At 73.6% G+C, this 54,704-nt stretch carries 55 protein-coding genes (1 of these 55 running past the window's edge); 25 read left to right on the top strand and 30 right to left on the bottom strand.

Going from position 1 to position 54,704, the window contains the following annotated elements:
- Both AB0O19_RS00725 and AB0O19_RS00720 read left to right on the top strand, forming a co-directional pair.
- On the top strand, nt 1-814 hold the 3' portion of the coding sequence (locus AB0O19_RS00725; protein WP_363617006.1) for an ABC transporter permease. Its footprint begins 8 nt before the window's first position; only the last 814 of its 822 coding nucleotides appear in the window; the start codon falls outside the window, past its left edge; its stop codon occupies nt 812-814.
- Between the two features lie 64 nt (nt 815-878).
- On the top strand, nt 879-2,030 hold the full coding sequence (locus tag AB0O19_RS00720) for an ABC transporter ATP-binding protein (protein WP_363616622.1): 1,152 nt from the start codon (nt 879-881) through the stop codon (nt 2,028-2,030).
- A 60-nt stretch (nt 2,031-2,090) separates the two neighbouring features.
- On the opposite strand, the gene AB0O19_RS00715 is transcribed toward AB0O19_RS00720, so the two are convergent.
- Nucleotides 2,091-2,750 carry a response regulator transcription factor gene (locus tag AB0O19_RS00715; protein WP_363579664.1) on the bottom strand — a complete coding sequence of 220 codons (660 nt, stop codon included), beginning with the start codon at nt 2,748-2,750 and terminating at the stop codon, nt 2,091-2,093.
- A gap of 44 nt (nt 2,751-2,794) precedes the next feature.
- Nucleotides 2,795-3,997, bottom strand: a complete 1,203-nt coding sequence (locus AB0O19_RS00710) for a histidine kinase (RefSeq protein WP_363616620.1) — start codon at nt 3,995-3,997, stop codon at nt 2,795-2,797.
- A 179-nt stretch (nt 3,998-4,176) separates the two neighbouring features.
- Between AB0O19_RS00710 and AB0O19_RS00705 the strand changes: the two genes are divergently transcribed.
- Genes AB0O19_RS00705 through AB0O19_RS00695 form a run of 3 tightly spaced genes read left to right on the top strand, consistent with a single transcriptional unit; the run spans nt 4,177 to nt 6,637 of the window.
- A complete protein-coding gene (locus tag AB0O19_RS00705) occupies nt 4,177-5,115 on the top strand; it encodes an ATP-binding cassette domain-containing protein (protein WP_363616618.1) in 939 nt (312 codons plus the stop codon).
- A complete protein-coding gene (locus AB0O19_RS00700; protein ID WP_363616616.1) occupies nt 5,112-5,867 on the top strand; it encodes a hypothetical protein in 756 nt (251 codons plus the stop codon). Before AB0O19_RS00705 ends, AB0O19_RS00700 begins: the two co-directional genes overlap by 4 nt.
- Before the next feature lie 23 nt (nt 5,868-5,890).
- On the top strand, nt 5,891-6,637 hold the full coding sequence (locus tag AB0O19_RS00695) for a hypothetical protein (RefSeq protein WP_363616614.1): 747 nt from the start codon (nt 5,891-5,893) through the stop codon (nt 6,635-6,637).
- Nucleotides 6,638-6,765: 128 nt separating this feature from the next.
- Here AB0O19_RS00695 and AB0O19_RS00690 read toward each other — a convergent pair whose 3' ends face one another.
- From AB0O19_RS00690 to AB0O19_RS00680, 3 genes are read right to left on the bottom strand one after another with little or no spacing between them, the layout of a single operon-like run.
- Entirely contained in the window at nt 6,766-7,428 is a 663-nt protein-coding gene (locus AB0O19_RS00690; protein WP_363616612.1) for a response regulator transcription factor, read from the bottom strand.
- Nucleotides 7,428-8,603, bottom strand: a complete 1,176-nt coding sequence (locus AB0O19_RS00685; RefSeq protein WP_363616610.1) for a histidine kinase — start codon at nt 8,601-8,603, stop codon at nt 7,428-7,430. Before AB0O19_RS00685 ends, AB0O19_RS00690 begins: the two co-directional genes overlap by 1 nt.
- A gap of 35 nt (nt 8,604-8,638) precedes the next feature.
- Complete coding sequence (locus AB0O19_RS00680; RefSeq protein WP_363616608.1) at nt 8,639-9,379, bottom strand: hypothetical protein; 741 nt, start codon at nt 9,377-9,379, stop codon at nt 8,639-8,641.
- 554 nt (nt 9,380-9,933) lie between these two features.
- Between AB0O19_RS00680 and AB0O19_RS00675 the strand changes: the two genes are divergently transcribed.
- Both AB0O19_RS00675 and AB0O19_RS00670 read left to right on the top strand, forming a co-directional pair.
- Nucleotides 9,934-10,707, top strand: coding sequence for an SDR family NAD(P)-dependent oxidoreductase (locus AB0O19_RS00675; RefSeq protein ID WP_363616606.1), 774 nt, complete (start codon nt 9,934-9,936; stop codon nt 10,705-10,707).
- Nucleotides 10,708-10,805: 98 nt separating this feature from the next.
- Nucleotides 10,806-11,387, top strand: coding sequence for a DUF2269 domain-containing protein (locus AB0O19_RS00670; protein WP_363616604.1), 582 nt, complete (start codon nt 10,806-10,808; stop codon nt 11,385-11,387).
- A 24-nt stretch (nt 11,388-11,411) separates the two neighbouring features.
- On the opposite strand, the gene AB0O19_RS00665 is transcribed toward AB0O19_RS00670, so the two are convergent.
- From AB0O19_RS00665 to AB0O19_RS00655, 3 genes are all read right to left on the bottom strand, one after another.
- Nucleotides 11,412-12,215: an aminoacyl-tRNA hydrolase gene (locus AB0O19_RS00665; protein ID WP_363616602.1), complete on the bottom strand. Its 804-nt coding sequence runs from the start codon at nt 12,213-12,215 to the stop codon at nt 11,412-11,414.
- Nucleotides 12,216-12,365: 150 nt separating this feature from the next.
- Complete coding sequence (locus tag AB0O19_RS00660; protein WP_363616600.1) at nt 12,366-12,905, bottom strand: hypothetical protein; 540 nt, start codon at nt 12,903-12,905, stop codon at nt 12,366-12,368.
- Nucleotides 12,906-12,991: 86 nt separating this feature from the next.
- Entirely contained in the window at nt 12,992-13,924 is a 933-nt protein-coding gene (locus AB0O19_RS00655; RefSeq protein WP_350875123.1) for a hypothetical protein, read from the bottom strand.
- Nucleotides 13,925-14,046: 122 nt separating this feature from the next.
- Here AB0O19_RS00655 and AB0O19_RS00650 point away from each other — a divergent pair, with 122 nt between their 5' ends.
- Nucleotides 14,047-14,418 (top strand): YbjQ family protein, encoded by a 372-nt coding sequence (locus AB0O19_RS00650; protein WP_350875121.1) that lies wholly within the window; start codon nt 14,047-14,049, stop codon nt 14,416-14,418.
- Nucleotides 14,419-14,560: 142 nt separating this feature from the next.
- Complete coding sequence (locus AB0O19_RS00645; protein WP_363617004.1) at nt 14,561-15,661, top strand: NAD(P)-binding domain-containing protein; 1,101 nt, start codon at nt 14,561-14,563, stop codon at nt 15,659-15,661.
- 37 nt (nt 15,662-15,698) lie between these two features.
- Here the strand turns inward: AB0O19_RS00645 and paaE are convergent, their stop codons facing one another.
- From paaE to AB0O19_RS00605, 8 genes are all read right to left on the bottom strand, one after another.
- Nucleotides 15,699-16,901, bottom strand: coding sequence for a 1,2-phenylacetyl-CoA epoxidase subunit PaaE (gene paaE / locus AB0O19_RS00640; RefSeq protein WP_363616598.1), 1,203 nt, complete (start codon nt 16,899-16,901; stop codon nt 15,699-15,701).
- Nucleotides 16,902-17,468: a 1,2-phenylacetyl-CoA epoxidase subunit PaaD gene (paaD, locus tag AB0O19_RS00635; protein ID WP_363616596.1), complete on the bottom strand. Its 567-nt coding sequence runs from the start codon at nt 17,466-17,468 to the stop codon at nt 16,902-16,904.
- Nucleotides 17,462-18,379, bottom strand: a complete 918-nt coding sequence (gene paaC / locus AB0O19_RS00630) for a 1,2-phenylacetyl-CoA epoxidase subunit PaaC (protein WP_363616594.1) — start codon at nt 18,377-18,379, stop codon at nt 17,462-17,464. The genes paaD and paaC overlap by 7 nt, the downstream gene beginning before the upstream one ends.
- Nucleotides 18,380-18,392: 13 nt before the next feature.
- Nucleotides 18,393-18,686: a 1,2-phenylacetyl-CoA epoxidase subunit PaaB gene (paaB, locus tag AB0O19_RS00625; protein ID WP_030056311.1), complete on the bottom strand. Its 294-nt coding sequence runs from the start codon at nt 18,684-18,686 to the stop codon at nt 18,393-18,395.
- Nucleotides 18,683-19,744 carry a 1,2-phenylacetyl-CoA epoxidase subunit PaaA gene (paaA, locus tag AB0O19_RS00620; protein ID WP_363616592.1) on the bottom strand — a complete coding sequence of 354 codons (1,062 nt, stop codon included), beginning with the start codon at nt 19,742-19,744 and terminating at the stop codon, nt 18,683-18,685. Before paaA ends, paaB begins: the two co-directional genes overlap by 4 nt.
- 301 nt (nt 19,745-20,045) lie before the next feature.
- On the bottom strand, nt 20,046-21,443 hold the full coding sequence (locus AB0O19_RS00615; protein ID WP_363616590.1) for a M20/M25/M40 family metallo-hydrolase: 1,398 nt from the start codon (nt 21,441-21,443) through the stop codon (nt 20,046-20,048).
- A 740-nt stretch (nt 21,444-22,183) separates the two neighbouring features.
- On the bottom strand, nt 22,184-22,843 hold the full coding sequence (locus AB0O19_RS00610; protein ID WP_363579436.1) for a response regulator transcription factor: 660 nt from the start codon (nt 22,841-22,843) through the stop codon (nt 22,184-22,186).
- Nucleotides 22,840-24,207, bottom strand: coding sequence for a histidine kinase (locus tag AB0O19_RS00605; protein ID WP_363616588.1), 1,368 nt, complete (start codon nt 24,205-24,207; stop codon nt 22,840-22,842). Before AB0O19_RS00605 ends, AB0O19_RS00610 begins: the two co-directional genes overlap by 4 nt.
- Before the next feature lie 194 nt (nt 24,208-24,401).
- Here AB0O19_RS00605 and AB0O19_RS00600 point away from each other — a divergent pair, with 194 nt between their 5' ends.
- From AB0O19_RS00600 to AB0O19_RS00585, 4 genes are all read left to right on the top strand, one after another.
- Nucleotides 24,402-25,262: a hypothetical protein gene (locus tag AB0O19_RS00600; RefSeq protein ID WP_363616586.1), complete on the top strand. Its 861-nt coding sequence runs from the start codon at nt 24,402-24,404 to the stop codon at nt 25,260-25,262.
- A gap of 132 nt (nt 25,263-25,394) precedes the next feature.
- Entirely contained in the window at nt 25,395-26,408 is a 1,014-nt protein-coding gene (locus tag AB0O19_RS00595; protein ID WP_363616584.1) for an aldo/keto reductase, read from the top strand.
- 75 nt (nt 26,409-26,483) lie between these two features.
- Entirely contained in the window at nt 26,484-27,071 is a 588-nt protein-coding gene (locus AB0O19_RS00590; protein ID WP_363616582.1) for a TetR family transcriptional regulator, read from the top strand.
- Between the two features lie 139 nt (nt 27,072-27,210).
- The gene (locus AB0O19_RS00585; RefSeq protein WP_363616580.1) at nt 27,211-28,167 is read left to right on the top strand and encodes an ADP-ribosylglycohydrolase family protein; all 957 of its coding nucleotides are present in this window, start codon (nt 27,211-27,213) and stop codon (nt 28,165-28,167) included.
- An 87-nt stretch (nt 28,168-28,254) separates the two neighbouring features.
- Here AB0O19_RS00585 and AB0O19_RS00580 read toward each other — a convergent pair whose 3' ends face one another.
- Entirely contained in the window at nt 28,255-28,521 is a 267-nt protein-coding gene (locus tag AB0O19_RS00580; RefSeq protein WP_350875097.1) for a GlsB/YeaQ/YmgE family stress response membrane protein, read from the bottom strand.
- Nucleotides 28,522-28,699: 178 nt separating this feature from the next.
- On the opposite strand from AB0O19_RS00580, the gene AB0O19_RS00575 reads away from it, so the two are divergent.
- A complete protein-coding gene (locus AB0O19_RS00575; protein WP_363616578.1) occupies nt 28,700-29,944 on the top strand; it encodes a glycosyltransferase in 1,245 nt (414 codons plus the stop codon).
- A 79-nt stretch (nt 29,945-30,023) separates the two neighbouring features.
- Here AB0O19_RS00575 and AB0O19_RS00570 read toward each other — a convergent pair whose 3' ends face one another.
- From AB0O19_RS00570 to AB0O19_RS00555, 4 genes are all read right to left on the bottom strand, one after another.
- Nucleotides 30,024-31,592, bottom strand: coding sequence for an NCS1 family nucleobase:cation symporter-1 (locus AB0O19_RS00570; protein ID WP_363616576.1), 1,569 nt, complete (start codon nt 31,590-31,592; stop codon nt 30,024-30,026).
- A 27-nt stretch (nt 31,593-31,619) separates the two neighbouring features.
- A complete protein-coding gene (locus AB0O19_RS00565; protein WP_363616574.1) occupies nt 31,620-32,651 on the bottom strand; it encodes a TIGR03842 family LLM class F420-dependent oxidoreductase in 1,032 nt (343 codons plus the stop codon).
- A 75-nt stretch (nt 32,652-32,726) separates the two neighbouring features.
- On the bottom strand, nt 32,727-34,157 hold the full coding sequence (hydA, locus tag AB0O19_RS00560) for a dihydropyrimidinase (protein ID WP_363616572.1): 1,431 nt from the start codon (nt 34,155-34,157) through the stop codon (nt 32,727-32,729).
- Nucleotides 34,158-34,168: 11 nt separating this feature from the next.
- Nucleotides 34,169-35,011 (bottom strand): nitrilase-related carbon-nitrogen hydrolase, encoded by an 843-nt coding sequence (locus tag AB0O19_RS00555; RefSeq protein WP_063349907.1) that lies wholly within the window; start codon nt 35,009-35,011, stop codon nt 34,169-34,171.
- Nucleotides 35,012-35,415: 404 nt separating this feature from the next.
- Between AB0O19_RS00555 and AB0O19_RS00550 the strand changes: the two genes are divergently transcribed.
- The 9 genes from AB0O19_RS00550 to AB0O19_RS00510 all read left to right on the top strand — a co-directional run bounded on the left by AB0O19_RS00550 (nt 35,416) and on the right by AB0O19_RS00510 (nt 44,006).
- On the top strand, nt 35,416-35,493 hold the full coding sequence (locus tag AB0O19_RS00550) for a putative leader peptide (RefSeq protein ID WP_106981192.1): 78 nt from the start codon (nt 35,416-35,418) through the stop codon (nt 35,491-35,493).
- 194 nt (nt 35,494-35,687) lie between these two features.
- Nucleotides 35,688-36,254 (top strand): cysteine dioxygenase family protein, encoded by a 567-nt coding sequence (locus tag AB0O19_RS00545; protein WP_363616570.1) that lies wholly within the window; start codon nt 35,688-35,690, stop codon nt 36,252-36,254.
- Nucleotides 36,248-36,634 carry a rhodanese-like domain-containing protein gene (locus tag AB0O19_RS00540; protein WP_363616568.1) on the top strand — a complete coding sequence of 129 codons (387 nt, stop codon included), beginning with the start codon at nt 36,248-36,250 and terminating at the stop codon, nt 36,632-36,634. Before AB0O19_RS00545 ends, AB0O19_RS00540 begins: the two co-directional genes overlap by 7 nt.
- A 398-nt stretch (nt 36,635-37,032) precedes the next feature.
- The gene (locus AB0O19_RS00535) at nt 37,033-38,217 is read left to right on the top strand and encodes an ATP-binding cassette domain-containing protein (RefSeq protein WP_363616566.1); all 1,185 of its coding nucleotides are present in this window, start codon (nt 37,033-37,035) and stop codon (nt 38,215-38,217) included.
- Nucleotides 38,207-38,875 carry an ABC transporter permease gene (locus tag AB0O19_RS00530; protein WP_363616564.1) on the top strand — a complete coding sequence of 223 codons (669 nt, stop codon included), beginning with the start codon at nt 38,207-38,209 and terminating at the stop codon, nt 38,873-38,875. Before AB0O19_RS00535 ends, AB0O19_RS00530 begins: the two co-directional genes overlap by 11 nt.
- Nucleotides 38,872-39,549, top strand: a complete 678-nt coding sequence (locus tag AB0O19_RS00525) for an ABC transporter permease (RefSeq protein ID WP_363616562.1) — start codon at nt 38,872-38,874, stop codon at nt 39,547-39,549. Before AB0O19_RS00530 ends, AB0O19_RS00525 begins: the two co-directional genes overlap by 4 nt.
- A 39-nt stretch (nt 39,550-39,588) precedes the next feature.
- Nucleotides 39,589-40,530 (top strand): ABC transporter substrate-binding protein, encoded by a 942-nt coding sequence (locus AB0O19_RS00520; protein WP_350875079.1) that lies wholly within the window; start codon nt 39,589-39,591, stop codon nt 40,528-40,530.
- Between the two features lie 210 nt (nt 40,531-40,740).
- Nucleotides 40,741-41,331, top strand: coding sequence for a hypothetical protein (locus AB0O19_RS00515; protein WP_363616560.1), 591 nt, complete (start codon nt 40,741-40,743; stop codon nt 41,329-41,331).
- Between the two features lie 617 nt (nt 41,332-41,948).
- Complete coding sequence (locus tag AB0O19_RS00510; protein WP_363616558.1) at nt 41,949-44,006, top strand: glycosyl hydrolase family 18 protein; 2,058 nt, start codon at nt 41,949-41,951, stop codon at nt 44,004-44,006.
- Between the two features lie 153 nt (nt 44,007-44,159).
- Here AB0O19_RS00510 and AB0O19_RS00505 read toward each other — a convergent pair whose 3' ends face one another.
- From AB0O19_RS00505 to AB0O19_RS00480, 6 genes are all read right to left on the bottom strand, one after another.
- Entirely contained in the window at nt 44,160-45,452 is a 1,293-nt protein-coding gene (locus AB0O19_RS00505; RefSeq protein WP_363616556.1) for a multidrug effflux MFS transporter, read from the bottom strand.
- A 318-nt stretch (nt 45,453-45,770) separates the two neighbouring features.
- Complete coding sequence (locus AB0O19_RS00500; protein WP_363579474.1) at nt 45,771-46,253, bottom strand: hypothetical protein; 483 nt, start codon at nt 46,251-46,253, stop codon at nt 45,771-45,773.
- A 419-nt stretch (nt 46,254-46,672) separates the two neighbouring features.
- A complete protein-coding gene (locus tag AB0O19_RS00495; protein ID WP_363616554.1) occupies nt 46,673-47,563 on the bottom strand; it encodes an alkaline phosphatase family protein in 891 nt (296 codons plus the stop codon).
- A 127-nt stretch (nt 47,564-47,690) separates the two neighbouring features.
- A complete protein-coding gene (locus AB0O19_RS00490; RefSeq protein ID WP_363616552.1) occupies nt 47,691-48,509 on the bottom strand; it encodes an ATP-grasp domain-containing protein in 819 nt (272 codons plus the stop codon).
- Between the two features lie 56 nt (nt 48,510-48,565).
- Nucleotides 48,566-48,946: a hypothetical protein gene (locus AB0O19_RS00485; protein WP_363616550.1), complete on the bottom strand. Its 381-nt coding sequence runs from the start codon at nt 48,944-48,946 to the stop codon at nt 48,566-48,568.
- A 63-nt stretch (nt 48,947-49,009) separates the two neighbouring features.
- Nucleotides 49,010-50,188, bottom strand: a complete 1,179-nt coding sequence (locus AB0O19_RS00480) for an acyl-CoA dehydrogenase family protein (RefSeq protein ID WP_363616548.1) — start codon at nt 50,186-50,188, stop codon at nt 49,010-49,012.
- Between the two features lie 117 nt (nt 50,189-50,305).
- Between AB0O19_RS00480 and AB0O19_RS00475 the strand changes: the two genes are divergently transcribed.
- Nucleotides 50,306-50,845 (top strand): GNAT family N-acetyltransferase, encoded by a 540-nt coding sequence (locus AB0O19_RS00475; protein WP_363616546.1) that lies wholly within the window; start codon nt 50,306-50,308, stop codon nt 50,843-50,845.
- Between the two features lie 11 nt (nt 50,846-50,856).
- Here the strand turns inward: AB0O19_RS00475 and AB0O19_RS00470 are convergent, their stop codons facing one another.
- Both AB0O19_RS00470 and AB0O19_RS00465 read right to left on the bottom strand, forming a co-directional pair.
- Nucleotides 50,857-51,168 (bottom strand): AzlD domain-containing protein, encoded by a 312-nt coding sequence (locus tag AB0O19_RS00470; RefSeq protein ID WP_208869116.1) that lies wholly within the window; start codon nt 51,166-51,168, stop codon nt 50,857-50,859.
- Nucleotides 51,165-52,004, bottom strand: coding sequence for an AzlC family ABC transporter permease (locus AB0O19_RS00465; RefSeq protein ID WP_363616544.1), 840 nt, complete (start codon nt 52,002-52,004; stop codon nt 51,165-51,167). The genes AB0O19_RS00470 and AB0O19_RS00465 overlap by 4 nt, the downstream gene beginning before the upstream one ends.
- A gap of 164 nt (nt 52,005-52,168) precedes the next feature.
- Here AB0O19_RS00465 and AB0O19_RS00460 point away from each other — a divergent pair, with 164 nt between their 5' ends.
- On the top strand, nt 52,169-52,750 hold the full coding sequence (locus AB0O19_RS00460; protein WP_363579666.1) for a helix-turn-helix domain-containing protein: 582 nt from the start codon (nt 52,169-52,171) through the stop codon (nt 52,748-52,750).
- A 21-nt stretch (nt 52,751-52,771) separates the two neighbouring features.
- Here the strand turns inward: AB0O19_RS00460 and AB0O19_RS00455 are convergent, their stop codons facing one another.
- A complete protein-coding gene (locus AB0O19_RS00455) occupies nt 52,772-54,583 on the bottom strand; it encodes a cholesterol oxidase substrate-binding domain-containing protein (RefSeq protein ID WP_363616542.1) in 1,812 nt (603 codons plus the stop codon).
- Between the last annotated feature and the right edge of the window lie 121 nt (nt 54,584-54,704).

Raw genomic sequence — 54,704 nt, 5'->3', positions numbered from 1 at the left:
AACGGCGAAAGCCCTGCCACGCCGGCGCCGGCGCACCCACCGCGTCCCGGTCACGCTGCTGCTCCCGGCGCTGCTCGGGCTGGCGTTCCTGATCCTGCCGCTGGTCGGCCTGCTCGTCCGGGCGCCCTGGAGCAGCCTGTCCGAGCAGCTCACCAGCGCCGCCGTCTGGGACGCCCTGCGTCTGTCGCTGATCTGCGCGACGGCGGCCACGGCGGTCTCGCTGGTCCTCGGCGTCCCGCTGGCCTGGCTGCTCGCCCGCACCGAGCTACCGGGCCGACGGGTGATCCGGGCCCTGGTCACCCTGCCGCTGGTGCTGCCGCCGGTGGTCGGCGGCGTGGCACTGCTGCTGGTCCTCGGACGGCGCGGCATCGTCGGTTCCTGGCTGGACTCGGCCTTCGGCATCACGCTGCCGTTCACCACGACCGGAGTGGTCATCGCCGAGGCGTTCGTGGCGATGCCGTTCCTGGTGATCAGCGTGGAGGGCGCGCTGCGCGCCGCCGACCCCCGCTACGAGGAGGCGGCCGCGACCCTGGGCGCCTCCCGGCTGACGGCGTTCCGCCGGGTGACCCTGCCGCTGATCGCCCCGGGGATCGCCGCCGGGGCGGTCCTCGCCTGGGCCCGGGCGCTCGGCGAGTTCGGCGCCACGATCACCTTCGCGGGCAACTTCCCGGGCCGCACCCAGACCATGCCACTGGCCGTCTACCTCGCCATGGAATCGGACCCCGAGGCGGCGATCGCGCTGTCGCTGGTCCTGCTGGTGGTCTCCGTCGCGGTCCTGGTCGGCCTGCGCGACCGCTGGATGTCGACCCCGTGACGGCCCCGCGAGCCCCGGGCCGGAGCCCGGCCACCGCTGCCCCGACCCCCTGGACGCCGCCCCGATGAGCACCTCCCCCACCGACCCCACCGACTCGGCCGACCCGGCCGACTCGGCCAACCCCACCGACCCCACCTCCACGGCCGCCGCGGCTGCACCTGCACCCGCCCTCGACGCCCGGCTGCGGGTGGAACGCGCCGCGTTCACCCTCGACCTCGCCCTCACCGCCGCACCCGGCGAGGTGATCGCGCTGCTCGGCCCGAACGGCGCCGGCAAGTCCACCGCCCTGCGCGCCCTCGCCGGACTGCTCCCGCTCACCGGCGGCCACCTGCGCCTGGACGGACGCCTGTTGGAGGAGCCCGGGCAACGCGTGCACACCCCCGCCGAGGAGCGTCCCGTCGGCGTGGTGTTCCAGGACTACCTGCTCTTCCCGCACCTCAGCGCGCTCGACAACGTCGCCTTCGGCCCGCGCTGCCAGGGCCGCCCCAAGCGTGCCGCCCGGGCCGAGGCGGCCGGTTGGCTGGAGCGGATGGGCCTGGCCGACCACGCCTCCGTACGACCCGGCAGCCTCTCCGGCGGCCAGGCCCAGCGGGTGGCGCTGGCCCGGGCGCTGGCCGTCCGCCCCCGACTGCTGCTGCTGGACGAGCCGCTGGCCGCTCTGGACGCCCGCACCCGGCTCGACGTACGCGCCCAACTGCGGCGTCATCTGGCCGAGTTCGAGGCCGTGGCGGTGCTGGTGACGCACGACCCGCTGGACGCGATGGTGCTCGCCGACCGGCTGGTGGTGATCGAGGGCGGGCACGAGGTGCAGTCCGGCAGCCCGGCGGAGGTCGCCCGGCGGCCGCGCACCGACTACATCGCGCGCCTGGTCGGACTGAACCTGTACCAGGGCGTGGCCGAGGGCCACCAGGTCACGCTCACGGCCGGCACGGTCCTGGCCACCACCGAGGAGCTGTCCGGCCCGGCCTTCGTCGCCTTCCCGCCGTCCGCCGTGACCCTGCACCGCGAACGACCCCAGTCCAGCGCACGCAACGTGTGGAAGGTCGAGGTCACCGGCCTGGACCTGCACGGCGACCAGGTGCGCGCCGACCTCGCGGGCGAACTCCCGATGGCCGCCGACCTCACCCCGGCCGCCGTCGCCGAGCTGGGGCTGGCGCCCGGATCCGAGGTCTGGGCCTCCGTCAAAGCCACCCAGACCCACGCGTACCCGGCCTGACCCCGACACCGCGCCGGGCCGCCCGCGTCTCCGCCGAGTTCCTGCCCGCTGCGCTCTGCGCTACTCCGACGGCTCGACGAAGCCCGACTCGTACGCGGCGATCACCGCCTGGGTGCGGTCCCGCGCCCCGAGCTTCGCCAGCACACTGCTGACGTGGGTCTTCACCGTCTGCACGCCGAGGAACAGCAGCTCGGCGATCTCCCCGTTGCTGAGGCCGCGCGCGACCAGCCGCAGCACCTCCGCCTCGCGCTCGGTCAGCGCCGCCCGCTCCATGGTCGCGCGGGCGGCGGGATTGCCGTGGCCGGCCGCGAGGCGGCGGATCGTGGCCGGGAACAGCAGTGACTCGCCCGCCGCCACCAGCCGTACCGCGTGCGCGATCTCGGCCGCTCGGGAGCGCTTCAGCAGGAAGCCGTCGGCGCCCGCGCGCAGCGCCTGGTAGACGTAGTCGTCGTTCTCGAAGGTGGTGACGACCAGGATCTTCGGCGGCTGGTCCCCCGGCGCGCCGGGGCGCAGGAGCTCGCGGGTGGCCGCCAGGCCGTCCAGCACCGGCATCCGGACGTCCATCAGGACGACGTGCGGGCGCAGCGTGCGGGCCAGCGCCACCGCGTCGGCGCCGTCGGCGGCCTCACCGACCACCCGTAGGTCCCCCTGTGCCTCCAGGACGGCCCGCATCCCGGCCCGGACCAGTTCCTCGTCGTCGGCGAGCAGGATGTCGATCATCCCGGCGGAGCCCCTCGACGGTCCGTCGCCCACAAGATCGTTCGTCACGAGCCCAAGCGTAGGGGCAACCGGACGGCGAGCACCCACTCCCCGCCCCCGTCGCCCGAAACCCCGGCGGTGGCCTCCCCGCCGAGCAGCGTGGCGCGCTCCCGGATGCCGCGCAGCCCCTTGCCGCCCTTGCCCGCCGCGCCGCCCGGGAGACGCGCCGGAACGCCGCCGACCGCCGGGCGATTGGCGCAGCGCAGCTCCAACTGCCCGCCCTGAACGGCGATCCGGACGCTGACCGGCTCGCCGGGCGCGTACTTGAGCGCGTTGGTGACACCCTCCTGGACGATCCGGTAGGACTCGCGGGAGAGCACCCCGGGCAGCGCGCCCGCCGACACCTCGATCCGCGCCTCGACCGGGCTCCCGGCCGACCGTGCGGTGTCGAACAGTGCGGGCAACTGGTCGACACCGGGCTGTTCGGTGGCCGTTCCGTTGCCGGCCGTACCCTCCGGCGTCTCGCGGAGCAGGACGAGGGTGCGTTCGAGGTCCTCCATGGCCCGGCGGCCGGTCTCCTCGATGACTTCGAGCGCCTTGGCGGTGAACACCTGGTCCCCGACCTCCCGCGCGGCACCCGCCTGAAGGACCGTCACCGTCAGTGCGTGGCCGATGGAATCGTGCAGCTCGCGGGCCAACCTGTTGCGCTCCAGCAGCCGTTCGGCGCGCAGCTCCGCCTCCGCCAGCCGCTCCGTCGGGGATGGCCCCAGCAGCCTCACGGCCATGGCGAGTTGGAGGCGCCCGGCGGACACCACCAGCCAGCCGTAGCCGAGCACCAGCACCGGGGCGAGCGGGAGGTACCAGAACGAGTCCGGTCCGGTCAGCAGGTCGTAGCCGCTGGTGAGGCCGAAGGCCGTCGCGAACCCGACCACCGAGCCGAGCACGACCCGCCCGATCAGCCAGCCGGCGGTGCGCCGCCGGTCCGCCCAGGTGCGGGAGGACTCGGCGGCGATGTCCTCCTCGCGGTCGGGCAGCAGCAGCAGCCGCGCCTGCACCCCCTCGGCGCGTCGCGTCGCGGGGACGAGGGCGACCAGGGCGAGCAGGGCGGTGTCCACCGCGGCGCCGGCGATCACGATCTCGCCCAGGCTCTTGTGGTACGTCCCCGGGTAGATCATCAGGACGACGCCCACGAAGATCCACCCGACCAGCAGGTGCAGCAGGCGCGCGTACGTGGCGCCGGCCAGCAGCGGCGCGAGGATCCTGGGCATTCCACCATCCTGCCAGCTCAGCGGCCGGCCCGGGCTCCCCCGCCGGCCTGCCGCCGCCTCCCTCCCGGGAGGGAGGCGGCTCCCGACCCCGGCGGGATCCGCCGGTACGGCCCGCTCCGGTCGAATGTGACCACCAGCCGGACGACCCGGCACCGGAGCACCGAGAGGGGAGCGCGGCCGTGATCGAGATCCAGGGCCTCACCAAGGAGTACGACGGTCGGCGCGTCGTCGACGACCTGTCCTTCGAGGTCCGGCCCGGCCTGGTGACGGGCTTCCTCGGCCCGAACGGCGCCGGTAAGAGCACCACCATGCGCCTGATCCTCGGCCTGGACCGCCCCACCGCCGGTAGCGCCCTGGTCGGCGGCCGCCGGTACACCGAACTCGTCCAGCCGCTACGACAGGTGGGCGCCCTGCTGGACGCCCACGCCCTGCACGGCGGCCGCACCGCCGCCGGCCACCTGCGCTGGCTCGCGGCGAGCAACGGCCTGGCGCCGCGCCGGGTGGACGAGGTGCTCGCCCAGGTCGGCCTGACGGACGCCGCCGGACGGCGGATCCGCGGCTTCTCCCTCGGTATGCGCCAGCGGCTCGGGGTGGCCGCCGCGCTGCTCGGCGACCCGCCGGTACTGCTGCTGGACGAACCGGTCAACGGTCTCGACCCGGAGGGCATCCGCTGGATCCGCACCCTGTTGCGCGAACTGGCCGCCGAGGGCAGGTCGGTGCTGGTGTCGTCCCACCTGATGACCGAAATGGCGCTCACCGCCGACCACTTGGTGGTCATCGGCCGTGGTCGGCTGCTCGCGGACGCCGCCACCGCCGAGTTCATCGACCAGCACGGCCGGACCAGGATCCGCGTCCGGGCCGTCAACTCGGCCAAGCTCGCCGCCCTGTTCGGCGGCGACCTGCTCCGGCAGTCGGACACCGCCGGCAACCTCACCGCGACCGAGGTCGACGACGGCGCCTGGGAGGTGACCGGCGCCGAACCCGAGCAGATCGCCTCGCTCGCCGCCGCACACGGCGTGGTCCTGTACGAGATCGCGGTCCAACAGGACTCGCTGGAGGAGGCGTTCATGCGGATGACCGCCGACAGCGTCGAGTACCGCGCCGAGGCCACCGCATGAGCCCCGACTCAACTCTCCGGCACCACCTCTGCGCCTTCGACGCCGAGCGGATCAAGCTCGCCACCCTCCGTTCGCTCTGGATCACCCCGCTGCTCGCCTTCGCGCTCACCGTGGGCACCACCACGGCGATCGGTGCGGCCCTCGGCGGCTCGGAGCACAACCTCACCGACGACCCCGGCGTGGGCGTCTTCTACGGGCTCAACTTCGGCCAGGCCGCGCTGGTCTGCTTCGCGGTCCTGCTGATCGGCCAGGAGTTCAACACCCGCATGATCGACGTCTCGCTGACCGCCGTCCCCCGGCGCGGACGGCTGTACGGCGCCAAGCTCACGCTCGGCGCGCTGGTCGGACTCGGCGTCGGCGCGGCGGGCACGGCGGGCGCCTTCGCCGGGTACGCGGCCACCGTCCCCGGCGACTGGGACGGCCCCGCCTTCGTCCGCAGCGCCACCGCCGGCGTGCTCTACCCGGTGCTGCTGGTGGTGTTCTGCCTCGGCGCGACCGCGCTGCTCGGCAACCTCACCGCCGCCATGGGACTGCTGGTACCGGTCGTCTTCCTGCTCTCGCCGCTGCTCGGCGGCGTGGCCGGGGTGCGGCAGGTGGCCCAGTTCCTACCCGACCGGGCCGGCCAGTACGCACTGCACTACGTCGACGACCCGCAGGTCTCGTACGGGCACTGGACCGGACTGCTGATCATGGCCCTGTGGGCCGGCGCCGCGGCCTACGGCGGCCTGCTCGCCCTGCGGCGCGCCAAGTGACCACGAACGAAGGGAAGATGACCATGAGCGCGGCCCACGCCCTGCGCGCCGAACGGATCAAGTTCACCACCCTGCCCTCCCAGTGGGCGGCCCCGCTGGTCGCCCTGGTCCTGACCGTCGGGGTCACTGCGGCCGTCAGCGCCGCCTCCGACCCCAAGACCGTGGCCCCCGGCACTGACCCGGCCAACGGGATCTACTACGGGCTGCTCTTCGGGCACGTGGCCGTGGCCTGCCTCGGGATCCTGCTGATCGGCCAGGAGTTCAACACCCGCATGATCAGCACCTCGTTCATCGCCGTCCCCCGGCGCGCTCGGCTGTACGGCGCCAAGCTCACGCTCGGAGCCGGGCTGGGCCTGCTGCTCGGGCTGGCGTCGACGGCGGGCTCGTTCCTGGCCGTCGACGCCACCGTCGGATTGGACTGGTCAACCCCCGGCCTGGCCCGCAGCTTCGTGGCCGGCGTGCTCTACCACCCGCTGCTGGTACTGCTCTGCCTCGGACTGACCACGATGCTGGGCAACTTCAGCGCCGCGCTCGGCCTGCTCGGCCCGATGGTGTTCCTCGGCACCACCTGGCTGGCGGCCATCCCCGGCGTCCGCGAGGTCGGCCAGTTCCTGCCCGACCGGGCCGGCCTGTACGCGATGCACACCCGGACCGAGGCCGGCATCCACTACGGCCACTGGACCGGACTGCTGATCATGGCCCTCTGGACGGCCGCAGCCGCCTGCGGCGGGCTGCGGGCGATCCGGCGGCACCAGGCTTCCGGCGAGTAGCGCCCGACCGCGGGCAGTGGGCCGGTGGCCGATGGCAACAAACAGCGAACAGATAACAGCGAACAGATAACAGATTTCGAAGTCTGTTATCTGTTCGCTGTTATCTGTTCGCTGCCATCTGTCACTCGTCACCCGAGCCAGCCGGGGCGGACCAGGCCGGACTCGTAGGCTAGGACGACCAGTTGGGCACGGTCGCGGGCGCCGAGCTTGACCATGGCGCGGCTGACATGCGTCTTGGCGGTCAGCGGGCTGACCACCAGGCGGCGTGCGATGTCCTCGTTGGAGAGCCCGAGCCCGACCAGGGCAAGCACCTCGCGTTCGCGTTCGGTGAGCATCTCAAGGCCGACCGCCCGCGGTTCCTTCGAGCGGGCGGCGAACTCTCCGATCAGGCGCCGGGTGACGCCCGGCGAGAGCAGCGCGTCGCCTGCGGCAGCGACCCGGACCGCCCGGAGCAGTTCGGCCGGCTCGGCGTCCTTGACGAGGAACCCTGCCGCGCCCGACCGCAGCGCCTCGAAGACGTACTCGTCGAGCTCGAAGGTGGTCAGTACGACCACCCGCACCCCGCCGAGCTCCGGGTCGGCCCCGATCCGCCGGGTGGCCTCCAGGCCGTCGAGGCGGGGCATCCGGATGTCCATCAGCACCACGTCGGGGCGCAGCTCGACGGCGAGGCGCAGGGCCTGCTCGCCGTCGTCGGCCTCGCCGACCACCTCGACGTCGAGCTGGGCGTCGAGCAACGCCCGGAACCCCGCCCGGACCAGCATCTGGTCATCCACCAACAGCACCCTGATCATCAGTCACCCCTCGTCAGGCGGGCCCGGACTCGGAAGCCCGCGTCGTACGGGCCCGCCTCCAGGGCGCCCCCGAAGGCGGCGACCCGCTCCCGCATCCCGATCAGTCCGGCTCCCGAGCCGCCCGCGTCGCCGCCGCCCACCGGGCCCGGGTCGTCGATCTGCACGGTGAGGCCGTCGGCCGTCCGGGAGAGCAGCACGAAGGCCGTCCGGGCGGCGGAGTGGCGGATCACATTGGTCAGGGCTTCCTGGACGATCCGGAAGGCGGCCCGCTGGACGGCGGCCGGGACCTCCCCGAAGACGCCCTCGGAACGGACGCTGACGGTCAGGCCTGCCCGGCCGGCCTGGTCGACCAGTTCGTCCAGCCGGTCCAGGCCGGGGGCGGGAGTGCGCGGCGCGGTGGCCCCCGGTCCGCGCAGCGTGCCGAGGACCTGCCGGACCTCGCCCAGGGCCTCCTTGCTGGCGGCCTTGATCGTCGCCAGGGCGCTTCTGGCCTGTTCCGGGCGGGTGTCGATGAGTTCGAGCGCCACCCCGGCCTGGACGTGGATCAACGAGATGCTGTGCGCCAGGATGTCGTGCAGCTCGCGGGCCATCCGCAGCCGCTCCTCGTCGACGCGGCGCCGCTGTGCCTCCTCCGCGGCGGCTCTGGCGGCGGCGGACTGCTCGCGGCGGGTCCGGGCCAGTTCCGCACCGGTCGCGATGAGCAGCAGCACCGCCGTGAGGCCCAACTCCTGCCAGGCGTTGGCCTGCCAGCTCTTGGCCCGCAGCCAGTCGTGCGGAACCGCGTAGCTCATCAGCAGCTGACCGGCGTAGAAGGCGCCGCCGCAGGCCCAGGCCGCCCGCCGTTGCCCGCACTGGACCGCGGCGAAGAACGCCACACCAAGGCTGACGAAGACCGGGCCGTACGGGTACCCGGCGAGCAGGTAGCCGATGGTGACCGCCGTGGTGCCGACCATGACCGCCGCCGGGTGGCGGCGGCGCAGCAGCAGCGCGGCGGGGCCGAGCAGGAGCAGCGCGTAGCCGAGGGCGTCGAGCTGGACGCGGTCGGGCTGCCGGTGCCCTGCGCCGACCGTGCCCGCCACCTGGAAGCAGGCGACGGCCAGCGACGAGAGCACGGGCAGGCCCGCCCGGCCGGACCGGTTCCACGGCGGCTTCCACGACGGGCGCAACTCGTTCATGCCGGAAGGCTAGTGCGGCGCGCCACACCCGGGCATCACCTCGCGGGTGCGGGCGCAGCTACTCCCGCCGTAGTACGCGACTGGCCCGTGGAGGGGGTGCCGCCGTCCCGACGCCACAGCGTCAGGCTCACCGCGACGAACCAGAGGAAGCCGACGTAACGTCCGACCGGGATCAGCAGCGTGGCCGGCTCGGCGACCAGCGAGAGCAGAGACAACATGCTCGCGGCGGACAGGGCCAGTCCGGACCAGGCCACCCAGGCGGGCAGCGCCCGGCTCACCAGCGCGGTGCGCGACACCTGCCACAGGACCACGCCGAGCGTACCGATCGCGGGCGCGGCGCCGGTGATGAAGGCGAGGTCCATGAGGGCGCGGGACACCGGCAGGTCCGCGGCGGTGCCCAGCAGCGACAGGACCCAACCCGCGCTCGCGGACAGCACCAGCAGGACCCCGGACGCACTGCCCGCCGCCCGGACCACACCCGCCCGCACCGGGGTGTCGTAGCGGCCCACGAACTCTGTGAGCCAGGGGACGAACGCCAGCAGCGCCAGCGCCGAGAGCAGTTGGAACAGGGCTCCCACCTGAAGCGAGCGGTGCAGCGCCGCCGGATCGGCGAGCAGGTACTTCCGCACCACGTCGTCACTGGAGTACGGGGTGGCGAACGGCCCGGAGGGCGCGGTGATGCCGCTGATGACGAGGCTGGCCACGAAGAGGAGCACGTACAGGATGCCGCTGAGCGCTCCCGCGGACGAGCGGCGGGGCGAGGTGAAGGACGACAAGGTCGACAGCCTCCAGGCAAGGGACGGCGCCGGCTGGAAGGCCCACGTCCGGCGCGGTTCAGTTCACCGCGCCGGCCGCGCCGGGGCGTCCTCCGGAGGAAGGCTTCCGCCGTACGCCCGCGGGGGTACCGGATCGCCGGCCGCCCTCACACAGGCCTGGTGCTTCGGCCGCGGGTCGCACCAAGGGCTCGGCCACCAAGAGAGCATTCGCCTTGTGTCGTGTCAGCAGCTGGTCTGAGACTGGCACTTCGACCTCCTCCCAGCGTCGTACCACCGGGACGCGACGCTACGTCAGCAGGAGTATCCCGACGGCCGCCGCTCGGGCGACGACGGCGTGCAGGCGCGGCGACGAGGATTCCTGGGGTCGGCACGGGCGGCAGGTGCCCGCATCGGCGGATCAGTCCGGGGCGACGCGCCGGCCGCCAGGCCGGCGCCCTCAACCGGCGCGACGCCCGGCCGAAGCCGATGACGCCACGGTCCCCTCCCATGTCTGACGAGACCACGCCGCCCGCCGGCCGATTCACCGTCAACCGAGAACCCACGGAGCCACACCGATGACCACGCCACTGCCCACCTATCCCGATCTCGCGGGCAAGGCCGCCCTCGTCACCGGAGGTTCCCGGGGCATCGGAGCCGAGACGGCAAAGGCCCTGGCCGCCAACGGTGTCAAGGCAGCCGTCGTCGGCCGCGACCGGAGTGCCGTCGACCGGACGGTCGGAGAGATCCGCGCGGCAGGCGGAACGGCGGTCGCGATGACGGCCGACTGCACCGATCCCGCCGACCTCGTGCGGCTGCGTGCACAGGCCGAGCAGTCCGTCGGTCCGATCGAAGTGCTCTGCGCGTTCGTCGGCGGAGGCGGCGACCCGGTGCCGATCGAGCAGATGAGCCTGGAGCACTGGCGCTCGGTGGTCGACCTGAACCTGACCACCACCTTCCTGGCCGTGCAGACCTTCCTGCCCGGCATGATCGAGCGCGGCAGCGGTTCGATCATCACCATGGCGTCCACCGCCGGGCGGCTTCCCGGCGGTGCCGCAGCCTCCTACGCGGCGGCCAAGGCAGGCGTGCTGATGTTCACCCGCCAGGTCGCGCAGGAGGTGGGCCGGTACGGCGTGCGGGTCAACTGCCTCGCTCCGTCCCTGATCATGACGGAGAGCCAGCAGGAGCGCATACCCGCCGACAAGCTCCCGCTGATCGTCAGGCAGTTCCCGCTGGGCCGCGCAGGAGTGCCCGCCGATGTCGCTCACGCCGCGCTCTTCCTCGCGTCCGAGTCGTCGTCCTGGCTGACCGGCCTGACGATCGACGTGGCCGGCGGGCGCATCATGCTCTGACGCCGGTGGCCGGCCGCAGCCACCGGCCGGCGACCACGGCGCTCGCCACGAGAGCCTGACGCAGGCCCCCTCCCCCGTCGCCTCCCGAAGGACCCCGTATGACCACCCCCGCCGCGTCCTCCGCGGCAACGCCCCGTCCGGGCGCCCGGCAGCCCAAGAACTTCCGCCTCTCACCGACTGCCCGCAAGAGCGCGGTGGTCGTGCACATCGTCAGCTCGGTCAGCTGGCTGGGCCTGATGCTCTGCCTGCTCACACTCGGCACGACAGGGCTGCTGACGGACAGCGCGGAGACCCTGCGCAGCGCCTACCGGATGATGCCGCTCCTCGGCGACGCGCTGGTCTTCCCGCTGAGCCTGCTCTCCCTGCTGACCGGACTGCTCCTCGCGCTCGGCACCCCCTGGCGCCTGTTCAGGTACCGCTGGGTTGCCGTCAAGTTCTGGCTCACCCTGGCCGCCACCGCCGCCTCGATCTTCGAACTCACCGCCCGGCTGCACGAAGCGGCCCACCTGGTGGACCAGCACCCCACCGGCACCATCGCGGACATGCACCTCGGATTCACCCGCTACAACCTGGTGATCATCCCGATCGTCGCGCTGTCGGTGTACGTCGCCAACGTCGTGCTCTCCGTCGTCAAACCGTCGGGACGCCACCATGCCCGGTCACGGCCCAGTGGCGGGTGAGCCGAGGCAGGGCCGAGCTCGCTGTCAGACCTCAGCAGTCCCCCGCAATGCCGGGTGGTCCGCGATCACCGTGCAGCTACCCGGCGCGATCTCGGTGAAGCCCGCATCCCGGACCAGCGGCAGACCGCTGGCGACCAGCCCCTCCCACGCCTCCGCCGGGGCCGTCCGCACCGCGAGCGCGAATCCGGCCTCGGCCCACTCCTTGCGCTGCGCCTCGTCCAGCCGCCACCAGGCCAGCTGGGCGGCGTGGCCGGTCTGCGCCATCGTCTTGCCCGCGCTCATCTCCAGCTCCGGGTTGAGCCACAGCACCGGCAACCCGGGCTCAGGAGCGCCGACCTCGGCGGTCTCCTCCAAGTCCGTCCCGGAGACCTGGAGCTTGGCGAGGTCCTTCGGCCAGCCGTCCAACGGAACCGGCGGAAACACCCGTACCTCGGCCTCCCGTCCGCTCACCGTGATCCCCGGCAGTTCGCCCGCCCGGCGCCACTCCCCGCCCCGGGCCCGCCGGACCACCTTGCGGATCCGGGCGTCCTCCCAGGCCTCGACCCGCTCCGCCCACTCGCCGTCCGCGTCGGTCACCCGCGAGTCGGACAGCAGGGTGAGCACCGCCCGGGCCGAGGTCTCCAGCGCGTCGGTCCGCCCGGGCGGCGTGGCCTTCTCCAGCCGGACGAGCAGCGGCAGCACGTACTGCGGCCGCGCGTCACGGTCCGCCGGGGCCGGGGCGTCGTCGGCGGCGGCAACGGGCGCCGGGGCGTCGTCGGCGGCGGCAACGGGCGCCGGAGCGGAATCGGAAGCGGCATCGGGAGCAGGGGTGTCGAACGGAGAAGTCACCCGTCCAGCATGCCAGCCCCGCCACCCCGGTGATCACGCGGTGCCGGGAGCCCCGTACGACCCGGCCCTAACCACCCGAGCCGCCGCCCTCTCCACCTCCGCCCCTACACGCCCCCGCCCCTGCACACCCCCGCCCCCACACACCGCCGCTCAGCGCAGCCGCTGCCGCAGTTCGTCGACGGCCGACCGGATGCCCGCGCTGTAGGCGTCCTCGGGGAGCGCGTCCAGGCTGCGCACGGCGCGTTCCAACTGCTCGCGCGCGAGGTCGGGCTCGCCGAGCTTGAGGTGGTCCGCGGCCAGGTTGAGGTGCAGCGAGGGGTAGAACGCGCGCACCTGGAGCGCGGACTCGTAGGTCTGGGCACGCTCGGCGGTCAGCGAGTCAGCGGCGGCCAGCGCCCGCCGGTCCCACTCCAGCTCGTCCTGCGGATGGTCCTGTAGGTCGGCCAGGTAATGGGCGAGGACGCAGCGGTGGAAGACGTCGCCCCGCTCGCCGAGCGCCGCCCAGAGCGCCTCGAAGCTGGCCCGCGCCTCGGCCGTCCGCCCGCGCTGGGCGGCCTGCACACCGTCCAGTCCGAGCGCGATCCGGCTGAGCACCTGGTCGTCCCGGCCCTCCGGACCGTCTGCCCGGGCCGGACCGTCCGCCCTGTCCGGCCCCCCGGGTACCGCACGCACATCAGACGTATCGGACATGCCCGCAGCCTAGTCGCCCACCCGTCGCAGCGCCCGAAGAGCACTTCGCACCATCCCGACCAGGGCCAACCCGGCCCGACGGCCGGTCAGCGCCGGTAGCCGCGCTGCGGGTCCCGCGCCTCCGCGTCCTCGTACGTCAGGAACCAGCCCTCCGGGTGCGTGGCCGCCAGCAGCACCTCGGTGCGCTGCTCGGCGCCCAGCTCCGGGTCGCCGTCGTCCGGTCCGTAGACGCCGAACAGTTCGTCGTGACAGCCGTCCCAGTCGTAGTCGTACAGGTCGGCCGGCAGGTCGCCCATCATGTCGGCCACCGACTCGGGCTGCGCGCCGAGCAGGGCCCGGGCGTCCACCAGGGCCATCCGCAGCCCGATGTCCTCGGCCAGACATCGCGGCAGCGGCCATTCACCGAGCGCGAGGTCGTCGGCCAGGTCGTCGAAGGCCCGGGCCATGGCGCGGCGCCAGTTCCGGTGCAGCCGCCAGGTGCGCTGGGGCAGGCGGGCGTAGACCGCCCAGTCGGCGTCCTCGCCGTCGACGACCGGGTCGTCACCGTGCTCGTCGAAGTCGTCGTAGGCGGCGTCGGCCAGGCCGATCAGCTGGGCGTGCAGGAGGCAGGCGGTGCGCGGGGTGAGGGTCCAGTCCGCGCCGGCGCCGCCGTCCTCGTCCTCGTCGCCCTCCAGCGGGAACAGCTCGGCGAAGTCCGGCGCGAAGTCCTCGGTGACGCTGATCTCCAGCGTGCCGCCGATCGCCTCGACCCCGGGGATCGCGGCCACCAGCCGGTCCGGGTGCAGCAGGGCGCCGAGCGCCGCGTTGGCGTCCTCGGAGACCTCGCGCAGCAGCTCGCGGCGCTGGCCGGCCGGGTCGACGCCCTCGAACACCAGCTCCTCGACGGCCCTGATCGCGGCGGCGCGCAGCGCCGGCCAGTCGGTGATCCGCAGGCCCAGCACCACCGTCGCCTCGATCTCCTGCGCGCCGGAGTCCTCCGCCGCGCCCGGCCCCTGTGGATGATCGCTTCGCTCGCCCATGGGGCTACGGTACGGCCTTTCGGCCGCCCGATCACCGGTCTGAGCCAGCTTCTGGACCCCTTCTCGGCCATCGCCCGGCCCCGCCTCGATCACTCGGACGTACGACACGGCAGGATGGACCCATGGCTGACATCAACGAGTACGGCGGCGGGCAGGGCCCGAACGCCGACGTCCTGGTCGTGACCACCAACGACATCCCCGGCTTCCGGGTCGATCATGTGATCGGCGAGGTCTTCGGGCTGACCGTGCGCAGCCGCCACCTCGGCAGCCAGATCGGCGCCGGACTGAAGTCGCTGATCGGCGGCGAGCTGCGGGGCCTGACGAAGACCCTGGTCGAGAGCCGCAACGAGGCGATGCAGCGGCTGATCGAGCAGACCAAGGCGCGCGGCGGGAACGCGGTGCTGATGATGCGCTTCGACGTGACGGAGGCGGCGGACGTCGGCACCGAGGTCTGCGCCTACGGCACGGCCGCGGTGATCTCCCCGGTCGTCTGACGCGCCGCCCGCGCGGGGCGCCACGCGGCGGGACCGCAAGCACCCGCGGACGCGGGAACACCCGCCGCACCCCCGATGTTTCACCGGCGTGACTGTTTACGGTGCAACCAATGGCGGGCAGCGGCACGCGGACGTCCTGGTAGTGGACGTCCACGTGGTGGACGTCCTGGTGGTGGGCGCCGGACAGGCCGGACTGTCCGCCGCCTACCACCTCCGCCGCCGCGGCTTCGCCCCCTACCGGGCGGACGCCGACGGCGGCTTCGTCGTGCTCGACGCCAACCCCGCGCCGGGCGGCGCCTGGGCGCACCGCTCACCGTCCCTGCGGATGGCCACCGTGCACGGTTTCCACGACCTCCCGGACGCCGAACTCCCCGCGCCCGACCCCGAGGCCCCGGCGCGCGAGGTCGTGCCGGGGTACTTCGCGGCGTACGAAGCCCGGCACGCGCTCCCGGTCGTACGCCCCGTCGCCGTTCGCGCGGTGCGCGCCGAGTCGGACCGCCCGGACTCCCGGCTGCTGGTCGAGACCGACCACGGCACCTGGTCCACGCGGGCGCTGATCAACGCCACCGGCACCTGGACCCGCCCGTTCCTGCCCCACTACCCGGGCCACTTCGCCGGTCGCCAGCTGCACTACGCCGACTACCGCGGCCCCGGGGAGTTCGCCGGCCGGCGCGTCCTGGTGGTGGGCGGGGGCGCTTCGGCGATCCAGGTGCTGTCCGAGGTGGCGGCGGTCGGCGAGACGGTCTGGGTCACCCGGACCCCGCCCGTCTACCACGAGGGGCCGTTCACCCCCGAGTACGGGCGCGCGGTGGTCGCCAGGGTCGAGGAACGGGTCCGGCAGGGCCTGCCGGTGCGCAGCGTGGTGAGCGTCACCGGGCTCGGCCCGTCCGTCGCCTACCGGCGTGCCGAGGAGCTGGGCGCACTGCACCGCCGCCCGATGTTCGACCGGCTCACCGAGCACGGCGTCGCCTGGGGGGAGGAGGAGCTGGCGGTGGACGCGATCGTGTGGGCCACCGGCTTCCGCCCGGAGGTCGGCCACCTGGCCCCGCTCGGCCTGCGCTCCCCCGGCGGCGGCATCGCGCTCACCGGCACCCGCGCCACCGCCGATCCGCGCGTCCACCTGGTCGGCTACGGCCCGTCCGCCAGCACCATCGGCGCCAACCGGGCCGGTCGCGCCGCCGTCAGCGACCTCGTCCACCTGCTCGGCGACCCGGCCGGGCTGCCCGCCCCGGCCGTGGTCTGAAGCAGTGCAGGAGGGGAAGGGCGGGGCGGTCGGCCGCTCAGCGGTCGTAGTCGACCGTCACCCGGTCGGTGATCGGGCGGGCCTGGCAGGTGAGGACGTAGCCGGCAGCCAGCTCCTTCTCCTCCAGCGCGAAGTTGCGGCGCATCTCGACCTCGCCCTCGGTGACCAGCGCACGGCAGGTGCCGCAGACCCCGCCCTTGCAGGCGAACGGCAGGTCGGGGCGGGAGCGCTGGGCACCGTCCAGGATCGAGCGGTCGCACGGCAGGGAGAGCGTGCTGCCGCGCCCGTCCAGGACGACGGTGACCTCACTGTGCGGGCCGTCGGCCGCTCCCGCCGCGCCGTCCCGGTCCTCCGGTCGCTCGGACACCGGCTCGTCCTCGGCGTGGAACAGTTCCTGGTGCACGCGCTCGCCCGGCACGCCCAGCCCGGCGAGCAGCTCCTTCGCCCCCGCGACCATCCCGAACGGGCCGCACAGCCACCAGTGCCCGACGCTCCCGACATCCACCAGCGCCCCCAGCAGCGCCCCCACCCGCTCCGGGTCCAGCCGCCCGCTGAGCAGTTCGGCGTCACGGGTCTCCCGGGACAGGACGTGGACCAGCTGGAAGCGGCCGAGGTAGCGGTCCTTCAGGTCGGCCAGCTCGTCCGCGAACATCACGGTGTCGCTGCGCCGGTTGCCGTACAGCAGGGTGACGGTGGAGCTGCGGTCGGCGGCCAGGACGGACGCGGCGATCGACAGCATCGGGGTGATGCCGGAACCGGCCGCGAGCAGCACGTGCTCGGCCGGAACGCCGAGGTCGGGGGTGAACAGGCCCGACGGCGTCAGCACGTCCACCTCCTCGCCCGGCCCCGCGTCCCGGACCAGCCACCGGGAGAACAGCCCGCCGGGCACCTCCCGGACGGCGATCCGCAGCGGCCCGTCGGCGGGGGCGCAGATCGAGTACGAGCGGCGCTCGTCGACGCCGTCCACCACCTTGCGCAGCGTCAGGGTCTGCCCCGGCCGGAATACGAAGTCCGCCGCGAGCCCGTCCGGCACCTCGAAGGTCACCGCCACGGCGTCGTCGCAGAGCCGCTCGACCCGCTCGATCCGCAGCCGGTGGAAGGTCGGGCGGCGGGCGGGGCGCAGCGTGGACACCGCGGCCTCAGCGGGAGTTTCGGCGTGCGCGGCGGCGGAGGCTTCGGTCTGGGAGGCGTCGGCCTGGGACGCGGCGGGCTGGGACGCGGCGGGCGAAGCGGCGGGCATTCAGATCTCCTTGACGCGTTCGAACGGCTCCCGGCAGGCGCGGCAGCGCCAGAGCGCCTTGCAGGCGGTGGAACCGAAGCGGGACAGCTCCTCCGTGTCCGCGCCGCCGCAGCGCGGGCAGGGCACGGGGGCGGCTGCGGAAGCGAAAGCGGCAGCGGAGGTGCCGGCCGGAGCGGCGGTGCGGGTGGGACCGAGCGCGAGCGGGACCGGGCCGGCCACGCCGACGGCGGAGGTCGGACGCGGCGGGGCGATACCCGCCTCGACGAGTTTGCGGCGGCCCTCGGCGGTGATCAGATCGGTCGACCACGGCGGATCCAGCCGCAGCCGGACCCGGACGTCCCGGTACCCGGCCGCGCGCAGCCGGCGGTCCACGTCGGCGGCCATCTCGGCCACGGCGGGGCAACCCGAGTAGGTCGGGGTCAGCCAGGCGGTCACCGCGCCGTCGTCCACCGCCACCTCGGCCAGCACGCCCAGGTCGGCCAGGGTCAGCATGGGCAGCTCCGGGTCCGGCACGGCCGCCGCGACCTCCCAGGCCGTCCCGCGCTCCGTCAGCGCCGCGCTCACCACGTCGCCCCCGGGTGCGCGCGGGCCAGCACCTGGAATTCGGCGAGCAGCGGGCCGAGCGCCTCGGTGTGCACGCCGTCCCGGCCGGCCCGGCCGAGCACGGTGGCCAGCGGCCGCACGTCCGGTACGGTCAGCCCGGCCTCGGCGAGAACGGCGCCGAGCGAGCGCAGCACCGGTTCGCGCAGCGCCGCCGGATCGGCGCCCGTCCGCAGCTCCACCGGGTGGGCCGTGAACAGTTCCTCCAGCAGCGGCCAGAGCGCGTCCAGCCCGGCCTGCATCCGCGCCGAGGAGTACGGCGTGCCGTCACCGAGCCGAAGCGTCCAGGCGGTGGCGTACTCGCGGTGGTACGCCAGCTCCTTGACGCCCCGGGCGGCGACCGCCGCCAGCACCGGGTCCGGGTGCGCGCTCAGCGCCTCGTACAGGGCGCAGCGCGCGGTGGCGAACAGCAGCAGCCGGGCGATCGAGTGGGCGAAGTCGCCGTTCGGGGCCTCGACCAGCCGGACGTTGCGGAACTCGTGGTCCTCCCGCCAGTAGGCCAGGTCGTCCTCGGTGCGGCCGGAGCCGTCCGCCTGGCCGGCCCGGGTGAGCAGCAGCCGGGCCTGGCCGAGCAGGTCGAGGCCCAGGTTGGCGAGCGCGACCTCCTCCTCCAGTTCGGGCGCCCGGGTGCACCACTCGATCAGCCGCTGGGAGAGGATCAGGGCGTCGTCTCCGAGCATCAGGCAGTAGACGGCGAGGTCCGCGCCGTCCACTCCGGCGGGCACGGCGGTGTCCACGCCGAGCAGCGGGTCGGCGAAGCCCGTCCCGTACGCCCAGCGGCCCTCGCCCTCGGGGCCGGGCGTGGCTTCGGCGAGGCCGAGGTAGACGTGGTCGGCGGCGTCGACGTCAGCGCCGACCTGCGTGCTGTGGTCCTGCATGGCGGTTCCCCCGTCAGATGTGCGGGACATCCTCGGGGATGTCGTAGAAGGTCGGGTGGCGGTAGACCTTGTCCCCGCTGGGCTCGAAGAACGGGTCGCGCTCGTCCGGGGTGGAGGCGGTGATCGCGTCCGAGCGGACCACCCAGAGGCTGACGCCCTCGTTGCGGCGGGTGTAGAGGTCGCGGGCGGCGAGCAGGGCCATCCGGTCGTCGGCCGCGTGCAGCGAACCGACGTGGACGTGGTTCAGCCCGCGTCGGGGGCGCACGAACACCTCGTACAGCGGCCAGCCGGCCTTGGACTCGGTCACTTTCCGTTCTCCTGTTCCGTGGGCTCGCCCGTACGCCCGGGCTGCCCGGCTTCGACGGGCGGTTCGGATCCGGTGGGCCGCCCGGGTTCGGCGGACTGTTCGGCGCGGCGCTTGGCCGCGTAGGCGACGGCCGCCTCACGGACCCAGGCACCGTCCTCGTGCGCCGTCCGGCGGCGTTCGACCCGCTGGGCGTTGCACGGGCCCTGGCCGTGGATGACCCTGGTCAGCTCGGACCAGTCCGGCTCGCCGAAGTCCCAGCCGCCGCGTTCCTCGTTCCGGCGCAGCTCGGGATCCGGGAGCGTGACGCCCAGGTGCTCGGCCTGCGGGACGGTCATGTCGACGAAGCGCTGGCGCAGCTCGTCGTTGGTGTGCCGCTTGATCCGCCAGGCCATCGAGCGGGCGGTGTTCGGCGAGTCGGCGTCCGGGGGCCCGAACATCATCAGAGACGGCCACCACCAGCGGTCCACCGCGTCCTGGACCATCCGGCGCTGCGCCTCGGTGCCGCGCATCAGTGTCATCAGCAGCTCGTAGCCCTGACGCTGGTGGAACGACTCCTCCTTGCAGATCCGCACCATCGCGCGGGCGTACGGGCCGTAGCTGCAGCGGCACAGCGGGACCTGGTTGCAGATCGCGGCGCCGTCGACCAGCCAGCCGATCACGCCGACGTCGGCGAAGGTGAGGGTCGGGTAGTTGAAGATCGAGGAGTACTTCTGCCGGCCGGAGATCAGCTTCTCGGTCAGCTCGGCGCGGTCGACACCCAGGGTCTCGGCGGCGGCGTAGAGGTAGAGGCCGTGGCCGGCCTCGTCCTGGGCCTTGGCGAGCAGGATCGCCTTGCGGCGCAGCGAGGGGGCGCGGGTGAGCCAGTTGCCCTCGGGCTGCATGCCGATGATCTCGGAGTGGGCGTGCTGGGCGATCTGGCGGACCAACGTGGCCCGGTAGGCGTCGGGCATCCAGTCCCTGGGCTCGATCCGCTGCTCGGCGGCGACGACCGCCTCGAACCGGTCCTCCTGCGCCTGCGCGGGGACCGCCTCGGCCACCTCTGCTGTCACCACGATCACCTCTCGTGTCCCGCGCCGGCGCCCACGGCGCCAACCGACTGACCGTTCGGTCGGTACCATTCTGCGCGGCGAGGTGGAGGGATGGCAAGGGACGCGGGTGAGGGGCGGGGTTCCGGGCGGCGGACAGTCGTCGACGGGCGGGCCACGGCGGGCGGGCGGGCGGGCGGGCGACAAACAGATAACAGCTAACAGATTTCATTATCTGTTAGCTGTTATCTGTCAGCTGTTACTTGTCATCCGTCTTCTGTTCTCTGTTCCCTGTTCCCTGTTCGCCGACAGCCCCCGGCCGCCGGCAGCCCGCTCAACCCTCCGTGCGGTCGCGCAGCCTCGGCAGCGGTACGGCGAGGAGCGCGGCCAGCAGGGCGATCCGGGGTGCCAGCTGGTCGAGCCGGATGTGCTCGTGCCGGGCATGAGCGCCGGCACCGACCGCGCCGAAACCGTCCAGCGTCGGCAGCCCGCGCGAGCCCGGCAGATTGGTGTCCCCCGCACCGCCCGCCGGACCGCCGTCCAGCTGCTGCCCGAGCACCGCGGCGAGTGAACGAACGTGCCGCAGCAGCGGGTTACCGGTGCGCTCGGGCCACGCCGGACGGCTGGACAGCACCTCGGTCCGGACCCTGGCCCCCGGGCGCAGCGCGGTGAGCCGAGCCAGGTTGTCGAGCGTACGGCGCTGCGCCTCGACGGTGGAGAACCGCAGGCCGAGCTCGGCCTCGGCCCGGCCCGCGACCACGTTGGCCCGCGAACCCCCGCTGATCCGACCGGCGTTGAGCTCCGTCCCCGGCTGTCCCGCGAGGCCGCGGACGACGACGAGCTGGTCGACGAGTTCGTCGACCGCCGACACCCCGTCGTGGGCGTCGTTGCCCGCGTGGGCCTCACGCCCGGTGACGGTGAGCCGGACCCGGGTGCTGCCGCGCCGAGCCGTCTTCAACCGGCCGTCGGGGTGCGGAGGTTCGAGCCCGAGGACCGCGGCCGCGCCGCGCAACTGGCGCTCGACCAGGCGCCGTCCGTCCGGACTGCCGACCTCCTCGTCGGAGACGACGACCAGCCGGACGGCGCGGTGCGGCCGCTGTCCGAGGTCGGCGAGCAGGGCGAACGCGCCTTCCAGGATGGCGAGTCCGCCCTTCATGTCGACGACGCCGGGGCCGCTGAGCAGACCGTCCTGCTCGGTGACCGGCCAGTCGGCGAGGGTGCCGACCGGCCAGACGGTGTCGTGGTGGCCGACGATCAACAGGTGCGGCAGCGTCTCGTCCTGTCCCTCCCACTCCAGGACCAGGTGGTCACCGGCCGGCCCGGGCTCGCGTCGCGCGGTGGCACCGGTGGCGCTGAACCCGGCGCTCAACTCCTCGGCGAGAGCGTCGAGTCGGGGCACGTCTCCGCTGGGCGACTCGATCCGGGCCAGGTCCGTGCACCGGCGCCGGACGGCCCCGGCCAGCGTACGGGCACGGGTGCTGAGGGCCTGCGGCAGGCCGGGGAGTGCGGCGGTCGCGGCAGCGGTGGCCGAGGCTGTGACGGTGACCGTGGCCGTGGCCGTGGCATGAGCGGTAGCGGTAGCAGTAGCGGTAGCGGTGAGGGCCTCACCGTCAGCAGCGGCCGGGAGGTCGACGGGGGCGCGGTCCGAGGCAGGGGCGGGCGCGGGGGCGGAGTCACCGTCGGGGGCGGCGGCACTCGGCGCGGCGGGCGACCCGACGATCTGGGGACTCAACGTTCGCCTCCGCGGCCGCCGCCGGTATTCAGCGGCCGGACCGGCCGGCCACCCCAACCCGGCTGCCAGGCCCGGCCGGACCGCGCCGATCGACCGGGATGGTGCCCGGCCCTTCGGAACGGACCGTCTGGCCCAAGTGCGGTGGAACGGCTGGGCGGCGTGCTTGGCATTGCGTCCTCCTCGCTCGATCCGGTGGCCCCGGTCCGCCCGGGGCCCCGTGGACGGCGGCTTCCTGACGGCGGGCGCAACGGGCCGGACCGCCGCAGGGAAGCCGAGATGTGAGCCTAGAAGAACCGTTCGGCTTCCTGCGAGGTGGCCCTGCTCCCAGCGTGCCGGGACCGGGCCCTCAGCCTCGGACACCCGTCGGAGAACAGCGGCGGGCGCGCGGCGCGCGGGCCTGGATCGGCGCGCGGGCGCGGTCGCCGGATCGCGCCCATCTCCACCATGGACCCGCCGCCCGGGTTCGGCAGCGCAAACCGCCAAGGCGCGGGATTTCCACGCCGGATGGGTGACAACGGCTCAGCGCGCGGTACGAACCGGGAGCACGCGACCGGCTCAGGGGGAGCCCGGTCCGACGCCCCGGGAACACTCGCGTGAACACCGGACGACATGACGCCTCACCCACCACCGCGCGCACCACCGGGCATCGCGCATCGGCAGGACCAGCGACCACGCGAGCCACGACGGCACCGCACTATCGCACCATCGCACCGCACCGCCCCACAGCGCCCGGTGCCGGCTCAGGCGCCGTCCCCGACCAGCCCGGAATCGCGCGCGAGCAGCGCGGCCTGGACCCGGTTGCCGACGCCCAACCCGGTCAGGATCCGGCTGACGTGCGCCTTCACGGTGCTCTCGCGCATCCCGAGGACGCCCGCGATCTCCGCGTTGGAGAGCCCGTCGGCGAGTTCGCGCAGCACGTCGGTCTCGCGCGGGGTCAGCCCGGCGACCCGGTTACGGGCGGCGACCGACCGGGGCGCACCGGTGCGGTGGTAGCGGTCGATCAGTCGCCGCGCGGCCGCCGGGTGCAGCATCCCCTGGCCGCCGGCGACGACGTGGACGGCCCGGGCGATCTCGGCGGGCGGGGTGTCCTTGAGCAGGAAGCCGTCGGCCCCGGCGGCGAGCGCCTGGTACACGTACTCGTCGAGGTCGAAGGTGGTGAGCGCGATCACGCGCGGGGCGTCGGGCAGTTCGCGCAGGCGCCTGGTGGCGGCGATGCCGTCGAGCCGGGGCATCCGGATGTCCATGAGCGCCACGTCGATCCGCTGGCTGCGGGCGAGTTCGACGGCCTGCAGTCCGTCGGTGGCCTCGGCGACCACGGTGAGGGCCGGGTCCTGGGCGAGCAGGTCGACGAGGCCGAGCCGCACCAGCGCGTCGTCGTCGACCACCATCGTGCGGATCATTCGGCGTCCTTCGGCTGCGGGGAGGGGGCAAGGGCCGGGGAAGGGCCGGATCCGGGGTCGTGTCCCGGTTCTGGGCCTGGTCCTGGAACGGGCCCTGGCGTGGTCCGCGGCGGGCGCTCCGGTGCGGGCAGGCGGGCTGCGAGCCGGAAGCCGCCACCACCGTCCGGTCCCGCGTCGAGGTAGCCGCCGAGCGCGTCGACCCGTTCGGCGAGCCCCACCAGACCGTACCCGCCGCCGGTGCCCGGCCCGTTCGGCGACGCCTCCCCCTGGCCGTTGCGGACCTCGACGGTGGTGGCCGGGGCCCCGTAGCGAACCCGGACGGTGACGGGCGCGGCGTGCGCGTACTTGCGGGCGTTGGTCAGCGCCTCCTGGACCAGGCGGTGCACGGCCAGCCGGTGGGTGGTGGGGACGGTCTCCGGGTCGCCGGAGAGGGCCAGTTCGACCTCTTGCCCGGCCGAAGTGGCCTCACCGACGAGTTCGGTGAGGTCGCGCAGCGCGGGCGCCGGGACAGGCGCCGGGACGGGCACCGGGACAGGCACCGGGACGCGCGCCACCCGGGGCGGTGCGGCCGGCACCTCCTCGGCGGCCGGTGCTGTCGGCGGGTCGGCCCGCAGGGCGCCGAGGACGTCACGCAGGTCGTCGAGCGAGTGGGCGGCGGTGGTGCGCAGCAGTTCGAGGCGGTGGGTGAGCCGGTCCGGGTCTGCGGCGACGGTACCGGCGAGGGCCTGGTCGCGCAGCACCCCGGCGTGCAGCACCAGCAGGCTGAGACGGTGGGCGAGCACGTCGTGCATCTCCCGGGCGATCCGGGCCCGTTCGGCGGCCCGGGCCCGTTCGGCGCGCAACTCACGCTCCCGGCGCAGCGCGTCCACCTGCTCGTGCAGGGTGCGGATCAGCACCCTGCGGCCGTGCAGCCACAGGCCGAAGGACAAGGTCGCCGCCTGAACGAGGAGTTGGGATCCGGTGGTGCCCGCCCAGCCGACCAGCGAATCGGCTCGGGCCGCGCCCACCATCGCGATGAGGGCGCCGCCGGCCGCCGCCGGGCCGGTCCGGCCGAGGGAGGCGAGGTAGTAGACGCTGAACAGCCCGGGAAAGGCACGGTTGAACAGGCCGCCGGTGAGCACCGGCAGGACGGCGGAGGCCATCGGGTAGCGGCGGGCGAACAGCAGGGAGAGCGAGGCGAGGACGGCCACGACGGTCCGGGGCAGCCGCAACGGCTCGTCGGCGTGGACCCACTGGGAGAGGCCCTCCTCGGCGGTGAGCGCGAGGATGCCGAGCAGCAGCAGGGTTTCGCTCCACACCCGGCGGCCCGGGCCGTACCAGCCCAACAGGCCTGCGCGCATCGGGCCGCTCCCGTCCTCTCGCATGGGGCTCCCTCCGCGCTCGCTCCGTCCGCCCGTCGCCTGTCCGTCCGTCCGTCCGTCCGTCCGGCTCGATGTTACGGGCGGGCGGCGGGCGGGTGCCCCCTTCTCCCGGGTACCCGCACCCTCGACTTTCGTCGGGGGTGCGCGTCGCTCGTCGGCCGATTCGAGGTGCGGCGGGGCTGCCTAGCGTCGAAGGCATGACCACCGAACAGCTCCGCCCGCGCCCCGACTTCTCTACCCCGCAGCGCAGTTCACGGTCCGCCGGGGACCACCTGCTGTTCCTCGCCGAGGCCCTGCGCACCTTCCACGACACCGGAGCGCTGGCCCCGAGCGGTGAGGACCTCGTGAACGCCCTGGTGGTTCCGGCCACCAGCCGCCCGAATCGGCCGATCTCGGTGCTGGAAGTCGGCGCCGGGACGGGCATCGTGACCCGCCGGCTGGCCCAAGTGCTGCTCCCGGGCGACCGGCTGCACGTCGTCGAGGCGAACCCGCGCTTCGCCGACCGGCTGCGCGAGGACCCGGTGCTGGCCGCACGACGTCCGGGTGTCGCCCTGCGGCTGTCGGCCTGCCGGGTGGAGGAACTGCCCCAGGACCAGACGAACGAGACGAACGAGACGGGCCGAGCCGGCAGGGCCGGCGAGACGGACGAGCGGTACGACGTGATCGTGTCGGGCCTGCCGTTCACCAACTTCGAGCCGGCCCAGGTACGCCACCTCCTCGACCTCTACCTGCGGCTGCTTCTGCCCGGGGGCGAGCTGACGTACTTCGGCTACCTCGGCACGACGACGGCCCGCACCCTGTCCTCGGGGCCCCGGCAGAGCGCCCGCCACCGGGCAGTGGTGCGACTGCTGCGGCGGTTCGAGGCGGCGTACGGGCTGGGTGAGCGCACGGTGTGGCGCAACCTGCCGCCGGCCCGCGCCTACCTGCTGCGGTCACTGGGCGGGCGGGAGGACTGGGGTCCGGCCTCGCCGCCAGAGCCCCCGGCCGGCGAGGCCGCAGCCGACGAGGCACTCGCGTACGAGAACCGCAGCCGGGCGGCCGATCGAGTCGGCGGGTGACAGATAACAGGTGACAGCTTTCAGATAACAGATAACAGACGACAGCGAACAGATTTTGAAATCTGTTCGCTGTCGTGCCATAGTGGACTCCGGGTCACCCCACCCATCGCCGCACCCACCCCTGGAGTCCCCGTGGCCACGACCTCCCGCCCCACACAGCGCACCCTCGGCACCTCCGGACCGGTCACCTCCGCCCTCGGCCTCGGCTGCATGGGCATGTCCGACCTGTACGGCCCGGCCGACGAGGCCGAGAGCATCGCCACCATCCACGCCGCGATCGACGCCGGGGTCACCCTGCTGGACACCGGCGACTTCTACGGCATGGGCCACAACGAGCTGCTGATCCACGAGGCCCTGCGCGGCCGCGCCCGCGAGAGCGTGCAGATCAGCGTGAAGTTCGGCGCCCAGCGCGGCCCGGACGGCCAGTGGCTCGGCTACGACGCGAGCCCCGCCGCCACCAAGACCGCCCTCGCCTACACGCTGCGCCGACTGCGCACCGACCACATCGACGTCTACCGCCCCGCCCGCCTGGACCCGAACGTCCCGGTCGAGGAGACCGTCGGCGCCATCGCGGACCTGGTGAAGGCCGGCTACGTCCGTCACATCGGCCTGTCGGAGGTCGGCGCCGACACCCTGCGCCGCGCCGCCGCCGTCCACCCGATCAGCGACCTGCAGATCGAGTACTCGCTGATCTCCCGCTCGATCGAGGACGCCATCCTCCCCACCGCCCGCGAGCTCGGCATCGGCATCACCGCCTACGGCGTGCTCTCGCGCGGCCTGCTCAGCGGCCACTGGGACCAGGGCCGCGCCCTGGCCGGCACCGACTTCCGTGGCCACAGCCCGCGCTTCCAGGGCGACAACCTGGCCCACAACCTCGCGCTCGTCGAGGCACTGCGCGCGGTGGCCTCCGCGAAGGAGGCGAGCGTCGCCCAGGTCGCCATCGCCTGGGTCGCCGCGCGCGGGGAGGACGTCGTTCCGCTGGTCGGCGCCCGCCGCCGCGACCGCCTCACCGAGGCGCTGGGCGCGCTGGACGTCACGCTCACCGCGGCCGACCTCGCGGCCATCGAGGCGGCCGTCCCCGCCGGCTCCGCAGCGGGCGACCGCTACGCTGCCGCCCAGATGGCGCACCTGGACAGCGAGCACTGACCCACCGGAACCGGCCCGACGGCCGGGGACGGCAGCACCACCCTCGACCGCACGACCCTAAGGACGGACCTCCCCGTGACCACGGACACCACACTCACCGCCGAGCAGATCCTGATCGCGGCGGAGGACGTCCTCAGGCGGTTCGGCCCGGCCAAGGCCACCGTCGTGGACGTCGCCCGGATCCTCGGCGTCAGCCACAGCAGCGTCTACCGCCACTTCCCGAGCAAGGCCGCGCTGCGCGAGGCGGTCACCCAGCGCTGGCTCGACCAGGCGCACCACCAGCTCGCCTTCATCTCGACCGAGGCCGGCTCGGCCGTCGAGCGGCTGCACCGCTGGCTGGTGACGCTGTTCGCGGCCAAGCGGAAGAAGGCGCTGGACGACCCGGAGCTGTTCGCCACCTACATGGTGCTGGTCGAGGAGAACAGCGGCATCGTCGAGGCCCACATCGACACCCTGGTCACCCAGATCGCCCAGATCGTCCAGGACGGCATGGAGAGCAAGGAGTTCAAGCTCGCCCACATCCGCTCCACGGCCCGCGCCGTCTTCGACGCCACCGGCCCCTTCCACGACCCGGCGTACGCGTCCTCGTGGTCCGAGCCGACCATCGAGGACCGTTTCGAGGCCCTCTGGAAGCTCATCCTCGGCGGCCTGCTCGCCAAGTGACGGACCTCCGAAGCCCCGGGCGCCCCTGAACCCGGACACCGACGGCCGGGCTCGCCGGCACCGGAGCGAAACCCGGTCGCCGACGGGCCCGGCCGTCCGGCAGACTGCCGCGCACGGTTGATCTCACTTGGAGGACGACATGCGTCCGGCCCGTCCGACCCCTCCGCCCCGTCCGACCCCTCCGCCCCGTCCGACCCTGGACAGTCTGCAGGGGCTCGCCCTCGGCGACGCCTTCGGCGACCGCTGGTTCTCGGCCCCGCTCGACGAGGCGCCCGCCGCGCTGGCCGCCCGCCGGCTCCGCCCGGCGCCCTGGCATTGGACCGACGACACCGCGATGGCGCTGGTCCTCGTCCGCCACCTGGCCTCCTGGGGCGAGGTCCGGCAGGATGCGCTGGCCGGCGAGTTCGCCGAGGAGTACGCCCGCGAGTACGGGCGCAAGTACGGCCCGTCGATGCACCGGGTACTACGTGAGATCGGCGCCGGCGGGGACTGGCGCGCCATCACCTCGCTTCAGTTCGAGGGTCAGGGCTCGTACGGAAACGGCGCCGCGATGCGGGTCGCCCCACTGGGCGCCTGGTTCGCGGACGACCTGGACGCCGTCGCCCGGCAGGCCGAACTCCAGGCACTCACCACGCACTTCCACCCGGAGGCGGTCGCGGGCGCGGTGGCAGTCGCCCTCGCCACGGCACTCGCTGTCCGCAGCCGGGGCCAAAACCCGCCCGGCCGTGCCGAGTTGCTGGCAGAGGTGGCCGGGCGTCTGCCGGACGGCGAAGTGCGCTCCGGTCTACGGATCGCCGCCCGGCTGCCCGGACACACGAGCGTCCGGCAGGCCGCCAACGTACTCGGCTCCGGGTTCATGATCTCCGCCCCGGACACCGTCCCGTTCGCCCTCTGGTCCGCCGCCGGGCACCTGGACTCACTGCCCGAGGCCATCTGGCACACCCTGGAGGGCTGGGGCGACACGGACACCACCTGCGCGATCGCCGCCGGGGCGGTAGCCGCTCGCACCGGCCTCGCCGAGGTGCCGACCGCCTGGCTGGCCGCCCGCGAGGACCTGCCGGAGTGGGTCGCGGAGGCGTCGACACCGACGCGCTGAGCCGAGCCGGCCGGCCCGTGGGCCTGGCCGGCTCGGCTGTGCGACACCGTGTCCGCGTCGGCGCGGGGCCGGTTCCCGGCGCCCGGGCTAGCGTCGGGAGCTGCCGAACACCAGCCGGTAGATGATCAGCAGCACCAGGGCCCCGCCGATCGCCGACACCCAGGTCGCCATGTCGAAGAAGTGCGCCGTCACCGACCTGTGCAGGAAGTGCGAGGCGATCCAACCGCCGACGAAGGAGCCGGCGATACCGATCAGGGTTGTCACGATCAGGCCGCCCGGGTCCTTCCCCGGCAGCAGCAGCTTGGCCAGTGCCCCCGCCAGCAGGCCAAGCACGATCCACGCGACGATGCTCATCTGTCCCTCCCGTCCACGGCGCGGCGGCCCCGTTCCGCCGCTCTGCCAGGAAGGACGCCGCCCACCACCGCCCGGTTCCGGCGCCGCGGGAGCACCGGCCCGAACCGGCCACCCCGGACCGGGCCGCTCCGGGCACGGCACCTTTCCGGCGGGGCACCCGCGCCGGGATACTGCGGCCATGCGCATCCTGATCGCCACCGCCGGATCCCGGGGCGACGTGGCCCCGTTCACCGGGCTCGGCGCCCGCCTCCAGGCGGCCGGCCATCAGGTGGCCGTCGCAACCCACGCCACCTTCGCCGCCTCGGTGCGGACCGCAGGGCTGGAGTTCCGCCCGCTGCCGGTCGACCCGCGCGCCGAACTCGCCTCCGCCGAGGGGCGGCGCCTGCTCCAGGCCGGCACCGGACCTCGCGCCGTCCTGCAACTTCTAAAGCTGGGGCGGAAGTTCATGCCGGAGCTCGCCGACGGCATCGCCGACGCCACGGCACTCGGCACCGACCTGCTGCTCACCACCAGCACCACCAGCCCGCTCGGCCAGGTCGCCGCCGAGGCTGCGGGCATTCCCAGCATCGGCCTACACCTCCAACCCCTCTCCCCCACCAGGGAGTTCGCGCCCGCTGTCACCGGTGCCCGCTCACTCGGCCGCCCGGGCAACCTGCTCGCGGGGCACGCCGTCCAGGTCGCGACCGACCAGCTCTTCGCCCCCGCCGTACGCGGGCTGCGGCGCCGCCTCGGCCTACCGCCGCTCGGTGCCGCCCACGCCAGGCGCAAGTACCCCGTCCTGCACGGGTTTTCGCCCGCCGTGGTCCCGCGGCCCGCCGACTGGCGCCCGGGGCTGGACGTGGCCGGTTACTGGTGGCCGGTACGGGATCCGGACTGGTACCCCCCGGCCCGACTGCTCGACTTCCTCGCCGCCGGACCGCCGCCGGTCTTCGTCGGCTTCGGCAGCCTGGTCGTCCCCGACCCCGCCCGGCTCACCGCGACGGTGGTCGCCGCGGTCCGCGCCGCCCGGGTCCGGGCCGTCCTGCAGTCGGGCTGGAGCGACCTCGGAGCCGGCGAGGCGGAGGACGTCCTGACCATCGGCGACGCCCCGCACGACTGGCTGTTCCCCCGCGTGGCCGCCGTGATCCACCACGCCGGCGCCGGCACGACCGCCGCCACCCTGCGCTGCGGCACGCCGGCCGTCCCGGTACCCGCACAGCTCGACGCCCCGTTCTGGTCCGACCGACTCACCCGCCTCGGCGTCTCCCCCGGGCCGGTACCGCTGCACGCCCTCACCGCCGCACGCCTCGCCGCCGCCATCCGCCAGGCCCTCGACGACCCCCGCTACCGCGACCAGGCCCGGGCGGCGGCGGCCACGCTCGCGGCCGAGGACGGTGCGGCGAAGGTGCTGGCGGCCGTCGACCGGGCAGCGACGGGCGAATGACAGCGGGCAACCGGCAGTGAACAAGTGACAGCAAACAGATAACAGATTTCGAAATCTGTTATCTGTTTGCTGTTCGCTGTTATCCGTCCGCTGTCACTTGCCAGCCGTCCGCCGCCGTCCGCCCGTGGCGCCCGCCCACCCGCCGGGCACCCGGGACAGCGCCCAGCACGAGGTACAGCACCGAGGCCGACCCGAAGCCGACCGCCCAGCCGTAGTCGGCCAGTGGCTTGAACACGGGCAGCAGCCCGTCCGCCGGGAACGGCCCGCCGTACGAGCCGCCGATCGCCAGGACGCCCCCGACCAGCAGCGCCGTCACCGCCCGCCAGTTCCACCCGCCCGCGTACCAGTACGCCCCGCCCGGCTGGTACAGCTCGGCGAGTTGCAGCCGGGTGCCACGCAGCACCCAGTAGTCGGCGATCAGGACCCCGGCCACCGTCCCGAGCAGGCCGCCGACCACACCCAGCCAGGTGAAGATGTACACGTGCGGGTCGGAGATCAGCCTCCACGGGAAGATCGCGATCCCGACGACGCCGGTGATCAGCGCCCCGGTACGGAAGTCGACCAGCCGGGGCAGCAGGTTGGCGAGGTCGTAGGCCGGCGAGACGACGTTGGCGGCGATGTTCACCGACAGCGTCGCGATCAGGACGGTCAGCAGCGCGAACAGGATGCCGACCGGGTTCTCCATCTTCGCGGCGAGTTCGATCGGATCCCACACCGGTGCGCCGTAGACGGCCTGCGAGCCGGAGGTGACGAGGACGGACAGCAGCGCGAAGAGCGTCATCGTGGTCGGCAGGCCGAGCGCCTGCCCGCGGATCTGGGCGCGCTGGCTGCCCCCGAAGCGGGTGAAGTCGGGGATGTTGAGCGACAGGGTCGACCAGAACCCGATCATGCCCATCAGCGCGGGGAAGAAGACCTTCCAGAACCCGCCGCCCCAGCCCAGTTCGGACGGCTGGTCGAGCAGCGGACCGAACCCGCCCGCCTTCACGGTGATCCATGCCAGCAGCGCCAGCGCGCCGGCGATCACGAACGGCGCGGCCCAGTTCTCGAACCGCCGGAGGGTCTCCATCCCACGGGCGATGATGGCCATCTCGATCAGCCAGAACAGCAGGAACGACACCCACTGCGTCCATGGATAGCCGCCGAACTCCGCTGCCGTGCGCCACGATTCGCCCAGCAGCTTGCCGGCCAGCAGGAAGATCCCCTCGCCGCCGATCCAGCTCTGGATGCCGAACCAGGCGCAGGCCACCGCCGCCCGGATGAGCGCGGGCAGGTTGGCGCCGCGCAGTCCGAACGCGGCCCGGGCGAACACCGGGAACGGGATGCCGTACTTCGTCCCGGCGTGCCCGGTGAGCAGCATCGGCACGAGCACCACGAGGTTGGCGAGCGCGATGGTCAGCACGGCCTGCTTCCAGTCCATGCCGAGCGCGACGAGCCCCGAGGCGAGCGTCCAGGACGGGATGTTGTGGGCCATGCCGACCCAGAGCGCCAGGAAGTTGTAGGTGGTCCAGGTGCGCCGTGCCACCGGGACCGGCCGCAGGTCGCCGTTGGTGAAGCCGTTGGACGGCAACTCTCCTGCGACCGGTTCGAGTTCGACCCGGCCGTCGGAGTGATGCCACTGCCCGCCGCCGCTGGTCGCGGTGCCGGCCATGGGCAACTCCCCTCCGCGTGAATGGCGTTACGTCTGGGGTTGGCGGGACAGGTGCGGGATGACGTCGGTCCCGTAGGCGTCGATGGTGGCCTCGACGGCGTCGTGCATGGCGTAGACGGCGAACTGGTCGACGCCCAGGGAGCGGAGGTGCTCCAGGCGGGCGAGTTGGGCCTGCGGCGGGCCGATGAGGCAGAAGCGGTCGACGATCTCGTCCGGCACGAAGGCGGTGTCGGGGTTCCCGGCCCGGCCGTGGTGGCTGTAGTCGTAGCCCTGGCGGCCCTTGATGTAGTCGGTGAGGGCCTCCGGGACGAGCTCGGAGTGTGCGCCGTAGTGGCTGACCAGGTCGGCCACGTGGTTGCCGACCATCCCGCCGAACCAGCGGCACTGCTCCCGGGCGTGGGCGAGCGCGGCGGGCGAGTCGTCGGCGGTCACGTAGGCGGGGGCGGCGACGCAGATGGTGACGGCGTCCGGGTCCCGGCCGGCCTCGGCCGCGGCGGACCGCACCGCCTTGACCATGTACTCGGTGAGGTACGGGTCGGCCAGCTGGAGGATGAACCCGTCGGCCTGACGACCGGTCAGTGCGAGCGCCTTCGGCCCGTACGCGCCCATCCAGATGGGGAGTTGGGCGCCTGGGCCGACCCACGGCAGGTGCATCTCGGTGCCGTCCACCTCGACCGTCCGCCCCTCGGCCAGCTCCTTGATGGCGTGCATGGCCTGGGAGAGCCGGGCGAGGGTGGCGGGGTGGCGTCCGGCGACCCGCATGGCGGAGTCGCCGCGACCGATGCCGCAGACGGTGCGGTTGCCGTACATGTCGTTGAGCGTGGCGAACAGGGAGGCGGTGACCTCCCAGGTCCGGGTGGAGGGGTTGGTGACCATCGGTCCGACGGTCAACCGCCGTGTCTCGGCGAGGATCCGGCTGTAGATGACGAACGGCTCCTGCCACAGGACGCAGGAGTCGAAGGTCCAGCCGTGGCTGAACCCGGCCTGTTCGGCGCGGATCATCCGGTCGATGAGCAGGCGGGCGGGCGGGTCTGTCTGCAGGACGAGGCCGATGTCCATGGTGGCTCCGGGGAGGGTGGTTCCGCCGCCCGGGCGGTCGTGCGCACAGGCCCGGGCGGCGGCGCGGGAGAGTGGTCAGGTCAGGTACTGGCAGGTGTCGCGGCGCAGGAACGTGCCGTGGCCGGCCCGGCCGAGCCAGGTTTCGCCGTCCAGCACGACGGTGCCGCGCGAGAGCACGGTGCGGGCGCGGCCGGTGAGTTGGCGGCCCTCGTACGCCGAGTAGTCGACGTTCATGTGGTGCGTGGCGGCGGAGACGGTCTGCACGGCGGTGGGGTCGTAGACGACGAGGTCGGCGTCGGCGCCGGGCGCGATGGTGCCCTTGCGCGGGTGCAGCCCGAACATCCGGGCGGGCGTGGTGCAGGCGATCTCGATCCAGCGCCGACGGGTGATGTGCCCGTCCACGACGGCCTGGTGGAGCAGGTCCATCCGGTTCTCCACGCCGGGCAGGCCGTTGGGGATCTTCGAGAAGTCACCGCGGCCGAGTTCCTTCTGCCCGGTGAAGCAGAACGGGCAGTGGTCGGTGGAGACCACCTGGAGGTCGTTGGCGCGCAGTCCGCGCCAGAGCGTCTCCTGGTGCTCGCGCGGCCGAAGCGGCGTGCTGCACACGTACTTGGCGCCCTCGAAGCCGTCGGCACCGGTCTCGGCGAGGTTGTCGGTGGAGAGGAACAGGTACTGCGGGCAGGTCTCGCCGAAGACGTTGAGCCCGACGTCGCGGGCCTGGACGAGCTCGGCGAGGGCGGCGGCCGCGGAGACGTGGACGACGTAGAGCGGGCTGCCGGCGACCTGGGCGAGCTTGATGGCCCGGTGGGTGGCCTCGGCCTCCAGGAGTTCACGGCGGACCTCGCCGTGGTAGCGGGGTGCGGTGTGCCCGGCGGCGAGGGCCTGTTCGACCAGGACGTCGATGGCGATGCCGTTCTCGGCGTGCATCATGATCAGCCCGCCGTTGACCGCGCCGCGCTGCATGGCGCGCAGGATGCGGCCGTCGTCGCTGTAGAAGACGCCGGGGTAGGCCATGAAAAGCTTGAAGGAGGTGGACTCGCCGGAGTCGACGAGGGCGTCCATCTCCTTGAGGACGCCCTCGTTGACGTCGGAGACGATGGTGTGGAAGGCGTAGTCGACGGCGCAGTTGCCGTCGGCCTTGGCGTGCCAGGTGTCCAGGCCCTCGCGCAGCGAGCCGCCGACGGACTGCACGGCGAAGTCGACGATGGTGGTGGTGCCGCCCCAGGCGGCGGCCCGGGTGCCGGTCTCGAAGGTGTCGGAGGCCGAGGTGCCGCCGAAGGGCAGTTCCATGTGGGTGTGGGCGTCGACGCCGCCCGGGATGACGTAGTGGCCGGTGGCGTCGATGACGGTGTCGGCGCTCCAGGCCTCGGCGGCGGAGCCGCCGGTGGTGGCGAGGGCGGCGATGCGTTCGCCCTCGATGAGGACGTCGGCGTGGAGTTCGTCGGCGGCGGTGATGACGAGGCCGCCGCGGACGATGGTGCGCTGGTGCGGGTCGCGGGTGGTCATCGCGCTGCTCCTCAGGCCTCGGCGAGCGGTCCGTAGGCGTCGGGGCGGCGGTCCCGGTAGAACGCCCACTGCTGGCGGACCTGTTCGATCAGGCCGAGGTCGAGGTCGCGGACGACGAGCTCCTCCTCCTTGTCGGAGGCGACGTCGCCGACGAACTGGCCGCGCGGGTCGACGAAGTAGGAGGTCCCGTAGAAGTCGTTGTCGCCGTACTCCTCGGTGCCGACGCGGTTGATGGCGGCGACGAAGTACTCGTTGGCGACGGCGGCGGCGGGCTGTTCCAGCTGCCAGAGGTAGGCGGAGAGGCCTCGGCTGGTGGCGGAGGGGTTGTAGACGATCTGCGCTCCGGCCAGGCCCAGGGCGCGCCAGCCCTCGGGGAAGTGGCGGTCGTAGCAGATGTAGACGCCGACCTTGCCGACGGCGGTGTCGAAGACGGGCCAGCCGAGGTTGCCGGGCTTGAAGTAGTACTTCTCCCAGAAGCCCTTGACCTGCGGGATGTGGTGCTTGCGGTACTTGCCGAGGTAGCTGCCGTCGGCGTCGATGACGGCGGCGGTGTTGTAGTAGACCCCGGCCTGTTCCTCCTCGTAGACCGGGACGACGATCACCAGGCCGAGTTCACGGGCGAGGTCCTGCATCCGGCGGACGGTGGGGCCGTCGGGGACGGCTTCGGCCCAGCGGTAGTGCTCGGCTTCCTGGACCTGACAGAAGTACGGGGCGTTGAAGACCTCCTGGAAACCGATGATCTTCGCGCCCTGGGCGGCGGCCTCGCGGGCGTACCGCTCGTGAAGGGCGATCATGCTCTCCTGGTCGCCGGTCCAGCGGGTCTGGACGAGCGCGGCACGGACGATCTGCGACATGGATACCTCCGCAACTCCGCCGCCCGGCCATGGGGTCGGGCCTGCGGTCTGAGGGTTGACGGGGCGGGCGGGTCTCGTCTGCGGACCGCCGGGGATCCGCAGGGGTCTACGTGCGTAGAAAGCGGTCTGTAGACCGTAGGCCGGGCCTCGGTGGCCTGACAATACGTTGGCGGTAACGCATCTGGGGCGATCTCGTGACGCGGACACGCAGAGGGTTCTGGATGGGATGAAACGATCATTTACCCCGCGCGTGGGGTCCTTACGCATGCGAGTGCCGTTCGACGGTTCCGGTCCAGAACGGCTCGACGGCCGGTCGGCCGGGGGTGGAGCAGTGCGGCGCAGCCGGCGGCGGCCGGCCCCATCCGGCTTGACTTCGTCCGGTTGGCTCGGGAAGGATCCGGCGCATGGACACCGGCACCACTCTGGTCTGCCGCCTGCACGTCGATCTGCGACGCCAGGCGAGTTCCATCTGTGCCTGTTGACCTTGACTCTCCCCGCTGCCCCCGCCCTGTGACGTCCACCAGGGCCCGCGCCGCACACCCGCACCCAGCGTTCTGATTCCCGCCCCGCCCGGCGCATCCGCGCGTGCCGTGCCGCTCCGTCGGCCCGCGCCCTCGCCCGCCGCCGGACCAGGGCGCACCCCGCCGACGTTCCCGCTGCACCCGAGGACGCCCCCATGAGCCTGAACCTCGCCCCCGACGAACCCGCTGCCGCCCAAGCCCCGGCACCGGCACCGGCCAGAACAGCCAAGGCCGCCGCCACCGCCACCGCCACCGAGGAGACCCGCGCGCCGCTCACCCCGAGCGCCCTGCGCACCGTCGTCCGCGAACTGGCCGAACAGCCCGACCAGTGGATCCACCTCGTCCGGCTCTCCACCGAGGAACGCTGGTACCGGCGGCTGGTGGCCGACGACGACCACGAGGTGTGGCTGATCAGCTGGCTGCCCGGCCAGTCCACCGGCTTCCACGACCACGGCGGCTCGCGCGGCGCGTTCACCGTCGCCCTCGGCGAGCTGGAGGAGCTGTCCCTCGGCGGGCCGGAGCAGGGCCTGCTGATCCGCCGGGTCCCGGCCGGCACCGCCCGCGCCTTCGGCCCCGAGTACGTGCACGACGTGCGCAACACCGCGTCCGGCCCGGCCGTGACCCTGCACGCCTACTCGCCCCCGCTGGGCTCGATGGCGCACTACGACCTGCGGGCCGGCGGGCTCGTCCGCACCTCGGAGGAAGGACCGGAGCAATGGTGACCACGATCGACGACCTGGTGGAGCGGGCCCGCGAGGGCGTCCACCGTCCGCGTGCCCGGGAGGCGTACCAGTCGCAGCTGGACGGCGCGCTGCTGGTGGACATCCGTCCGGCGGCGCAGCGGGCGGCGGAGGGGGAGATCCCCGGCTCGCTGATCATCGAGCGCAACGTCCTGGAGTGGCGGCTGGACCCGACGGGCAGTCACCGGATCCCCGAGGCGTCGGGTTACGACGTCGAGGTGATCGTGGTCTGCTCGGAGGGGTACGCCTCCAGCCTGGCGGCGGCCTCGCTGCGCGAGCTGGGGCTGCACCGGGCGACCGATCTGGACGGCGGCTTCGTCGGCTGGGCGGCCTCCGGGCTGCCGACGCGCCAGAGCGGCTGAGAACCTGGAGGGCCGGGGCGCTCGGCGGCTGACGGGCTGATCGTCCGGGGCCCGAGCCCTCGACCCGCCGTCAGGGTGTCCGTGTCCCGCCCCTCTGACCTGCCGGAACGTCGGGCCTCCGGTCGGCCGGGGCCGTCCGGAGGCGGGGTCCGGGCCCCGTGCCGGGTGGTAAGTGAGAGACAGGAGATGATGCAGGTCATAGTCTGATCAGAGTTTCCGCCGGTCTGAAGCTGGGCAGCCACGCGGGCGGAAGAACGCCCGGGCGGTCGATCCGACAGACGCCGTCACGGCAGCGGCCGGTACGGCCCACGCCGTCGCCGCTTGTCGACGAACCGCCATCAACCGTACGACCGAAACAGGCGCCGCCTCCCCGGGGCGCCCTGACGAGGAAACTCCCCGTGATCAGATTCGAGGGCGCCGGCAAGCGCCACCCCGACGGCACCATCGCCGTCGAGGGCCTGGACCTGGACGTCCCGACCGGTCGGATAACCGTCCTGGTCGGACCGTCCGGGTGTGGCAAGACCACCCTGCTGCGCATGGTCAACCGGATGGTCGAGCCGACCTCGGGCCGGGTGCTGCTGGACGACACGGACGTCGCCGAACTGGAGCCCGCCAAGCTGCGCCGTGGCATCGGCTACGTGATCCAGCAGGCCGGCCTGTTCCCGCACCGCAAGGTGATCGACAACGTCGCCACCGTGCCCTACCTGCTCGGCTGGGACCGCAAGAAGGCCCGCGCCCGGGCCGCCGAACTGCTCGAACTGGTCGGGCTCGCTCCCGAGACCGGCAAGCGGTACCCGTTCCAGCTGTCCGGCGGCCAGCAGCAGCGGGTGGGCGTGGCCCGCGCCCTCGCGGCCGACCCGCCGGTGCTGCTGATGGACGAGCCGTTCAGCGCCGTCGACCCGGTGGTACGCGCCGGGCTCCAGGAGGAACTGCTGCGGCTCCAGTCCGAGCTGCACAAGACGGTGCTGTTCGTCACCCACGACATCGAGGAGGCCGTCCGGCTCGGCGACCAGGTGGTGGTCCTGCGCGAACACGGCCGGATCGCCCAGCTCGCCGACCCGCACACCCTGCTCACCACCCCCGCGGACGACGGCGTGGCCGCCTTCCTCGGCCGCGACCGGGGCCTGCGCGGCCTCGCCCTGCGCCCCGCGACCACCGTCGCCGTCCGCCCGGTGGCCGACGGGCTGCGCTACGGCGGCTGGGAGCTGGCGCTGGACGACGAGCGCCGCCCGATCGGCTGGATCGACCGCGACGCCGCCACCGCCGAGCTGCACCCGGTCTCCGGCTACCGGCCGGACGCCGACACCCTGCGCACCGCACTGGACGCCGCCGTCCTCTCCCCCGCCGGGGCCGCCGTGGCCCTGGACGCCGACGGCCGGGCCACCGGCACCGCGAGCCGCGAGGCCGTCCTCGCCGCGCTGTCCGCCCCTGTGGCCGCCGCGGCGGCCGACGCAGCGGGCGCGGCGGGCGGTGCGGGCGCGGCGGGCGGTGCGGGAGCCGGTGGCCCTGTGGACGCGGCGGGCGGTGCGGCAGCCGGCGCGGCGGCCGGTGACCTCACGGACGGGGCGGCCGGTGGACGGTGAACCGATCGTCCGCTGGTACTGGATCGGCGACCACCTCGGCTACCTCGGCGACCTGCTCGCCGACCACGCCGTGATCGCCCTGGTCCCGGTGCTCATCGGCCTGCTGCTGGCCGTCCCGCTGGGCCTGGCCTGCACGCGCTTCCCCCGGCTGTACCAACCGCTGTCCGCCGTCTTCAACGTCGTCTACGCGCTGCCCTCGCTGGCCGTGTTCGTGGTGCTCATCCCCTACACCGGCCTCGCCACCCAGGCCACCGTGATGATCCCGCTCACCTTCTACGCGCTCGCCGTGCTGCTGCCGACCACCGTGGACGGCCTGCGCGCCGTCCCGGACCCGGTCCGGCAGGCCGCCACCGCGATGGGGTACGGGCCGTGGCACCGGCTGACCTCCGTCGAGCTGCCCGCCGCCGTGCCGTACCTGATCGCCGGGCTGCGGGTCGCGGCGGTGTCCAGCATCTCGCTGGCCAGCGTCGGCGCGCTGATCGGGCGCGGCGGGCTCGGCTACCTGTTCATCGACGGCTTCCAGCGCACGTTCCCGACCCCGATCGTGGCCGGCATCGCGCTGATCGCCGCCCTCGCGCTGGCCGTCGACCTGCTGCTGGTGGGCGCCCGCCGGCTGCTCGCGCCCTGGGCCGTCCGGGAGAAGGGAGCCGGTTCGTGAACTGGCTGAACTGGCTGGGCGACTTCTTCTCCGCCCCCGACCACCGCAGCGGCCCGGACTCGATCGTGCACCGGATCACCGAGCACCTGGTGCTCTCCGGCGAGGCCCTGCTGTGCGCGGCGCTGCTCGCCGTGCCGCTCGGGCTGCTGATCGGTTACACCGGGCGCGGCGTCACGCTCGTGACGGCCTTCGCCGGTGCCACCCGCGCCCTGCCGACGCTCGGCCTGGTGACGCTGGCGGTGCTGCTCGGCGGGGTCGGGGACACGGCCGTGCTGATCCCGCTGGTCGCGCTCGCCGCGCCGCCGCTGCTGGTGGCCGCCGTCGAGGGGGTGCGCGGCACCGACCCGGACGTCCGGGACGCGGCGCGCGGCATCGGGCTGACCCACCCGCAGGTGCTGTGGCAGGTCTGCCTGCCGTCCGGGGCGCCGACCCTGCTGGCGGGCTTTCGCACCGCGACCGTCCAGGTGATCGCGACCGCCACCGTGGCCGCGTACGTCGGGCTGGGCGGCCTCGGCCGCTACGTCATCGACGGACTGGCCACCCGCAAGTACGCCGTCACCGTCGGCGGCGCGCTGCTGGTGGTGCTGCTCGCGGTCGGCGCCCAGCTGTTCTTCGCCCTGCTCGCCCGGTACGCGCTCCCGCCCGGGATGCGCGCCCAGCGCCGGGCCCGCTGAACCTCGTTCCCCATCCTCTCCGGAAGGACATCTGTCACCATGTCGACAAACCACGGAAGCAGGCGCGCCGTCGTCCTCGGCACGCTCGCCGCACTCGCCCTCGGCGCCACCGCCTGCGGCTCCTCCGGCGGCGGCGACCCGCTCGGCGGCGGCTCCGCGGCGGGCTCCCCCGCCGCCTCGGGCGCCGGCGCCGGCTCGACGGTGGTCGTCGGCTCGGCGAACTTCCCGGAGAACGTGCTGCTCGGCTCGATCTACTCGCAGGCCCTCAAGGCCAAGGGCGTCAAGGTCGAGGAGAAGTTCAACATCGGCAGCCGCGAGGTGCTCTACGGGCAGCTCCAGAGCGGCAGCCTGAGCGTCCTGCCCGAGTACAACGGCTCGCTGCTCGCCTACCTGGACGCCAAGTCCACCGCCGCCACCACCGAGGAGGTGAACGCGGCGCTGGCCAAGACGCTGCCCGCCGCGCTGGGGATCCTCGACTCATCCCCCGCCGAGGACAAGGACTCGCTCAGCGTCACCCAGGAGAACGCCGACAAGTACGGCCTCAAGAGCATCGCCGACCTGGCCGCCAAGGCGGGCGAGTTCACGATAGGCGGTCCGCCGGAGTTCAAGTCCCGCCGCGAGCAGCAGCTCAAGGACGTCTACGGGCTGAACTTCAAGGAGTGGAAGCCCACCGGCGACGCCACCGCGAACGCGCTCAAGGACGGCACCATCCAGGTCGGCAACGTGTTCACCACCGACCCGAAGATCGTCCAGCTGAAGCTCGTCCCGCTGACCGACCCGAAGAACCTCTTCGGCGCGCAGAACGTCACCCCGCTGGTCAACAAGGCGAGCGTGAACCCCACCGCGACGGCGGCCCTCAACGCGGTCTCGGCCAAGCTCGACACGGCGGGGCTGACGGCGCTGATGAAGCGCGTCGCGATCGACAAGGACGACCCGTCGGCGGTGGCCAAGGACTGGCTGAAGGCCAACGGCCTCGGCTGACCACGCCTCGGCCGGCCCCTTGGCCGTGCCCGGTCGCGCCCCGGCCGTTCCTTGCTGGCGCCTCGCCCGCGCCCCGGCCGTGCCTCGCTGGCGCCTCGCCCGTGTCTTGCGAACGCGGCGAGTCGGCGGCCCGGGAGGTCACCCTCCCGGGCCGTCCGCGCTCGCGGGAGGATCTTCCCTTCGGCGCCGCGGACATGACAGTGTGACGCCATGCGCACTCGTCTCCTCGCCGCCACCCTCACGGCATTCGCCGCGGTGAGCCTCGCTGCCTGCTCCAGCTCCGGACCGGGCCCCCACCCGGCCACCGCCGCGGCCGGCTCCCCCACCACCCCGGCCGCCGCCTCGGCTCCCGCCCCCGGCACCGCCTCGACGCCGCCGGCGCCCGAGTCGCCCTCGGCCTCCGCGCCCGACCCGGCCGCCTCCCCCTCGGCGCCCGCGCCCGACAGCCCCTCGGCCCCCGCCCCGGACTCCGGTTCCCCCGGAGCCCCCGCCCCGGCCAAGCCCACGCCCCCCAGCGACGCCGGCCTGCCCGGAAAGCCGGGCACCGACCTGACCGGCAAGCTGGTCGCCGCGCTGGACGCGATCGACCCGGCAATCGTCGGCGGCAAGCCGGACCAGGCCGTGGACCGGGCCCGGAACCAGTGCCAGGCGCTGTTCCAGTTCCCCAAGGACAAGTCCAAGCTGGTCGAGCTGGCCAACCAGCGCTTCACCTCGCCCGACCACCCGCAGGGCTTCGGACCGGACACCGCCGCGAAGATCAACGACGCGCTGCGGACCACCCTCTGCCCGCCGCCGGCGTGACCCGGAGCGTCCACCCGAACCGCCCGGTGTCCTGAGCACCGGGCCGCCGTGGCCGCGCTCCCGCCGACGGGCGCGCGGCCACGGCACCTTCGCTCTTCGGCGGATCCGTCCTTCGGCGCATCCGCCCTTCGGCAGCGCGGCCGACCCGCCCCACCGGCCACCTCCGCCGCACCGCCCACCTCCACAGCCCCGGCCGCACCGCGCACACCCGGCCGATCGGACGGCCCTTCGGCCACGAGGGCGGTGTGTTGACGAACTGTTAGGTCTCTTGACAGACCAGTGGTCTAGTCCAACCATAAGCATGTCGATCCGACCGGGATGCACTGTGGGGGTGTGACCACCGGCGGCTGAGGCACTGCCCTGCCCTGTCCCGCACCACCCCCGCTCCGTACGGCGTGCGCACACGCGTACCCGCCACCCGCCTCCGCGCGAGTCGGTGGGCTTCCGCGCGCCCGCACATCCGGACACCCAGCAGTCCCGCACGTCAGCACACCCGCACGTCCGCACACCCACACGTCCGCACGTCCGGGCCCGCGCAGCCGACCCCACACGGCCGTCGCGCCCCGATCATGCGCGCATCCCCAACGTCCTGCCCCACCACGTATGTTGGAGAATCCATGCGTCTACGCAGAACCATCCAGGCGGCCCTGACAGCCTGTGCCACGCTGGCCGCCTCGGCCGGCCTGGTCGCCGCCGGGACGGGCTCCGCCCAGGCCGCGACCCCGCTCCCCAGCCGGGTCTTCGCCCCCTACTTCGAGTCCTGGACCGGGCAGAGCCCCGCCGCCCTGGCCGCCCAGTCCGGGGCCAAGCACCTGACGATGGCGTTCCTCCAGGCCGCCACCAAGGGCTCCTGCACCCCGTACTGGAACGGCGACACCTCCAAGCCGGTCTCCTCCTCGACCTTCGGCGCCGACATCGCCACCATCCGGGCCAACGGCGGGGACGTGATCCCCTCCTTCGGCGGCTACACCGCCGACAACACCGGCACCGAACTGGCCGACAGCTGCACCGACGTCAACCAGATCGCAGCAGCCTTCGAGAACCTCGTCACCACCTACGACGTCAGCCGGATCGACCTCGACATCGAGGACAACTCGCTGACCAACACGGCCGGAATCGACCGCCGCAACAAGGCGATCAAGATCGTGCAGGACTGGGCCGCCGCCAACGGGCGGAACGTCCAGTTCTCCTACACGCTGCCGACCACCACCACCGGGCTCGCCTCCAGCGGTCTCGCCGTGCTGAAGAACGCGGTCAGCAACAACGCCCGGATCGACGTCGTCAACATGATGACCTTCGACTACTACGACGGCGCCACCCACGACATGGCGGCCGACACCCAGACCTCCGCGCAGGGCCTCTACAACCAGCTCGCCAAGCTCTACCCGTCCAAGACCCCCGCCCAGCTGTGGGGTTCGATCGGGATCACCGAGATGCCCGGCATCGACGACTACGGCGCGGCCGAGACCTTCACCGTGGCCAACGCCACCACCGTCTACAACTGGGCGGTGTCGAAGGGCATCAACACGCTGTCCTTCTGGGCGCTCCAGCGCGACAACGGCGGTTGCCCGGGCAAGGCGGGGGACGACTCCTGCTCCGGCATCAGCCAGAACACCTGGGACTTCACCCACATCTTCGCGCCGTTCACCAGCGGCTCGACGGTGACCAACGACTTCTCCGTGGCCGTCAACCCCAACTCCGCGACGGTCACGGCCGGTTCGTCCACGTCGGCGGCCGTCGCCACGGCAGTGACGGCGGGCTCGGCGCAGAGCCTCAACCTGTCGGTCAGCGGCGCCCCGGCCGGCGTCACCGCCACCGTCACCCCCGGCAGCGTCACCGCCGGCACCGGCGCCACCCTCAACGTCACCACCACCTCGGCGGTGGCGCCCGGGAGTTACCAGCTGACGGTCACCGGCAGCGCGGCCTCCGGCAGTCACACCGGCGTCTTCACCCTGAACGTCACGGGCACCCAGCCCGGCAACGACTTCTCGGTCGCGGTGAACCCGAACTCCGGTACCGTGGCAGCTGGTTCGTCCACGTCGGCGGCCGTCGCCACGGCAGTGACGGCGGGCTCGGCGCAGAGCCTCAACCTGTCGGTCAGCGGCGCCCCGGCCGGCGTCACCGCCACCGTCACCCCCGGCAGCGTCACCGCCGGCACCGGCGCCACCCTCAACATCGCCACCACCTCGGCCACCACGGCGGGCAGCTATCCGCTCACCGTGACCGCCACCGGGCCGTCCGGCACCCACACCGCCACGTACGCGCTGACCGTCACCGGGACGACCCCGCCGCCGACCGGCCTGGTCAACGGCGGTCTGGAGACCGGCAGCCTCGCCCCGTGGACCTGCCAGAGCGGCGGCGCCGTGGTCTCCACCCCGGTCCACTCCGGCTCCTACGCGCTCCAGGCGGCGGCGACCGCCGGCCAGACCGGCGAGTGCTCGCAGACCGTCACGCTGAAGGCCAACACCAGCTACACGCTGAGTGGCTGGGTGCAGGGCAACTACGCGTACCTCGGCGTCAGCGGTGACGCCACCGCCAGCTCCTGGACCAACGCCTCCGGCTGGACCAAGCTGACCGTCCCCTTCACCACCGGCGCCTCCGGCACCGTCACCGTGTACCTGCACGGCTGGTACGGCCAGGGCAACGTCTTCGGCGACGACTTCTCGATCGCCTGAGCTGCGCCCGACGCGCGACGCCCGACGCCTGACGGCTGACGGCTGACGGCTGACGGCTGACAGGGAACGAATAACAGATAACAGCTGACAGATTTCATCATCTGTCAGCTGTTATCTGTTTTCTGCTTGTTGTTCGTCGCCGGCCGGCGGCCGTCAGCTCCCGGCCACCACCTCGACCTCCGCCGTTCTCATCCGCCCGGGCCGACACAGCGTCACGTACGCCGCCATCGCCAGCACCCCGCTCGCCAGGACGACCACCGCCAGCAGCACCGCCGACGGCCGGCCGCCGAGGCTGCTCAGCGGTGCGACCACCGCCCCGCACAGGAAGTTGCCGGTGCCGAGCAGCGCCGACGCCGTCCCGGCCGCCCGCGGCTCGACCAGGCTGAGCGCCTGCGCGGCCGTGTTAGGCAGGACCACACCCATGCTGCCCATCATCACGAACAACGGCGGGCAGAACCCGACCAGCCCGAAGTCCCAGACCGCCGTCAGCAGCACCAGCGCCACCCCGGCGACCACCGCCGTCGCCAGCCCGGCCAGCATCAGCCCCCGCGGGGCGAAGCGGCGCGCGAGCACCCGTCCGTTCAACTGCGTCATGACGACGATGGCCAGCGAGTTCGCCCCGAACAGCAGGCTGTAGGTCTGCGGCGAGACCTGGTACACGTGCTGAAGCACCGTGGACGACCCGCTGATGTAGCCGAACAGCGCACCGAAGGCGAAGGCGCTGGTCAGCGCCAGCCCGAGGAACGGCAGGTTGCGCAGCAACCGCCCCATCGTGCGCAGCGCCGCGCCCACCCCGCCGGTGCCCCGGTTCTGCGTCGGCAGGGTCTCGCGCAGCGCCCCGAAGGCGGCCAGGGTCAGGAGCAGCCCGAGCGCGGTCAGCGCGCCGAAGGTGCCGCGCCACGAGGTGAACCGCATCAGTTGCGCGCCGAGGATCGGGGCGAGGATCGGCGCCAGCCCGGATATCAGCGCGATGGAGGCCAGGAACCGCAGCATCGCGACGCCCTGAAAGCGGTCCCGGGCGACGGCCCGGCCGATGACCAGCCCGGCGGATCCGGCCGCGCCCTGGATGAAGCGGGCGATGATCAGCACCGTCAGGCTCGGCGCGATCACGCACACGACGCTGGCCAGGGTGTAGAGGACGAGCCCCGCGAGCAGCGGCGGCCGGCGGCCGTAGCGGTCGCTGAGCGGTCCGAAGAGCAACTGCCCGGCCGCGACCCCGAACATGGAGAAGGTGAGGGTGAGCTGGACGGCGGCCGGTTCGGCGACCAGGTCGTCGGCGATCTCGGGCAGCCCGGGCAGGTAGAGGTCGGTGGTGAGCGGGCCGAGCGCCACGAGACCGCCCAGGACGGCGATGGTGGCCCGGCCGGGGCGGGACTGGCCGGTGGTGGGGGCGGCGGAGGGAGCGGTCGACGTGTCGCCGGCAGGGCCGACGGTCGGGCCGGGCATGGGGCTCCTCACGGAACGGGGAACGGGACGGGACGGGAGCGGGACGGGTTTGTCCACGCTCCGTCCTATCGCAGCCCCGGCCGTTTCCGACAGCGGGGGCCCTCGCGCTGGTCCACCGTCGGCCACACCGACGGCACCCGCGCACGACGACGGCCCGCCCGCACCTGTCGGTGCCCGGCGGGCCGGTCGGAGCCTGACGGCGTACTCGGAGCCTCACGGCTTGCTCGGTGCGGGCACCCGGCGCGGTGCGCGGAACCCGGCTCAGCGCAGGGTGCCCGGCTCAGCGCAGGGTGCCCGGCTCAGCGCAGGGTGCCCGGCTCAGTGCTTGGTGGGCCGCTCCGCGCGCAGGGCCGCCTGCACCGCCGCGCCGTCCTGCCACGCGTAGAGCTGGTTGCCGGTGAGCGTCACGTTGTAGTGCCCGCAGGTGCCACTGGCCTTGGCCGCGACGCCCTCGGGGAACCAGCCTGCCTTGAGCGACAGCGGCACCGAGTGCGCGGACTTGCCGGGCAGGCCGGTGCTGCAGCCGACGGGCAGCCGACCTTCCGGGAGGGTGGCGCGCAGCAGGCGGTCGTCGCCGGTGGTGGACATCAGGTACTTCACCGAAGAGGCGTTGTCAGGCAGCCAGGTCGGCATCGAACGGCGCTCGGCCTTGGCCTGGCTGCCGGTGTCGTAGGTGGCCTGCTCCTGGTGGCGTCCGTCGTACCACTCGGACACCCTCGGGCCGATTGCCACGGCCGCCACGGCGACGGCCATGCCGGTGCCCGCGACTCCCAGTGCGACCTTGCTCACGATGCCCTTCATGCCCGTCTGTCCTCTCCGTCTCCGGTTCCGGTCCGGTCGGCGAGGTCTGCCGTCCGGGTGTATCCATCGTGGCCCTTGCCGTCCCTCCGGAGCGTCACCACGAGGTCGCGATCTTGTCTCCATCCCACGGGGTACCGTCTCCACCTTCAGAGGTATGTCCAGCGACCCGGTCTCGGGGTTACACGGCGGGGCGCCCAGGCTGGCACACCGTCTTCGAGTGCCGCCCGGGCCTCGATCGAGCGTCACTCAAGCCGGCCTCCGGCGCAGCCCGGCCTGCTGCACCCGGATGCATCAGCGCGCCCCTGAGGCGTCGTCGGTCCCGGGGTCGGCGACGGTGCCGGCCCCGGTCGGATCGCCGGTCGTTTCGCTGGTCGGATCGCTGGTCAGAGCACCGACCGGACCGCCGATCAGAGCACCGGTCAGATCGGCGCCGACACCGTCTCCGGCACCGGCCGGGCGACCGGGAAGGGCCGGCCGTCGAGGGTCCAGTGCGGGTCGATGGGGCGCAGCAGCGAGGCGTACACCTGGGCGGCGACGTCCGGGTGGCGGATCTCCCCGGTGGGCGGGCCGGCCGGGATGCCGTGCCCGGCGCAGGCGACCCAGGCCGTGCGCTCCTCGACGGTGCGACCGCCGTGGCCGCCGGCGTCGACGTGGCCGTGGTCGGTGACGACGATGACGGTCCACTGCTCGTCGGCGTGGTCGGCGCGACCGCGCACGGCGTCGAGCAGTCGGCCGAGCCGTTCGTCGGCGGTGCGCATGGCCGCCCGGTACTCGTCGCCGCAGCCGAGGAAGTGGGCGGTCTCGTCGACGGCGCCGAGGTAGACGAAGGAGGCCTCCGGGTCGGCGGTGCCCAGGACGTGGACGGCCTCGCGGGTGACCTCCTCGTCGACGGCCTCCCAGGCTTCGGGGGTGTCCTCGGCCGGGGCGATGTACGAGAGCCGGCCGGGGGCGCGGAACAGCGGGCCGCCGGACTCGTTGATCATCAGCGGGTCCCAGCCGGCCGCGACGAAGGTGCGGCGGCGGTCGCCGCGGGCGAGCCGGGTGGCGAAGTCGGGGAACACGTCGAGCCGGTTGCCGCCGAGGTGGTTGCCCCAGACGCCGTGCTTGGCGGGCTCGACGCCGGTGACGATGGTGGCCCAGCACGGCCCGGACATGGTGGGCGTGGTGTCCGCCACGGTCACCGGCACCAGGAACCCGGCCTCGGCGAGCTCCTGGAGGCGCGGCATCGGCACGTGCTCCAGGTAGTCGTGGCGGACGCCGTCGATCCCGACGACGAGCACCCGGGGGCGGGGCCACTGGGCAGCGGACATGGCGGGGGTTCCTTTCGGTCGTGCACACCCGGCCGCGCCCGCCGAGGGCGCCGCCGACCGCGCCATGCTCCAACGCGCGCCGCACCGTCCGGCATCCACCCGCCGAACGCGGGGTGTCCGCCGGGTGTCAGGCGGCCGTACGGACGAACCGGCGGTCGGCCCGGCCGAGTTGGGAGACCGGTCCGGCGGCGCGCAGCACGACGTCCAGGACGCGGTCCGGGTCGGCGGCGTAGCAGTGCGCGAACCACGGCAGGTTCGCCTCGACGACGGCCCAGTGCTCGACCGGGTCGTAGGGGTCCGCGATCGGGCCGACGTCCAGGGCGACGGCGCTGGGCAGGGTGTCGCCGACTGCCGCGAGCAGGCGCCGGGCGAAGGCGCCGGCCTCGGCGTTCAGCGGCGCCGGGTCGAGCCGGCCGAAGCGGGCGTAGCGGCTACCGGTGAGCACCTCGCCGTCGCGGACGAACAGCCGGTACTCGGCGGCGAAGGTCACCGGCTCGCTGACCAGGACGGGCGTGTCGGGGCCGATCCGGTCGCCGGTGCGCGGCAGGCGGGTGCCGTCCGGGTAGACCGCGGGCGGGAGCGACTTGTCGGCGGGTGGCTTGACGAACGCCGGGCGGCGCAGCGTCCACGCCTCGGCGAGGGTGGTGAGCTCGATCCGGCGCCGGGTGAACTCCTCGGGCAGGCGGGTGAGCCAGTCGTCGTCGGGTTCGAGCAGGGCGAGGCCGAGCGGTCCGGCGATCCGGGCCGCGGAGAGCGGGCCGCCGTACCAGTGGACGGGCCGCCCCGCGAGTCGCTCGACCGTGGCCGGGCCGTCCAGGACGGCGGTGTCGAGGCCGCGCCGGGCGGCGGCCTGGGTGAGCAGCGCGGTGGTGCTGGTCCGCTGGGCGGAGCTGAGCAGCACGTGGTCCGAGCGCACCTCGCGCGCCGTCGCTGCCGAGTGGGGCACGGTTGCGGGCGCCCCGCCCGGGCGCACCTCACCCGGGCCCGGCGCGGCGGGGCGCGTCACGGCTGGGGACGGAACTCGTGGACGACCTCGATGCGGCCGACGATGTTCCGGTTGAACTCCGACAACTCCTCGGCCGGGACCCAGAGTTCGAGGATCGTACGGCCGCCCGCCCGCTGCACCGGATAGCGGGCGAGGAAGGCGGTGTCGACCTCGAAACGGGTGACGTAGCCGACGCCGGAGGCGGGGACGTTCCAGTCACGGGCGATGCGGATCGCGTAGTCCTCGTTGAGGACGGGGTAGAAGATCGGCTGCTCGGGCAGCCGGGGCGGCCAGGCGCGCCGGCCGGACGCCTCGACCAGGGCCAGTTCCTCGGGGCCGGTGGGGCGCCAGAGGGTGGTGGTCGGGGCGGTGCCGGGCGCGGTGGGCTCGCTGTTCACAGTGGGCACGGTAGCCGGGCCGCGACGGTCCCGGCCACCGGAATTCCCGAGGTGGACGGCCCGTCAGTGGTAGGCGGACTCGCCGGTGATGGCCTCGCCCAGGATCAGGGTGTGGATCTCGCTGGTGCCCTCGTAGGTGAGCACCGACTCCAGGTTGTTGGCGTGCCGCAGCACCGGGTACTCGGTGGTGATGCCGTTGGCCCCGAGGACGGTCCGGGCGCTGCGGGCGATCTCCAGCGCCGTGCGGACGTTGTTGAGCTTGCCGAAGCTGACGTGCGGCGGGCGGGCCGCGCCCTCCTCCTTGAGCCGACCGATCCGCAGGGCGACCAGGTAGGCCTTCTCCACCTCCAGCATCATCTCGACGAGCTTGTGCTGGGTGAGCTGGAATCCGGCGATCGGGCGGCCGAACTGGATCCGGCTCTTCGCGTAGTCGAGGGCGGCGGTGTAACAGTCGCGGGCGGCGCCGACGGTGCCCCAGAGGATGCCGTAGCGGGCCTCGTTGAGGGAGGAGAGCGGTCCGCGCAGGCCGGTGACGCCCGGCAGGACGGCGTCGGCGGGCAGGACCACCTCGTCGAAGGCGAGTTCGCTCGTGACGGAGGCGCGCAGGGAGAGCTTGCCGTGCACGTCGGTGGCGGTCAGGCCGCGCGATCCGCGCTCGACCAGGAAGCCGCGCACGCCCTCCTCGGTCTGCGCCCAGACGACGGCGACGTCGGCGATGCTGCCGTTGGTGATCCACATCTTGCTGCCGGAGAGCACCCAGTCGCCGCCCTTGCGCACCGCGCGGGTCCGCATGTTCGCCGGGTCGGAGCCGAAGTCCGGCTCGGTGAGGGCGAAGCAGCCGATCAGCTCACCCGCGGCCATGCCGGGCAGCCAGCGCTGCTTCTGCTCCTCGGAACCGAAGGCGTGGATCGAGCGCATCGCGAGCGAGCCCTGCACCGAGACGAAGCTGCGCAGCCCGGAGTCGGCCGCCTCCAGCTCCATGCAGGCGACCCCGTACGCCACCGCGCCGGCGCCCGCGCAGCCGTAGCCGTCGAGGTGCATGCCGAGCACGCCGAGGGCGCCGAGTTCGGGGGCGAGTTCGCGGGCCGGGAAGACGCCGCGCTCGAACCAGTCACCGATGTGCGGGCGGATCCGCTCCTCGGTGAACCTCCGGACGGTGTCGCGGATCAGCCGCTCCTCGTCGGAGAGCAGGTCGCCGACGGCGAGCAGGTCGGACGGGTCGATCCGGGTCGGCTTCGTCATCGAAGCTCCTTGTAGTGTCTGCGGGATATCGACGGGATCCCGGTCTCGGCGCGGTACCGGCGAGTATGGCGCAACCGCCCGGACGGTGGGCGGGCGCGAGCGAGTGAGGAAGACGACATGGCGGGCGAGGCGTACGCGGTCGGTCAGGTGACGGCGGAGGAGTTGGACGGCGCGGCGGAGGAACTGGCCGGACTGCTGGTGGACACCGTCCACGGTGGCGGGTCGATCGGCTTCCTCGCGCCGCTGGGGCGGGCCGAGGCCGTGGCGTGGTGGCGGGCGCTCGCCCCGGAGGTCGCGGCGGAGCGGCTGCTGCTGTGGACGGTCCGGGCGGAGGCCGACGGGCGGCTCGCCGGGACGATCCAGCTGCGCCCGGCGGTGCCCGCGAACGGGCGGCACCGGGGCGAGGTCGCCAAGCTGATGGTGCACCCGGCGGACCGGGGGCAGCGGCTGGCCGGGCGGCTGCTGGCGGTGCTGGAGGAGCGGGCGGCCGAGCTGGGGCTTCGGCTGCTGGTGCTGGACACCGAGACGGGCAGCCCGGCCGAGCGGCTGTACGAGGCGGCCGGGTGGACGCGGGTCGGTTCGGTGCCGGACTACGCGACCGACCCCTCGGGGCGCGCGCACCCGACGACGATCTTCTTCAAGGCGCTGGGCGGCTGACGGACCGCCCTTCACCCCACCCCGCACAGCCGCAGCAGCGCCGTCGTCGCCGCGCCCGCGACCACCACCGCCGGAAACGGCGCCCGCCGCAGCGCGAGCACACCGGCGACCAGGACGCCCGCCGGGCGGGCCCAACCGGCGAAGCCCTGGCCCTGAGTGAGGGCGCCGGTGGCGACCAGGGCGACCAGCAGGACGGCCGCGGCGACGGCGAGCAGGTGCCGCACGCGCTCCGAGAGGGCGAGCCGGTGGCCGAGGAGCGGCCCGGCGAGGCGGAAGGCGTACGTCCCGACGGCCAGCAGCAGTACGGCGTACAACGGCATCATCGGGCTTCCTCCCGCTCGATCACCGGGACGCCCGGCTCCTCGACCGACGCCCCCTTCCGCGACTCCCGCGACTCCCGCGAGTTCCGCGAGTTCTGCGAGTTCTGCGGCTCCCGCACCTCACGACCCTCCCGCACCTCACGACCGTCGCGGCCCTCGCAACCCTCGCGCGTTCCGGGCCGCCCGGCGAACAACAGCCCGACGAGGGCGAGCAGGACGGGCAGCCCCGCCGGGACGAACGGCGTGGCCGCGACCGCGACGACGGCGCCTGCCACGGCGGCGGTACGGACGCGGCGGTCCGCGAGCGAGGGCAGCACGAGCGCGAGCAGCACGGCGGGGAAGGCCGCGTCGAGGCCCAGCGCGTCCGTGTCCCCGATCAGCCCGCCGGCCAGGGCCCCGAGGACCACCGAGACGTTCCACACCACGAACAACGCCAGTCCGCAGAGCCAGAAAGCGGCCCGTCGCCGTCGCCCGTCGTCCTGCCGCAGGACGAACGCGGCGGTCTCGTCGGTGATCAGCTGCGCGCCGAACACCCGCCGCCACCACGGGCCGTCGAGCACGTCGGCCACGGCGAAGCCGAAGGGCAGCAGCCGGGCGTTGAGCACCAGTCCGGTGGCGACGGCGGCGAGCGCACCGCCGCCGGACAGCACCACGCCCACCGCCGCGAACTGGGAGCCGCCCGCGAAGACGAGGACGGAGAGCGCGACCGGCACCCACAGGGGCAGGCCGCCGGAGGCGCTGATCGCGCCGAAGGAGGCGCCGACGAGCGCGTCGGCGAGGCAGACGAGAGCGATGTCCCGAAGGGTGGCACGCTCCAGTGTTCGGAGTATCGAACGCATGTCCACCAGCCTGAACCCATCGCCCGCCGTTCGTCAAGGCGAACGATTGGGCCGACAGGGCGAACGGCGGGCGGATGCGGACAGCCGCCCTCACGAGTGGCAGCATGAACGGCACCAGCCGCACGGGAGCCGGAGAAGGAGCCAGGAGAGCGTGAGTGGCAAGCATGAGTGACCGGACCACCCCGAGCGCGGGTTCCGGCGCGGACCTGATCGGCCTGATCTCCGTCTCCATCCGGCGCGAACGCGAACGCGGCGGGCTGTCGATGGCGGAGCTGGCCCGGCGCGCGGGCATCGCCAAGTCGACGCTCTCCCAGCTGGAGTCGGGCGCGGGCAACCCGAGCGTGGAGACGCTCTGGGCCCTCGCCGTCGCACTGAACGTGCCGTTCAGTCGCCTGGTCGACCCCCCGCGCCCGGCGGTCAAGGTGATCCGGGCCGGCGAGGGCCCGGTGACCCACTCCGAGCGCGCCGACTACGCGGCGACCGTGCTGTCCTCCTGCCCGCCGAACGCCCGGCGCGACATCTACCGGATCGAGGCGCAGCCGGGCGAGACCCGGGCCTCCGACCCGCACATGCCCGGCACCGTCGAGCACGTGCTGGTCGGCTCGGGCCGGGCGCTGGCCGGGCCGGCGGAGGCCCCGGTCGAGCTGGGCCCGGGCGACTACGTGAGCTACCCGGGCGACGCCCCGCACGTCTTCCGCGCGCTGGCGCCGGACACCCTCGCGGTGATCGTCATGGAACACATCTGACGATCCGTCGAATGCGCTCCGCTACTTCAACAACCCGTCCAGGAAGGGGTTCCCGAACACCCGGTGCGGGTCGTGCCGGTCCAGGACGGCGACCGCCTCATCCCAGCCCGGCCCGCCGCCGTCGCGCAGGCTCGCGGGGATGACCCGACCGATCAGGTCCGGGTCGGACCAGGCCGCGTCGGCGGTGTACGCCCAACCCTTGGACCACTCGACCCGCAGGCCCGCCCGGGTGCCGTCGAAGGTGCGCAGCAGCCACTGCTCCAGGTCGCGGGCGAAGCGTTCCAGCCCCGGGGTGCCGGGGAAGGCCAGGACGTCGAGCCAGACCGCGGTGTCCCACTCCGGGCGGTCCGCCCGAGGACGCAGCGCGGACAGCAGCGGCGGCCGCGCGCCGGGGACGCCGGAGGAGGTCGGGTCGTCCACGCCGGTGACCCGGATCTCCACCGCGCCGTTCACCGGGAACTCCCCCCGGGCCTGGTAGTCGGCGAGCAACTTCCGGTAGTAGGCGGCAAATTCGCTGACCACCCACTGGAGGTCGGCACGCTTGGCGAGGATCGCGTAGCCGTTGGCGGTGACCCGCAGGGTGGTGGGCCGGACGTACTGCAGCAGGCTGCGCGACGGGCCCCAGAGGTCGGAGCGCAGGCCGCCGGCGAGCAGGTGGGTGATCAGGTCGCCGCTGAGCAGGTCGCGGAGCAGCCTGCCGGAGAGGAGGACGTCCGTGAGGTCGCCGGTGAGCGCCACCTTGGCGATCAGGTACTGGAGTTGGCCGAACAGCGGGGCCGATCCCCAGGCGCCGGCGACGATCTGGCCGGCGAGCCGGGCGACCGGTTCCGGAATGCTGTCCGAGAAGGGGTAGTTGTAGGGCTGGTCGACGGGCAGGGCGCCCAGCGGTTTGGCCGGGGCGACGCTCCAGGTCTTCAGCCAGGGGTACTCGGTGTAGGCGAACCAGATCGCCTCGACCCGGCCGTCGCGCTCGACGAAGTCGGCGAGGGTGCGCGGGCCGCCACCGCCGAGCAGGCCACCCAGGAGCCCACCGCCGCCGCCTCCGGTGCCGGGGCGGGCGAACAGTTCGGTGGCCGGGATGTCGAGACGGCTGACGCAGCGCAGCGGCCGGTCCGCGCCGGCCCGCAGCACGACTTCGGTGAGGAAGGCGCGGCCCAGGTGCACGAGGAAGGCGGCGCTGTCGGCCTCGGCGCGCTCGAAGGTGCGCAGCGTGTAGCGGCCGGTGGCCGGGTCGAGGACGACGGCGGTGAGCCGGACGACCTGGTTGCTGACCGAGCCGTAGCCGTGCCCCTCCGGCCGGAGTTCGTGGGCGGCGGGTACGGCGGTGCCGTGGCCGCCGATGGCGAGCACCCCGCCGACGGTCAGTTCGCCGGGTGCCGGGCACGCGGTCAGGCCGAGGCCCCGGTCGGCCAGGTGGGCGAGCAGGTCCTCCATGGTGGCGCCGGTCTGGACCCGGACGGTGGTCGGCGAGTCGGCGGTCATCGCGGTGAGGTGGCGGCTGGTGTCCACGAGCAGGACGCGGGCGCTGTCCGGGGTCCCGTTGGCGACGGTGAGCGGCGCCCAGGTGTGCCGGTAGCCGGTGGCACGCAGGCGCCAGCCGTTGGCGTGCGCCCAGTCGGCGAGCGCCGGTACCTCCTCCGGTGTGCGGGGCGCGCAGGTCCACAGCTGGTCGGTGCGGATCTCGCCGGACCAGTTCTGGAAGACCCGCTGGTACAGCTCGGTGCCGGCGGGCAGGCCGGGCGGCACCGGGGTGGCCGCCTCGGCGCTGTCCGGGCCGATGGTGCCGCGCAGCAGCCAGGCCGCGCCGCCCAGGGCGGCCGAGGCGCCGAGCATCTGCCGCCTGGTGAGCCCGCCGCCCCTGGCGTTTCCACGGCCCTTCCCGTGGCCCGTCTCCGGAGCCGCGCCCGGGGCCGTCCTCGACTCCACCCCCGGGTCCGTCCCCCCGCGGTCTTCC

This window comes from Kitasatospora sp. NPDC091276, assembly GCF_040684355.1.
Lineage (GTDB): Bacteria > Actinomycetota > Actinomycetes > Streptomycetales > Streptomycetaceae > Kitasatospora.
The sequence above is the reverse complement of the archived record's forward strand: the minus strand, read 5'-3'. Positions and strand labels throughout refer to the sequence as shown.

Excerpts from the sequence above, each read along its gene's own strand:
- AB0O19_RS00565 (WP_363616574.1), bottom strand. The coding sequence starts at position 32,651 with ATGGACATCGGCCTCGTCCTGCAGACAGACCCGCCCGCCCGCCTGCTC.
- AB0O19_RS00660 (WP_363616600.1), bottom strand. The coding sequence starts at position 12,905 with ATGTCCGATACGTCTGATGTGCGTGCGGTACCCGGGGGGCCGGACAGG.
- AB0O19_RS00695 (WP_363616614.1), top strand. The coding sequence starts at position 5,891 with ATGAGCGCGGCCCACGCCCTGCGCGCCGAACGGATCAAGTTCACCACC.
- paaC (WP_363616594.1), bottom strand. The coding sequence starts at position 18,379 with ATGCAGGACCACAGCACGCAGGTCGGCGCTGACGTCGACGCCGCCGAC.
- AB0O19_RS00585 (WP_363616580.1), top strand. The coding sequence starts at position 27,211 with ATGCGTCCGGCCCGTCCGACCCCTCCGCCCCGTCCGACCCCTCCGCCC.
- AB0O19_RS00470 (WP_208869116.1), bottom strand. The coding sequence starts at position 51,168 with ATGATGCCGTTGTACGCCGTACTGCTGCTGGCCGTCGGGACGTACGCC.
- AB0O19_RS00540 (WP_363616568.1), top strand. The coding sequence starts at position 36,248 with ATGGTGACCACGATCGACGACCTGGTGGAGCGGGCCCGCGAGGGCGTC.
- AB0O19_RS00570 (WP_363616576.1), bottom strand. The coding sequence starts at position 31,592 with ATGGCCGGCACCGCGACCAGCGGCGGCGGGCAGTGGCATCACTCCGAC.
- AB0O19_RS00520 (WP_350875079.1), top strand. The coding sequence starts at position 39,589 with ATGTCGACAAACCACGGAAGCAGGCGCGCCGTCGTCCTCGGCACGCTC.
- AB0O19_RS00605 (WP_363616588.1), bottom strand. The coding sequence starts at position 24,207 with ATGCGAGAGGACGGGAGCGGCCCGATGCGCGCAGGCCTGTTGGGCTGG.
- AB0O19_RS00700 (WP_363616616.1), top strand. The coding sequence starts at position 5,112 with ATGAGCCCCGACTCAACTCTCCGGCACCACCTCTGCGCCTTCGACGCC.
- AB0O19_RS00465 (WP_363616544.1), bottom strand. The coding sequence starts at position 52,004 with ATGCGTTCGATACTCCGAACACTGGAGCGTGCCACCCTTCGGGACATC.
- AB0O19_RS00475 (WP_363616546.1), top strand. The coding sequence starts at position 50,306 with ATGGCGGGCGAGGCGTACGCGGTCGGTCAGGTGACGGCGGAGGAGTTG.
- AB0O19_RS00500 (WP_363579474.1), bottom strand. The coding sequence starts at position 46,253 with ATGAAGGGCATCGTGAGCAAGGTCGCACTGGGAGTCGCGGGCACCGGC.
- AB0O19_RS00670 (WP_363616604.1), top strand. The coding sequence starts at position 10,806 with ATGACCACCCCCGCCGCGTCCTCCGCGGCAACGCCCCGTCCGGGCGCC.
- AB0O19_RS00580 (WP_350875097.1), bottom strand. The coding sequence starts at position 28,521 with ATGAGCATCGTCGCGTGGATCGTGCTTGGCCTGCTGGCGGGGGCACTG.
- AB0O19_RS00600 (WP_363616586.1), top strand. The coding sequence starts at position 24,402 with ATGACCACCGAACAGCTCCGCCCGCGCCCCGACTTCTCTACCCCGCAG.
- AB0O19_RS00505 (WP_363616556.1), bottom strand. The coding sequence starts at position 45,452 with ATGCCCGGCCCGACCGTCGGCCCTGCCGGCGACACGTCGACCGCTCCC.
- AB0O19_RS00555 (WP_063349907.1), bottom strand. The coding sequence starts at position 35,011 with ATGTCGCAGATCGTCCGTGCCGCGCTCGTCCAGACCCGCTGGACCGGC.
- AB0O19_RS00720 (WP_363616622.1), top strand. The coding sequence starts at position 879 with ATGAGCACCTCCCCCACCGACCCCACCGACTCGGCCGACCCGGCCGAC.
- AB0O19_RS00715 (WP_363579664.1), bottom strand. The coding sequence starts at position 2,750 with ATGATCGACATCCTGCTCGCCGACGACGAGGAACTGGTCCGGGCCGGG.
- AB0O19_RS00575 (WP_363616578.1), top strand. The coding sequence starts at position 28,700 with ATGCGCATCCTGATCGCCACCGCCGGATCCCGGGGCGACGTGGCCCCG.
- AB0O19_RS00495 (WP_363616554.1), bottom strand. The coding sequence starts at position 47,563 with ATGTCCGCTGCCCAGTGGCCCCGCCCCCGGGTGCTCGTCGTCGGGATC.
- AB0O19_RS00655 (WP_350875123.1), bottom strand. The coding sequence starts at position 13,924 with ATGGGCGAGCGAAGCGATCATCCACAGGGGCCGGGCGCGGCGGAGGAC.
- AB0O19_RS00685 (WP_363616610.1), bottom strand. The coding sequence starts at position 8,603 with ATGAACGAGTTGCGCCCGTCGTGGAAGCCGCCGTGGAACCGGTCCGGC.
- AB0O19_RS00545 (WP_363616570.1), top strand. The coding sequence starts at position 35,688 with ATGAGCCTGAACCTCGCCCCCGACGAACCCGCTGCCGCCCAAGCCCCG.
- AB0O19_RS00690 (WP_363616612.1), bottom strand. The coding sequence starts at position 7,428 with ATGATCAGGGTGCTGTTGGTGGATGACCAGATGCTGGTCCGGGCGGGG.
- AB0O19_RS00510 (WP_363616558.1), top strand. The coding sequence starts at position 41,949 with ATGCGTCTACGCAGAACCATCCAGGCGGCCCTGACAGCCTGTGCCACG.
- paaE (WP_363616598.1), bottom strand. The coding sequence starts at position 16,901 with ATGCCCGCCGCTTCGCCCGCCGCGTCCCAGCCCGCCGCGTCCCAGGCC.
- AB0O19_RS00610 (WP_363579436.1), bottom strand. The coding sequence starts at position 22,843 with ATGATCCGCACGATGGTGGTCGACGACGACGCGCTGGTGCGGCTCGGC.
- AB0O19_RS00650 (WP_350875121.1), top strand. The coding sequence starts at position 14,047 with ATGGCTGACATCAACGAGTACGGCGGCGGGCAGGGCCCGAACGCCGAC.
- AB0O19_RS00455 (WP_363616542.1), bottom strand. The coding sequence starts at position 54,583 with ATGCTCGGCGCCTCGGCCGCCCTGGGCGGCGCGGCCTGGCTGCTGCGC.
- AB0O19_RS00460 (WP_363579666.1), top strand. The coding sequence starts at position 52,169 with ATGAGTGACCGGACCACCCCGAGCGCGGGTTCCGGCGCGGACCTGATC.
- AB0O19_RS00550 (WP_106981192.1), top strand. The coding sequence starts at position 35,416 with ATGGACACCGGCACCACTCTGGTCTGCCGCCTGCACGTCGATCTGCGA.
- AB0O19_RS00710 (WP_363616620.1), bottom strand. The coding sequence starts at position 3,997 with ATGCCCAGGATCCTCGCGCCGCTGCTGGCCGGCGCCACGTACGCGCGC.
- AB0O19_RS00480 (WP_363616548.1), bottom strand. The coding sequence starts at position 50,188 with ATGACGAAGCCGACCCGGATCGACCCGTCCGACCTGCTCGCCGTCGGC.
- AB0O19_RS00515 (WP_363616560.1), top strand. The coding sequence starts at position 40,741 with ATGCGCACTCGTCTCCTCGCCGCCACCCTCACGGCATTCGCCGCGGTG.
- AB0O19_RS00675 (WP_363616606.1), top strand. The coding sequence starts at position 9,934 with ATGACCACGCCACTGCCCACCTATCCCGATCTCGCGGGCAAGGCCGCC.
- hydA (WP_363616572.1), bottom strand. The coding sequence starts at position 34,157 with ATGACCACCCGCGACCCGCACCAGCGCACCATCGTCCGCGGCGGCCTC.